52 protein-coding genes, 1 tRNA gene and 1 pseudogene (2 of these 54 only partly in view) are annotated in these 57,671 nt (G+C 56.3%); 24 read left to right on the plus strand and 30 right to left on the minus strand.

Going from position 1 to position 57,671, the window contains the following annotated elements:
- From IEI95_RS02130 to IEI95_RS02160, 7 genes and pseudogenes are all read right to left on the minus strand, one after another.
- Positions 1–172: the start of a copper homeostasis protein CutC gene (locus IEI95_RS02130; RefSeq protein ID WP_156533613.1), read on the minus strand. 584 nt of this gene lie to the left of the window's left edge; only the first 172 of its 756 coding nucleotides appear in the window; it begins with the start codon at positions 170–172; its stop codon lies beyond the left edge, outside the window.
- A gap of 24 nt (positions 173–196) precedes the next feature.
- Positions 197–1,405, minus strand: coding sequence for an MFS transporter (locus tag IEI95_RS02135; protein WP_156533612.1), 1,209 nt, complete (start codon positions 1,403–1,405; stop codon positions 197–199).
- A gap of 109 nt (positions 1,406–1,514) precedes the next feature.
- A complete protein-coding gene (locus IEI95_RS02140) occupies positions 1,515–2,981 on the minus strand; it encodes a M81 family metallopeptidase (RefSeq protein WP_194415718.1) in 1,467 nt (488 codons plus the stop codon).
- A gap of 11 nt (positions 2,982–2,992) precedes the next feature.
- A complete protein-coding gene (locus tag IEI95_RS02145) occupies positions 2,993–4,912 on the minus strand; it encodes a beta-N-acetylhexosaminidase (RefSeq protein ID WP_156533610.1) in 1,920 nt (639 codons plus the stop codon).
- A 34-nt stretch (positions 4,913–4,946) separates the two neighbouring features.
- Positions 4,947–5,724, minus strand: a pseudogene (locus IEI95_RS02150) (SDR family oxidoreductase).
- A gap of 1 nt (position 5,725) precedes the next feature.
- Positions 5,726–6,589, minus strand: coding sequence for a MurR/RpiR family transcriptional regulator (locus tag IEI95_RS02155; RefSeq protein ID WP_156533608.1), 864 nt, complete (start codon positions 6,587–6,589; stop codon positions 5,726–5,728).
- A gap of 19 nt (positions 6,590–6,608) precedes the next feature.
- Entirely contained in the window at positions 6,609–6,995 is a 387-nt protein-coding gene (locus IEI95_RS02160; protein WP_156533607.1) for a RidA family protein, read from the minus strand.
- Positions 6,996–7,107: 112 nt separating this feature from the next.
- Between IEI95_RS02160 and IEI95_RS02165 the strand changes: the two genes are divergently transcribed.
- Genes IEI95_RS02165 through IEI95_RS02175 form a run of 3 tightly spaced genes read left to right on the plus strand, consistent with a single transcriptional unit; the run spans position 7,108 to position 10,222 of the window.
- Entirely contained in the window at positions 7,108–7,599 is a 492-nt protein-coding gene (locus IEI95_RS02165; protein ID WP_194415720.1) for a hypothetical protein, read from the plus strand.
- 39 nt (positions 7,600–7,638) lie between these two features.
- Positions 7,639–9,120 carry a M81 family metallopeptidase gene (locus IEI95_RS02170; protein ID WP_194415722.1) on the plus strand — a complete coding sequence of 494 codons (1,482 nt, stop codon included), beginning with the start codon at positions 7,639–7,641 and terminating at the stop codon, positions 9,118–9,120.
- Position 9,121: 1 nt separating this feature from the next.
- Entirely contained in the window at positions 9,122–10,222 is a 1,101-nt protein-coding gene (locus IEI95_RS02175; RefSeq protein ID WP_156533605.1) for a D-TA family PLP-dependent enzyme, read from the plus strand.
- Positions 10,223–10,240: 18 nt separating this feature from the next.
- Here IEI95_RS02175 and IEI95_RS02180 read toward each other — a convergent pair whose 3' ends face one another.
- The 5 genes from IEI95_RS02180 to IEI95_RS02200 form a co-directional block, all read right to left on the minus strand.
- The gene (locus IEI95_RS02180) at positions 10,241–11,374 is read right to left on the minus strand and encodes a sn-glycerol-3-phosphate ABC transporter ATP-binding protein UgpC (RefSeq protein ID WP_194415724.1); all 1,134 of its coding nucleotides are present in this window, start codon (positions 11,372–11,374) and stop codon (positions 10,241–10,243) included.
- Positions 11,375–11,477: 103 nt separating this feature from the next.
- The gene (locus IEI95_RS02185; protein ID WP_409364141.1) at positions 11,478–12,680 is read right to left on the minus strand and encodes an ABC transporter substrate-binding protein; all 1,203 of its coding nucleotides are present in this window, start codon (positions 12,678–12,680) and stop codon (positions 11,478–11,480) included.
- 77 nt (positions 12,681–12,757) lie between these two features.
- Positions 12,758–13,618, minus strand: a complete 861-nt coding sequence (locus IEI95_RS02190; protein WP_012654455.1) for a carbohydrate ABC transporter permease — start codon at positions 13,616–13,618, stop codon at positions 12,758–12,760.
- The gene (locus IEI95_RS02195) at positions 13,615–14,499 is read right to left on the minus strand and encodes a carbohydrate ABC transporter permease (RefSeq protein ID WP_012654454.1); all 885 of its coding nucleotides are present in this window, start codon (positions 14,497–14,499) and stop codon (positions 13,615–13,617) included. Before IEI95_RS02195 ends, IEI95_RS02190 begins: the two co-directional genes overlap by 4 nt.
- 9 nt (positions 14,500–14,508) lie before the next feature.
- On the minus strand, positions 14,509–15,690 hold the full coding sequence (locus IEI95_RS02200) for a Gfo/Idh/MocA family protein (RefSeq protein WP_194415726.1): 1,182 nt from the start codon (positions 15,688–15,690) through the stop codon (positions 14,509–14,511).
- A 430-nt stretch (positions 15,691–16,120) separates the two neighbouring features.
- On the opposite strand from IEI95_RS02200, the gene IEI95_RS02205 reads away from it, so the two are divergent.
- Genes IEI95_RS02205 through IEI95_RS02220 form a run of 4 tightly spaced genes read left to right on the plus strand, consistent with a single transcriptional unit; the run spans position 16,121 to position 20,028 of the window.
- Positions 16,121–16,873, plus strand: a complete 753-nt coding sequence (locus IEI95_RS02205; protein ID WP_071207084.1) for a GntR family transcriptional regulator — start codon at positions 16,121–16,123, stop codon at positions 16,871–16,873.
- A 28-nt stretch (positions 16,874–16,901) separates the two neighbouring features.
- Positions 16,902–17,924, plus strand: coding sequence for an SIS domain-containing protein (locus tag IEI95_RS02210; protein ID WP_156533602.1), 1,023 nt, complete (start codon positions 16,902–16,904; stop codon positions 17,922–17,924).
- A complete protein-coding gene (nagA, locus tag IEI95_RS02215) occupies positions 17,921–19,123 on the plus strand; it encodes an N-acetylglucosamine-6-phosphate deacetylase (protein WP_194415728.1) in 1,203 nt (400 codons plus the stop codon). Before IEI95_RS02210 ends, nagA begins: the two co-directional genes overlap by 4 nt.
- A complete protein-coding gene (locus IEI95_RS02220; RefSeq protein ID WP_194415730.1) occupies positions 19,120–20,028 on the plus strand; it encodes an ROK family protein in 909 nt (302 codons plus the stop codon). Before nagA ends, IEI95_RS02220 begins: the two co-directional genes overlap by 4 nt.
- Before the next feature lie 29 nt (positions 20,029–20,057).
- On the opposite strand, the gene IEI95_RS02225 is transcribed toward IEI95_RS02220, so the two are convergent.
- Together IEI95_RS02225 and IEI95_RS02230 are read right to left on the minus strand one after the other, a co-directional pair.
- Complete coding sequence (locus tag IEI95_RS02225; protein WP_156533599.1) at positions 20,058–20,249, minus strand: hypothetical protein; 192 nt, start codon at positions 20,247–20,249, stop codon at positions 20,058–20,060.
- 26 nt (positions 20,250–20,275) lie between these two features.
- Complete coding sequence (locus IEI95_RS02230) at positions 20,276–20,572, minus strand: hypothetical protein (protein ID WP_194415732.1); 297 nt, start codon at positions 20,570–20,572, stop codon at positions 20,276–20,278.
- Between the two features lie 332 nt (positions 20,573–20,904).
- Between IEI95_RS02230 and IEI95_RS02235 the strand changes: the two genes are divergently transcribed.
- Positions 20,905–21,627, plus strand: a complete 723-nt coding sequence (locus tag IEI95_RS02235) for a TetR/AcrR family transcriptional regulator (RefSeq protein WP_156533597.1) — start codon at positions 20,905–20,907, stop codon at positions 21,625–21,627.
- A gap of 26 nt (positions 21,628–21,653) precedes the next feature.
- Here IEI95_RS02235 and IEI95_RS02240 read toward each other — a convergent pair whose 3' ends face one another.
- Positions 21,654–23,030 (minus strand): sigma-54-dependent transcriptional regulator, encoded by a 1,377-nt coding sequence (locus IEI95_RS02240; protein ID WP_156533596.1) that lies wholly within the window; start codon positions 23,028–23,030, stop codon positions 21,654–21,656.
- Complete coding sequence (locus IEI95_RS02245; protein WP_156533649.1) at positions 23,027–24,829, minus strand: sensor histidine kinase; 1,803 nt, start codon at positions 24,827–24,829, stop codon at positions 23,027–23,029. The genes IEI95_RS02240 and IEI95_RS02245 overlap by 4 nt, the downstream gene beginning before the upstream one ends.
- A gap of 300 nt (positions 24,830–25,129) precedes the next feature.
- Between IEI95_RS02245 and IEI95_RS02250 the strand changes: the two genes are divergently transcribed.
- Positions 25,130–26,464: a dicarboxylate/amino acid:cation symporter gene (locus tag IEI95_RS02250; RefSeq protein ID WP_012654444.1), complete on the plus strand. Its 1,335-nt coding sequence runs from the start codon at positions 25,130–25,132 to the stop codon at positions 26,462–26,464.
- Between the two features lie 128 nt (positions 26,465–26,592).
- Here IEI95_RS02250 and eglC read toward each other — a convergent pair whose 3' ends face one another.
- Entirely contained in the window at positions 26,593–28,020 is a 1,428-nt protein-coding gene (gene eglC / locus IEI95_RS02255) for an endo-1,3-1,4-beta-glycanase EglC (RefSeq protein ID WP_156533595.1), read from the minus strand.
- A 177-nt stretch (positions 28,021–28,197) separates the two neighbouring features.
- Complete coding sequence (locus IEI95_RS02260) at positions 28,198–28,911, minus strand: NnrU family protein (protein WP_156533594.1); 714 nt, start codon at positions 28,909–28,911, stop codon at positions 28,198–28,200.
- Positions 28,912–29,184: 273 nt separating this feature from the next.
- Here IEI95_RS02260 and IEI95_RS02265 point away from each other — a divergent pair, with 273 nt between their 5' ends.
- Positions 29,185–29,634: a pseudoazurin gene (locus IEI95_RS02265; RefSeq protein ID WP_156533593.1), complete on the plus strand. Its 450-nt coding sequence runs from the start codon at positions 29,185–29,187 to the stop codon at positions 29,632–29,634.
- A 113-nt stretch (positions 29,635–29,747) separates the two neighbouring features.
- On the opposite strand, the gene IEI95_RS02270 is transcribed toward IEI95_RS02265, so the two are convergent.
- From IEI95_RS02270 to IEI95_RS02280, 3 genes are all read right to left on the minus strand, one after another.
- Entirely contained in the window at positions 29,748–30,464 is a 717-nt protein-coding gene (locus IEI95_RS02270; RefSeq protein ID WP_012654440.1) for a Bax inhibitor-1/YccA family protein, read from the minus strand.
- 95 nt (positions 30,465–30,559) lie between these two features.
- On the minus strand, positions 30,560–31,384 hold the full coding sequence (locus IEI95_RS02275) for an anti-sigma factor family protein (RefSeq protein ID WP_156533592.1): 825 nt from the start codon (positions 31,382–31,384) through the stop codon (positions 30,560–30,562).
- On the minus strand, positions 31,368–31,967 hold the full coding sequence (locus IEI95_RS02280) for a sigma-70 family RNA polymerase sigma factor (protein WP_156533591.1): 600 nt from the start codon (positions 31,965–31,967) through the stop codon (positions 31,368–31,370). Before IEI95_RS02280 ends, IEI95_RS02275 begins: the two co-directional genes overlap by 17 nt.
- A gap of 383 nt (positions 31,968–32,350) precedes the next feature.
- Here IEI95_RS02280 and cyoA point away from each other — a divergent pair, with 383 nt between their 5' ends.
- From cyoA to IEI95_RS02305, 5 genes are all read left to right on the plus strand, one after another.
- Positions 32,351–33,529, plus strand: coding sequence for a ubiquinol oxidase subunit II (gene cyoA / locus IEI95_RS02285; RefSeq protein WP_156533590.1), 1,179 nt, complete (start codon positions 32,351–32,353; stop codon positions 33,527–33,529).
- 40 nt (positions 33,530–33,569) lie between these two features.
- Complete coding sequence (gene cyoB, locus IEI95_RS02290) at positions 33,570–35,573, plus strand: cytochrome o ubiquinol oxidase subunit I (protein WP_012654436.1); 2,004 nt, start codon at positions 33,570–33,572, stop codon at positions 35,571–35,573.
- A 4-nt stretch (positions 35,574–35,577) separates the two neighbouring features.
- On the plus strand, positions 35,578–36,195 hold the full coding sequence (gene cyoC / locus IEI95_RS02295; protein ID WP_071207098.1) for a cytochrome o ubiquinol oxidase subunit III: 618 nt from the start codon (positions 35,578–35,580) through the stop codon (positions 36,193–36,195).
- Positions 36,192–36,590: a cytochrome o ubiquinol oxidase subunit IV gene (gene cyoD / locus IEI95_RS02300; RefSeq protein ID WP_071207099.1), complete on the plus strand. Its 399-nt coding sequence runs from the start codon at positions 36,192–36,194 to the stop codon at positions 36,588–36,590. The genes cyoC and cyoD overlap by 4 nt, the downstream gene beginning before the upstream one ends.
- Before the next feature lie 64 nt (positions 36,591–36,654).
- Positions 36,655–37,407, plus strand: a complete 753-nt coding sequence (locus IEI95_RS02305) for an SURF1 family protein (protein WP_156537953.1) — start codon at positions 36,655–36,657, stop codon at positions 37,405–37,407.
- A 174-nt stretch (positions 37,408–37,581) separates the two neighbouring features.
- On the opposite strand, the gene IEI95_RS02310 is transcribed toward IEI95_RS02305, so the two are convergent.
- Positions 37,582–37,671: transfer RNA gene (locus tag IEI95_RS02310), tRNA-Ser, on the minus strand.
- A gap of 139 nt (positions 37,672–37,810) precedes the next feature.
- Positions 37,811–38,452, minus strand: coding sequence for a YoaK family protein (locus tag IEI95_RS02315; RefSeq protein WP_234894792.1), 642 nt, complete (start codon positions 38,450–38,452; stop codon positions 37,811–37,813).
- Here IEI95_RS02315 and IEI95_RS29235 point away from each other — a divergent pair.
- The 3 genes from IEI95_RS29235 (at position 38,438) to IEI95_RS02325 (ending at position 40,810) form a co-directional block, all read left to right on the plus strand.
- Positions 38,438–38,749: a hypothetical protein gene (locus IEI95_RS29235; RefSeq protein ID WP_234894793.1), complete on the plus strand. Its 312-nt coding sequence runs from the start codon at positions 38,438–38,440 to the stop codon at positions 38,747–38,749. The two genes, IEI95_RS02315 and IEI95_RS29235, sit on opposite strands and share 15 nt — an antisense overlap.
- Positions 38,750–38,819: 70 nt before the next feature.
- Complete coding sequence (locus IEI95_RS02320) at positions 38,820–39,509, plus strand: response regulator transcription factor (protein ID WP_012654384.1); 690 nt, start codon at positions 38,820–38,822, stop codon at positions 39,507–39,509.
- Positions 39,509–40,810 (plus strand): HAMP domain-containing sensor histidine kinase, encoded by a 1,302-nt coding sequence (locus tag IEI95_RS02325; RefSeq protein WP_012654383.1) that lies wholly within the window; start codon positions 39,509–39,511, stop codon positions 40,808–40,810. The genes IEI95_RS02320 and IEI95_RS02325 overlap by 1 nt, the downstream gene beginning before the upstream one ends.
- A 62-nt stretch (positions 40,811–40,872) precedes the next feature.
- On the opposite strand, the gene IEI95_RS02330 is transcribed toward IEI95_RS02325, so the two are convergent.
- The 3 genes from IEI95_RS02330 to IEI95_RS02340 all read right to left on the minus strand — a co-directional run bounded on the left by IEI95_RS02330 (position 40,873) and on the right by IEI95_RS02340 (position 43,807).
- Positions 40,873–42,684: an ABC transporter ATP-binding protein gene (locus tag IEI95_RS02330; protein WP_156533586.1), complete on the minus strand. Its 1,812-nt coding sequence runs from the start codon at positions 42,682–42,684 to the stop codon at positions 40,873–40,875.
- A gap of 488 nt (positions 42,685–43,172) precedes the next feature.
- Positions 43,173–43,334 (minus strand): MotA/TolQ/ExbB proton channel family protein, encoded by a 162-nt coding sequence (locus IEI95_RS02335; protein ID WP_174082388.1) that lies wholly within the window; start codon positions 43,332–43,334, stop codon positions 43,173–43,175.
- 110 nt (positions 43,335–43,444) lie between these two features.
- Positions 43,445–43,807 carry a hypothetical protein gene (locus tag IEI95_RS02340; RefSeq protein ID WP_156533585.1) on the minus strand — a complete coding sequence of 121 codons (363 nt, stop codon included), beginning with the start codon at positions 43,805–43,807 and terminating at the stop codon, positions 43,445–43,447.
- Between the two features lie 222 nt (positions 43,808–44,029).
- Between IEI95_RS02340 and IEI95_RS02345 the strand changes: the two genes are divergently transcribed.
- The 5 genes from IEI95_RS02345 (at position 44,030) to IEI95_RS02365 (ending at position 51,001) form a co-directional block, all read left to right on the plus strand.
- Complete coding sequence (locus tag IEI95_RS02345) at positions 44,030–44,503, plus strand: BA14K family protein (protein WP_156537954.1); 474 nt, start codon at positions 44,030–44,032, stop codon at positions 44,501–44,503.
- A 416-nt stretch (positions 44,504–44,919) separates the two neighbouring features.
- Positions 44,920–46,845, plus strand: coding sequence for a mechanosensitive ion channel family protein (locus IEI95_RS02350; RefSeq protein ID WP_180607364.1), 1,926 nt, complete (start codon positions 44,920–44,922; stop codon positions 46,843–46,845).
- A gap of 331 nt (positions 46,846–47,176) precedes the next feature.
- The gene (locus tag IEI95_RS02355) at positions 47,177–48,166 is read left to right on the plus strand and encodes an iron ABC transporter substrate-binding protein (RefSeq protein WP_156533648.1); all 990 of its coding nucleotides are present in this window, start codon (positions 47,177–47,179) and stop codon (positions 48,164–48,166) included.
- Positions 48,167–48,416: 250 nt separating this feature from the next.
- Positions 48,417–49,958: an ABC transporter permease gene (locus IEI95_RS02360; protein ID WP_156533582.1), complete on the plus strand. Its 1,542-nt coding sequence runs from the start codon at positions 48,417–48,419 to the stop codon at positions 49,956–49,958.
- The gene (locus IEI95_RS02365) at positions 49,955–51,001 is read left to right on the plus strand and encodes an ABC transporter ATP-binding protein (protein ID WP_156533581.1); all 1,047 of its coding nucleotides are present in this window, start codon (positions 49,955–49,957) and stop codon (positions 50,999–51,001) included. The genes IEI95_RS02360 and IEI95_RS02365 overlap by 4 nt, the downstream gene beginning before the upstream one ends.
- 225 nt (positions 51,002–51,226) lie before the next feature.
- Here the strand turns inward: IEI95_RS02365 and IEI95_RS02370 are convergent, their stop codons facing one another.
- Positions 51,227–54,091 carry a DNA translocase FtsK gene (locus tag IEI95_RS02370; protein WP_194415734.1) on the minus strand — a complete coding sequence of 955 codons (2,865 nt, stop codon included), beginning with the start codon at positions 54,089–54,091 and terminating at the stop codon, positions 51,227–51,229.
- A 411-nt stretch (positions 54,092–54,502) separates the two neighbouring features.
- Here IEI95_RS02370 and IEI95_RS02375 point away from each other — a divergent pair, with 411 nt between their 5' ends.
- Positions 54,503–55,498, plus strand: coding sequence for an MDR family oxidoreductase (locus IEI95_RS02375; protein WP_194415736.1), 996 nt, complete (start codon positions 54,503–54,505; stop codon positions 55,496–55,498).
- 40 nt (positions 55,499–55,538) lie between these two features.
- Here the strand turns inward: IEI95_RS02375 and IEI95_RS02380 are convergent, their stop codons facing one another.
- The 3 genes in view from IEI95_RS02380 to pcaH are tightly spaced (at most 8 nt apart) and all read right to left on the minus strand, a layout consistent with a single transcriptional unit that may run on beyond the window.
- Entirely contained in the window at positions 55,539–56,597 is a 1,059-nt protein-coding gene (locus IEI95_RS02380; protein ID WP_194415738.1) for a 3-carboxy-cis,cis-muconate cycloisomerase, read from the minus strand.
- Between the two features lie 8 nt (positions 56,598–56,605).
- Positions 56,606–57,223, minus strand: a complete 618-nt coding sequence (gene pcaG, locus IEI95_RS02385) for a protocatechuate 3,4-dioxygenase subunit alpha (protein WP_012654372.1) — start codon at positions 57,221–57,223, stop codon at positions 56,606–56,608.
- Between the two features lies 1 nt (position 57,224).
- Positions 57,225–57,671, minus strand: the 3' portion of a protein-coding gene (gene pcaH / locus IEI95_RS02390) for a protocatechuate 3,4-dioxygenase subunit beta (RefSeq protein WP_012654371.1). The gene runs 294 nt beyond the window's last position; the window shows 447 of its 741 coding nt (coding positions 295–741); its start codon lies off the right edge, out of view; the stop codon is at positions 57,225–57,227.

The following is a 57,671-nucleotide window of genomic DNA, read 5'->3' on the forward strand; positions in this document are numbered from 1 at the left end:
GAGCGGCGCGCTGCATCAAACCTGATGTCGGCGTCAGCCCCCCGCAGTCAAGGGCAGCGCAAAGCTCGATCCGGTCTGCGCCACCGGAAATTGCCGCCTCCAGCCCCGCAACGGAATCGACGCAGACTTCCAGCAAACCGCTATCGTTCTTTTCTGGTTCACGTTCTGCCATGATGGTCTCTTCTCTGTATTCCGGTCATTGAGCGCCCCTGAAGGACCGTGGCTTTTCCAGCATTAGCAACAGCAAAATACCGCAAAAGCCAGCCAGGGCACCTAGCATTGCCGTGCCTGAATAATTGCTGACCCCGGTGCCGAATGCAAAGAGCAGCGAGTTCAATCCACCGCTCAAGAAGATATTCACCGCAATGAGCGAGCTACCAAGACCAGCGCGGTCGGCAATCAGGTTTTGCAGATAGGTAATCGGCACGCTGATGATCGCCGCCGCCCCGAAACCGGCAATGCCTGAGAGCAGATAGACATGTTCTGGCCGCGAGGCGAGTCCGAGGCCCAGCAGATAGACGCAATAGATCAGCGAACCGGCAACAAGCGTCGCCACACTGGAGGTTTTGCGCTCCACCCAGCCCCAGAACAGAATGAAGACGATTTCCAGAAAGGCGACGATACCGACGATAATACCGACATCGCCGGTCGTGCCATGTGCTGGCCCGGTCATGACAAGGGGCAGCACGACGCCGTTCATTTGCAGCATGGCGGTGATCAGCGCGATGGCGCCAAGCCGCAACAATAATCCTGGCGAAGCGATTTTCGACAAGGATGAAAAAAACGCCAGACTTGCGGAGGGTTCGGCCCGTGCCTCCGCCTTCGGCAACCAGACCAGAAACAGCAAGAAGCAGGCGAGTCCGCCAAGGCTGGCAAACAAAAAGGCAGGCAACATGCTTTTCTGACCTGCCAGAAAGAAACCGACCAGGCCGGGTACCAAGACCCAGGAGGCCGAGATAATTGCCCGCACCCCGGAATTGACTGCAATCAACTCACGAACCGGCATATCCTTTGATGCGGCCCGCACATTGGCAAATATCAGCGAATTCAACGCATTATAAACCGGCAGCAACACCAGCGCCGAGGCGACGAAAATGATCTGGTTCGGTTCGAGAAACACCACCCCATAACCGACCACGCCAAACAAGCTGACGATCACCATGGGCATGCGGAAATGCCCAAGCCTATCCGCCAATATCCCCACGGCAACGCTGGCGGCGACATTGACGCAGGACGCGATGAAAATCAGCAGCGAGTAATGTGCATTGCTCAATCCCAACTCGTGTATGCCGATGATCGACATATAGGGAGCCGTGGTCGCACCGGACAAGCCGAAGAAGAAAATCGCAATCGCGCTAATCCGGATACCCGGATTGGCGGCGATTATGGAGAGGACTGGCGGCATGAACGCGCTATCTTTGTAAAAACAAGCTGCCGCTGGCTTCACCGGCGGCACCTTTGAGGAATGAGATCGCTTATCTCTCGTTTAAAGTTTGCCTGGGGGTCTGACGGATTCAATATGAACCTGAACGATTATCGCTACCCGTCCACCGTGCTGAGGTCACCGCTTGCGGCTGGTAGTCGAAATCCTTGACGAAGGGATAGATCGGTTGTTTGCGGCGCTTGCTCGGCAAGGCTTCGATATCCTGGTTGATGACCCCATCGGTCAGCGCCATCAGGTTCGGATTGGAAATTGGCTGAAGCTCGGGAGAAAGATAGCCCGACTTTACCACCAGCAACCGCACCGTTTTCGGATCAATGCCATGCCGGGTGAAATCGGCGAGATTGTGGTAGGGCCTGCGCTTACTGGCGAGAATAAGGGTAATACCACCAATTTTGACGATGGCCTGGCGCTCCGTCGCCACACCCGGATCATCCAGTCGAAGCACCTCGCAATCAACCTCAACCGACGGGCTTGCCGGATCGAGTGATCCACCGACCTTCAGCGCCAATTTCGCCCCCACGCCCGCAGAAAAACAGGCATCGACGGCGGGCTTGTCGGTCATCCCGCCAATCACCGCCCCGTCGAAATCGCGGGCAATCAATGCCGCCAGGACATCGGCGCGGTCGCCAACTCCACCGCCGGTGGGGTTGTCGCCCGAGTCAGCGAGAATAATTGGCCGGGTCCGGGTCGTTTCGGCTATGTCGAGTATATCATTCAGTGCCCCCGTCACCGGACCGAACCGGAAGGCTTGGCGCGCCTCCCAGTAAGATCGGGCAATCTCTTCAGCCACCTTTTGCGCCTCGCTTCGATCCACACCAGTAACCACAGCACAGGCAGTGGCGCGGGGCTCGTCGGCCCAGACATAACCAACCATCAGATTAGTATCCCATATGCCTGAGCGCTGATCGTGCTTCGGCAATTGCGAATAAAGGCTTTTGGCTGGCTCGTCTTCAGTAGAGGTTCGTTCTCCGGGAAGAAGAACCGGCACAGGCGCCCAGGCGACACCGGGCGTCTCGCCAGTCCGCAGCGCCTTTACCAACATGTCCCAGGCCCGGACCATGGTTTCGCGCACATCGATATGCGGCGCGGTCCGGTAACCGGCGAAAATATCCAGCTGATCGATGATTTTCTGAGTAACATTGCCATGCAGATCGTAACTTGCCGCAACCGTGCAATCCGGTCCAACCACCGCGCGGGCAGCCGAAATCCAGTCACCCTCGGCATCGTCCATGCCCTCGACATTCATGGCGCCATGCATGGCGAGATAGAGCCCGTCCAGCGGCAGAACGGCCTGTAACCGTTCCAGGAACTCGGCCTTGAAAGTCTCATAAGTCTGGCGCGAAACTGGGCCGCCCGGGACGGCGCGGGCATGTAGCAAGGGAAAAGCTTTGAACCCATCCGCGCCAAGAAAGCTGAAATAATCGGCACCTAAGAGATCGTCACCGCGCAGCACGCGAAAATCCTCGATCTGCATCAAAACCGGCGATGACGTACTGCATTCCGTGTGAATGCCACCAACGGCAATTCGAAGTTCCATGTCCGATTTCCTTAAAAACGTGGCATCAGCGGTGCGAGAGCTGCAAACCGCAGCCAGTTCTTCTGATCCCTAGGGGTCCAGGCGGCCTCGGCAACAGCCGGCAGGCGCGGAAAGACCAGGTGGTTGAAGTAATCCCGGTTCAGGAAATGCTCCGACCAGATACAGGCCTGCACACCACACATCCTCGGCTTTAATTCCTCAGGAAATTCCGCGACGGCTTCATAGGTATAGGTATGGTGCGGCGGCACGGTGCCGGCCCAGCTGGCGCCCGGCTCCTGCCACGCCTCGTCCTGCACCATGTCGAGATAATAGGCCTGTCCGGGCGTCATCACCACATCATAGCCCTGCCGCGCCAGATCCAGCCCAACCTCCGGCTTCTGCCAGGCCATCAGGAGCGTTCCCTGCGGATCGACACCGCCACCGTGGGATACTTCGTCCCAACCGGCCAGTTTCTTGCCGCGGTCTTTCAACATCTGCTGAATGCGCTTCATGAAACGGCTTTGCAGCCCGAATGTGCCGTCAATGCCCTCCTGCTCCATCAGCTTTTTTGCCAATGGCGAGGCCATCCAGGTATTGGCCGCAACCTCATCACCACCGACATGCACGAGATCGGATGGAAAGAGAGTGGCCATCTCATCCAAGACCTTGCCGAGAAACACATAAGTCTGCTCAATGGCAGGGTTGAGCGCGTTATTCGGATAGCCTTGGACGGAGCGGTAGCTGTCAGGCGCTTCCTGGCCATCGACCAGTTCAGGCAAGGCCGTCAAGATCGCGGTGCTATGACCGGGAATATCGATCTCAGGCACGACCTCGACATACAGCAAGGCGGCGTGGGCGACGATGTGGCCAACATCCTCCTGGGTGTAAAAGCCGCCGACCGGCTCCGCGCCATTGCCAAGCTGCGGCAACATCGGCTCATCCGGGCCACGCAGCACACCAACTGTCGTGAGTTGCGGATAGGCCTTGATTTCCAACCGCCAAGCCTCGTCATCGGTCAGATGCCAGTGGAAAATATTCAGCTTCGTCCAGGCCATAATATCGATCAGCCGCAGCACGTCCTGCGTGGGATAAAATTGCCGGGACACATCCAGATGGCAGCCGCGCCAGCCATAACGCGGCGCATCCTTGATCTGGCCGGATACCGGAAACCTAAACTGCGCGGGGTCATGTCTTGCGCCATGCAGCATTTGCGCCAAGGCCGTCAGTCCATATTGCCGTCCCGCCTCATCGCCAAAGGACAGCGTAATCTCCTCGGCAAAATCGAGCCAATAGGCAGATGCGCCGAGCGCTGGATCATGGGCGAGTTTCAAGGCTTTGCCCTGATCGACCGGTGCCAGCGAAAAAGGAACATGGCCAACCGCAAACAGCCGCCGATAAAGCGCATTGACCCGCTCAATCGCCTGTAAGCCGGAAAGATCCGTACACTTGGCGGGATAGATCGCCACCGGAAAGCCATCGCCCGCCGCAAGGTTCGCCTCGACGGGCCAGGGCAGCAACGAAAAAGGCCTGCTGACCTCCCCCTTCGGCAACAGAACAGGGGCAGGCTTGCTCACCCGGCCTAGCAGCATCAGATCATCGACGGAGACGACGACATGACGTCCATCGGCAAGAGTCAAATAAGCTGATTTCGCACCATCCGTGCGATGGCGAGCGGGCCGCCAGAGGCCCTGAACCGTAAACCGCCAGCACCCTCCTGGCGCCAAAACCAGGCCTTCCGGTGGTGCAAACTGGTGAAAATTGGCGTTGCGCCGCAGGAAAACTGCGTTGTCGCAGACCGGGCCGTCCTTTACCCGCGTCAAGGCCGTATAGGCAAGCTTGAAACCGCTGACGGGCTCGGACGATAAGTTGTAGAGGGTGAAGACGAAACCACCGCCGTCATCGCCCTCGATAGGATGCCAAGCATTGTCCAGACGAAAAGCGACTTCAGTCATGACGGTTCCCCTTGAGGTCTGAATGGATGGAGGATCAATAATGCTCGGACTGTGAAAATGTCCGGGCAAGTTCACTTTGGCCTGCCGTCAACCCACAATCGACGGGAAGGCAGACGCCGGTAATGGCATCAGCCTGATCGCCAGCCAGAAAAAAACACCGCATTTGCAACATCCTGCGCCGTGGCGATCCGTTGCAAGGCATACCAACGCTTGGCCTCTTCGAACACGGCAGGATTGGCAGCGGCGCGCGCTTCCCAGGCCTGGGTGCGCACCGTGCCGGGCGCCACCGCATTGGCACGAATGCCGAATTTCCCATACTCCACCGCGATCAATCGGGTCAGATGGATCAGACCAGCCTTCGCCGCGCTATAGGCTGGATGGCCGAACACGGCCATCCCGTTGACCGAGGCAATGTTGATGACCGCGCCTTGTGATTGTTTCAGTTGATTTTCCAAAGCCCTGAAGGTCAGGAATGCGGCTTCCAGATTGAGCGTATTATCCTGGCGCCAGATGGCAGCATCGGTATCGTGCAGACTGACGGCCCTCGCGGCCCCGGCATTGTTGACGAGGGTCCTGGTAACCCCAAACTCCTGCACCGCAGATGCCAGAGCATTGATGCTGGCCTCGTCGGTGACGTCACAGACTAGCGGCAGGAAGTTTTCCGTACTGCCGAGGGTTTTCGCAGCCGCATTCACCGCGGTCTCATCAATATCGGCCAGCACCACCACATCGTGGCTTGCGGCCAGACGGCCGGCAATTGCCCGCCCGATATCACCGGCGGCACCTGTTACCACGGCCACGGATTTCGCCATCCTAGTCTCCCAGAATCTGACGGTCGTCGCCATCGCGATGTTCGACCAATTGTTGTTTGATGTGGCGCAGCGTCACCATGGAAAGCTTGCGATTGCGATAGGCAACCAGACTGGCGATAACATCGACCATGGCCAGATAGGCAAAGCGGGTCGAAGTCGGACGAAAGATATTATCGCCCTCCGGCAGATCGATACCAACAACCAGCTCGGCAGCCTTGGCGACAGCGCTGTCACTCTGGGTCAGGGCAATCGTGGTAATGCCATTATCACGAGCCAACTCGAAACAGCGTGCCAGTTCCAGATTGCGGCCAGAGAAGGATGATCCGACAATGATATCATTGCTGCGCGCCGCCGCCGTCAGCATCAACTGCATATGGTGATCGGTGCAAGCCGTAACCCGTGACCCCAGCCGAAACAGCCGGTTTTGCAATTCCGAAGCGATCATCGATGAATTGCCGCCAGACCCGAATGCATAGATCATTTCGGCGCGGGAAATCCGGTCCGCGACCTTTTCGATCATTGTTGAATCCAGCGAGCGATGCATCATGAAAAGCGCGTTCTGCGCCTTGGTGATGACGTCCTCGGCAACATCCTGTGGCTCGGTGCTTTTCGCTTCCGGGTTCAGGTAACGCACGCCGACATAGGCAGTCTTGGCCAGATTGACCTTGAAATCCGAAAAGCTCTGGCATCCAAGCCTGCGGCAAAAACGGGTCACCGTCGGCGGCGACACTTGCGCCCGCTCCGCCAGCTCGATGATCGATGCGCCGACGGCAAAATCCAGCTCGCTCAGGAGAATGTCGGCAATCCGCTGTTCGGAAGGCGAAAATTGCGCGCGATCTTCCTGTATGGTGGCAAAGATATCCATAAGCCCTCACAAACCAACCTTATTTGGTCGCCTTATAGGCTATGCAGTCGATCTCGACCTTGCAATCGACCATCATTGAGGCCTGCACGCAGGCGCGGGCTGGCGGATGTTCGCCGAAATAGCCCTGATAGATCTTGTTGAAGCTCCAGAAATCACGGGGATCATCAATCCAGACACCGCAGCGCACGATATGCTCCACGCCGTAGCCAGCCTCATGTAAAATGGCGATCAGGTTGCCAATCGCCTTATGGCTCTGCTCGACAATGCCACCCTGGATGATCTCGCCGTCCTCCATCGCCACCTGGCCGGAGACATGCAGCCAGCCATCGGCTTCAACTGCTCTGGCAAACGGCAGTTTCTGCCCGCCGGCACCTGCTTTTTCCGCGCCATACCGCTTGATCGTCATCTCGACCTCATGCAAATTATTTTCGTGATCAATTGACAATTCATCATAGAAAACCGATTTTGCCTAGAGATTTTCATAGAAGATGAAAATAATTTAGACAAAGGTGGCTGAGATGCGCGATCCCTTCAAAAACCCCTTCCCGGAAACCGATACTGCGCGCCAAGCAATCTGGGAGATGCTGGTGCCCCGCGACATCGATGCTTTTCTGGCCGCAGACTGGTCGATGGTGGAAGGTGATTTCGTCGAGGACGGCTTCATCGGCATCAACGGCAATCGCGATCCCAATCCGAATCATTGGCGTCTGACTTTCCCGAATCTCGCGGCCTATCGCGACGAGTGGCTGCGTCAGGCCAAGGATTTTGCCGGTCAGAGCCATGGTGAAGATCCGCGCACGGCGATTTTCTTTACCACCACGCTGGAAGAAATCGAAATCGAAGGCGAGACGGCTTTGGTGCGCAAGAAATTCGACGGCGGCATCAAAAAAGCCGATGGCGGTTTCGACACCATGCGGTGGCAAACGCTCTATTATTGCCGCCTGCACGAAGGCCGGTGGAAAATTTCAGGCTTTACCGGTTATTTGCCCAACCCGATGGGCGTAGTCTGAGAAATATTCGTTCCATCAACCGTGATTGGAGGCCACTCCGTGCGCATTTTTACAGCCGCCTTTGCAACGGAAACCAACACGTTCTCGCCGATCTGCATCGACCGGCGCGCTTTCGAGGCTTCCCTTTACGCGCCACCTGGGCAGCACCCGGCAACTCCGACCCTCTGCACCGCGCCAATCACCGTTGGCCGGGAGGTATGCAGGGAAAAAGGCTGGGTGCTGATTGAAGGCACCGCGACCTGGGCCGATCCGGCCGGGCTCGTCAATCGGCAGACCTATGAGAGCCTGCGCGACGAAATCCTCGATCAGTTGACGGCAGCACTTCCCGTCAATGCCGTCGTACTCGGCCTGCACGGCGCCATGGTGGCGGATGGCTATCTCGACCCGGAAGGTGATTTCCTGAGCCGCATTCGCGCCATTATCGGCCCGGATGTGCTGCTTGCCGCAGAACTGGACCCGCATAGCCATCTGACAGCAAAGCGGGTTGAGGCGGCGGATGTGTTCGTTGTCTTCAAGGAATTTCCCCATACCGATTTTGTTGACCGCGCCCATGATCTCTGGCGGATCGTCGTCGACACACTGGAAGGCCGCATCACCCCCGTCATGTCGGTCTTTGACTGCCGGATGATCGATGTCTTTCCCACCTCGCGCCAGCCAATGCGCGCTTTTGTGGACAAAATGATGCAGATCGAACAGGACGATCCCGATGTCCTGTCGCTCTCGGTTATTCACGGCTTCATGGCCGGAGACGTGCCGGAAATGGGTACGAAAACCATCGCCATCACCAATAGCAAGGTGGAAAAAGGCCAGATGCTGGCCCGCACCCTTGGTCTTGAACTGTTCGAAAAACGCGGCACGTTCATGATGCCGCAGATTGATGAAAAACAGGCCGTGGCCGAGGCGCTCGCAAATCCGGCCGGGCCTGTCGTGATTGCCGACATGTGGGACAATCCCGGCGGCGGTACGGCTGGCGATGCGACTGTCCTGCTTGAGGAACTTCTCGCGCGGAGTGCAACCAATACAGCGGTCGGGATGATCTGGGACCCGATTGCCGTGCAGATCTGCATGGCGGCTGGCGAAGGGGCGGAAATCCAGCTGCGCTTTGGTGCGAAATCCGCGCCAGGAACCGGCAATCCTGTCGATGGCTTGGTAAAGGTGGTGAAGGTCGTACCCAATGCCGAAATGCAGTTTGGCGAAAGTGTCGCGCCGTTTGGCGACGCCGCTCATATCCACCTAGACGGTATCGATATCGTGCTGAGTTCCGTTCGGGTGCAAAGCTACGACCCTTCGCTGTTTACAGTGCTGGGTATCGATCCCACGTCCAAACATATCCTTGCGATCAAATCCACCAATCATTTCTATGCGGCTTTTTCGAAGATCGCCTCTGACATCCTTTACTGTTCAGCGGGATCGCCTTATCCCAATAATCCGGCTACCAACCCTTATCGGCGGGTTCGCCGCGACATCTGGCCGATCAGCGCCGATCCTTTCAACCTTGTCCAGGACACGGAGACTGCCTGAGATGGACCGCCCAATTGACATTCCTGGTCCAAAACCCGGCGATCCAGTTCTCTCGCTGTCAACACCGCTGCCGTTAATCGACGAGGATCGGCTTGCTGCCAATATCGCCCGGGTGCAATCCTATATGGATGTCCACGGCTTAGCCTTTCGCCCGCATATCAAGACCCACAAGATTCCACCCCTCGCCCGCCAGCAGCAGGAGGCCGGTGCGACCGGCATCAATTGCCAGAAAATTACCGAGGCGGAGGTGTTTGCCGGTGCCGGGTTCGAGGACATATTGATTACTTTCAATATACTCGGCCCTGAAAAGCTCGTGAGGCTCGCCGCTCTGAATGAGCAGATATCCGGCCTGAAGGTGGTAGCCGACAGCATCGTTACCGTGGAAGGCCTTTCAAACTATTTTGCAGATCGCAAACCTTTGACCGTATTGGTGGAATGCGACACCGGGGGAGGACGCTGCGGGGTGCAGACACCAGCAGACGCCGTTGGCCTGGCGCAAGCGATTTCCGCCAGCAAAGGCCTACGGTTCGGTGGGGTGATGACCTATCCCAAGGCCCACACAGAGCAGGCAGTCGAAAGCTTTTTTGCCCAAACCCTTGCAAGCCTTGCGTCCCTCAACATTGCCTGTCCGATTGTGTCAAATGGCGGAACGCCTAGCTTGTTTTCCGCCCATCTTGTGCCATCAGCCACCGAGCATCGCGCTGGAACCTATATCTATAGCGACCGGAGCATGGCGAAGGCTGGACACGGCACGCTTGAAGATTGCGCCATGCATATTCTCGCCACGGTCGTCTCGCGCCCGACACCGGATCGTGCCATTCTGGATGCTGGCTCTAAAGCGCTGACATCCGACCTGCTCGGCTTTAGCGACTACGGCCTAATCGTTGACTATCCGGATGCTGTCATCACCGGCCTGTCCGAAGAACACGGCACCGTCGATCTATCGAAGATTACCGGCAGACGGCCCGAGATCGGCGAAAAAGTGCGGATCATTCCCAACCACACCTGCGTCGTATCAAACCTGTTCCACATCATGACGTTTCACCGGGATGGTGTGGTCACGCGGGTGGAACAAGTGGCGGCGCGCGGCCTGGTTTGGTAGCCGCGTTTCCGCCTATTCTTAATCCTGAACCGCCTTCAACGCATCCGGCAGCGTTTCCGCCTGCCAGTTGATATGGCGTTCCAGCGCCTCACCATCAGCGTCGAACAGATGGCAATCACTAGCCTTGATCGTCGTTGTCATGGGCTGGTCTGGCTGAACGGGTGCAGAGCCGGGGAAGACCGCACAATAAGGTTCACCATTCGCCAGAGACGCATAGGCGATTGTGCTGGCACCGAGCCGCTCAACGACACTGGGTGTCACAGTGATGGAAAAATCACCTTTGCCGAGCGCCAGATGTTCTGGGCGAATGCCAAGGGTCAGCTCCTGACCCAGCATATCGGGACGTCCGGTAACAGGAACCGTCACCATCCGGCCTTCATAGGCAACGGTAACTCCGTTGGGTCCAACGCCCTTGCAGGAAACCGGCACGAAATTCATCTTCGGATTGCCGATAAAACCGGCAACAAACAGGTTTTGCGGTTTGTGGTAAAGCTCCAGCGGTGCCCCTACCTGGGCAATATGACCACCATGCAACACGACGATTCGGTCAGCCATGGTCATCGCTTCGATCTGGTCGTGGGTGACGTAGATCATCGTTGCCTTCAACTGCCGGTGCAGCCGGGTCAGTTCGATGCGCATATCGGCACGTAAGGCGGCGTCGAGGTTGGAAAGCGGTTCATCGAACAGGAAAATCTTCGGCTCGCGCACGATGGCCCGGCCAATCGCCACCCGCTGCCGCTGTCCGCCGGAAAGCTGACCCGGTTTCTGTTGCAAGCGCTGGTCTAGCTGCAAAACCTTAGCCACTGCGTCGATCTTTTCACGGATATGCGCTTCGGGCATTTTCTCGACCCGCAACGGAAAAGCGATATTTTCAAACACCGTCATGTGCGGATAGAGCGCATAGGACTGGAACACCATGGCAATGCCGCGCTCAACCGGCGGCAGCGCATTGACCCGAGCTCCATCGATGACGATATCGCCGCTGGTCGTATCGTCCAGTCCGGCGATCATCCGAAGCAGCGTGGACTTGCCACAGCCGGATGGGCCGACGAAGACCATGAATTCGCCGTCCTTGATGTCGAGCGAGACGCCCTTGATGACATCGAAATGGCCAAAGGATTTGACGACTTTGTTGAGATAAAGCTGGCCCACCGCGCTGCGTCTCCATACCAACCGGTGGCCAAACGGCGACCGGCGAAATTCCAAACAAAAACCGGCTGCGAACCCGTATGATCCGCAGCCGGAGCCCCGATGTTTACTTGTACTGGTCGATAGCAGCCGACGCCTTCTTCAAGGCCTCAGCAGGCTCGGCCTTACCCGTGACGACAGACTGGACCATTTCGATCATCACATTCTGGAAACCCTTGTAATCCTTGAACAAAGGCTCAGGACCACCGAAGGCGATACCATCAATGAACGGCTTCCAGTAAGGCTTATCCTTGATCAACTGCTCAACCTTAGCGGAAGGACGAAGCGGCGTCAGGCCGGAATCGGTCGTCAGTTCGTATTCTTCCTGCGGTTCTGGCGAGGTAATGTATTTGGCAAATTCCGTTGCCTTGTCCTCGACACCGGACCCCTTGAAGATCGCCAGGCTATCGGTGATCAACAGCGTGCCGGGACCCTTGGCCGAAGGACCAAGCGGCAACGTGGTAACACCCCAGTGGATATCGGTCTTCAGCAGGCGATAGGCCGCACCCGTGCTATTCTGGATCATCCCGGCCTTGCCGTCGAGAAAGATGGCCCGGATTTCATTCTGCTCGTAGGCAGTTGCCCCTTCAACCGAATAGGGAGCAATGTCCTTATAGGCCTGAAGCGCAGCCAGCACTTCTGGGCTGTCCATGACGATCTTGCCGTCCTTGTCCATCACCTGACCGTTATTGGTGTAAACCCAGTGCATGAACTGGTGCATGGTGTTGTCGAAGGTCTTGGCAGGCATGCCGTAACCGGCAATACCGGTCTTTTCCTTGATCTGCTTGGCAAAGGCAATTTCTTCAGCCCAGGTCTTTGGTGGGGTTTCCGGATCAAGACCGGCCTTCTTGAACAGGTCCTTGTTCCAGAACAGCGCCTTGGTGGAGAAGGCAATCGGCACGCCCCACTGCGTATCGTCGAAAGTTACGGTATCGACGATGTTCGGATAATAGCTCTTCTTTTCGGCATCCGTCATCGGCACCTTGACGATCAGGTCGTTCTCGGCGAACTCCTTCAACGTGCGCGAACCGACATAGGCCATGGCGACAGGCGTCCCGGCGGCAGCCAAGGTGGTTGCCTTATCCTGGCACTGTTCCCAGCCGACCACTTCCGGCGCAATCTTCCAGCCCGGATTTTTGCCTTCCCAGACCTTGATATATTTCTCATGGATCGGGTCGATCTTGTCGCCACAATAGATCCAGCTGATTTCCTTATCCGCCGCAAAACTCGACAGAGCCGAGCTTGCCAGCAGCGCCAGCGCGCCCGCCATGATGGTCAAAGTGTTTTTCATCGATGGTTCCCCTTTGTTGACATTAAACGTGTCTTGGTTGTTTCGAAACCGGCTGCCTACTTGACTGCACCCGCCGTCAGGCCACTGACCAGATAGCGTTGCAGGAAGAAGATCATGATCATCGCCGGCGCAATACCGACGAAGCTTGCGGCCATAAGCTCGTTCCAGATCACTTCCTGACGACCGAAATAGGCAAACAGGCCAATCGGCAACGGCATGTATTCCGTCTTCGAGTTGAAGGTCAGCGCGAAGATGAAATGCTGCGCATAGGCGGTAATGAAGGTGGTGATGCCGACAACGGCAATACCCGGCATGGCAAGCGGCAGAACCACGCGCCGGAACGTATAGAAATAGCTGGCGCCATCCACATAAGCCGCTTCCTCAAGCTCCCGTGGAATCCGCATCATATAGGTTCTCAGCAACCAGATGGCGGTCGGGATAAGGAAGGCGATCAGCGGCACGATCAGCGCGAAATAGGTGTTCAGCATTCCCGAAATCCGCATCAGCCGAAAGATCGGAATGAGCAGAACCGCGCCTGAAAACATGTTGACGGCAAGGAACGTACCCAGCAATACGCCCCTGCCCCGGAATTCGAAACGGGCAAAGGCGTAAGCTGCCGGGACGACGAGCAGTAGAACCACCACCGTTGCCGTGATCGAGATGAAGAAGGAATTGAAGATATAGCGGCCAAAGCCCGGAACATGGTCCCACATGGTTCGGTAGGCTTCAAACGAGCCATTCTCCGGCCAAAACCTGTAGGGCGACGAAAACAGCTGGCTGAGTGGCTTCAGTGACACCAGGAACCCTTCCACGAAAGGTGCCAGCACGAAGGTGAGAAACACCGCGACACCGCAATAGATGCCGATGATTTCATACCATTTATAGCGATTGATCATCGCCTGCCTGTTAGTGCTCATCGGGAATGCTCCTGCGAAAGACGGCTGGTGACGCGGAAGTAGAAATAGCTGAAGATCGACAGGAAGATGCAGATCAGCACGGCGCGCGCCGCCCCTTCACCGTATTTGTACGACCCGATCGCCGTCTTGTAGGTATCGATGATCATCGTCGTCGTGCCGCCGCTTGGGCCGCCACGGGTCAATATCCAGATGATATCGAAGGAATTGAAGGTCGAGATCAGCGAAATCATCGACATGGTAATCATCGCCGGCATCAGCAGCGGCAGGGTGATGCGGCGGAACCGGTAAAACCGCCCGGCCCCATCCGTCCAGGCCGCCTCGTGCAGATCCTGCGGGATCGCTTGCATCGCCGCCAGCAGATAAAGCGTCACCATTGGCACGCCAATCCATACATCGGTGAAAATTGTTGCCCAGAACGCCGTCGATCCATACGCGAGGAAGGCAACCGGGCCATCGACCAGACCAACACGTTGCAACATGCCGGAAATCATCCCGAACTGGCCGTTATACATCCAGCCCCACATGAAAATGCCAATCGCCATCGGCACGATCCAGGGCGGCATGGTCAGGATGCGAAACAAGGTTCGCCCCGGCACAGCGGTGTTCAGAAGCGTCGCGCCGAACGTGCCGATAATCATCTTGAACAGCACGGAAAAAAACGTCCACACGAAGGTGCGGATAATGACATCCGCGAAGGTGGCGTTGAAGATCTTGTTGTAATTATCCCAGCCAACCCAGTTCGTCACCCGTTTCAACGACGCATCGGTGAAGGACAGAATGAAGGTATCGACCAGCGGATAAGCAACGATGATCGCGATATAGATGGTTGCCGGCAACAGCAGGCACCAGGCGAAGAAAACGGCTCTGCGTTTCGCCTCCATGACCATCCCCTATGCCGACTTAGACGCGGCGGCGGACGCCTCGCCATGCAGGCAGGCATCGTAACGCGCCCAGACAGGCGCCAAATCCACCACTTTACGCTCGGCCCGCGCCTGATCCAGCGCCAGGGCCAGAATGCCCGCCTCAATGGCGTCGAGAGCCGAAACCGGTTGCTTCGCTCCGGTTTCGATAAAGGCCAGCACGTCGGCTGCCATTTGTTCGTCGGCACCGTAATGCTGCGACTTCTCGGACGGCGCGCTATAGGTCTTGGCAATGACCTTGTCATTGTTACGGGCATTGTGGACATCGAGGAAGCCACGCACGAAATCACCCTCAGCCATGCCTTTCGAGCCGATCACGCAGAACCGGCGAAACTGATCGGGCACATTGAGGTTGGTGTGAAACGTCATTGCCACGCCATTCTCATATTCGATGATCGCGGTCTGATAATCGATAATGTCGGCATCGCTATCAAAGACCTTGTCGGAGCCCAGCCAACCGCTTGGTTTGCGGTGATAGACTTCCATGTCGTTGACGCCATCCTGCTCCGGCGCATTTTCCGGAATGAAGCTCTTGCGACCACCAAAACTCGCAACGAAACGCGGCCGCGCACCGACAACATCGTTGTAAAGATCAAGGTCGTGGCAGCATTTCTCCAGCATGAAGCCGCCGGTATAGCGCCCATAACGGCGCCAATCGCGCATGAAGAACGCGCCATGATAAGGCTCGATATGCTCCGAAGCCTCAATGGAGACGACATTGCCAAGCAGGCCATCCGCCTGCGCCTGACGCAAATCGCGGTAGAGCGGCGAATAGCGAAGAACAAGACCAACCAACAAGCGGTCATGACCATAGGCATGCAGAAGCGAGGCGAGTTCGAGGCTTTCCTCGATGGAAATCACGATCGGCTTTTCGGTAAAGACTGTCAGTCCGGCTTCAAGTCCTAACCGGATATGCTGGATATGCAGGTGATTGGGCGAACCGATCATCAGCAGATCGAAGCCGCCCCCGGCAATCAGCTGTTCCGGTGTTTCATATGCTTTGCCTGGCGATACACCCGCCTCGACCAATCCAGGCAGGCCTGCCGGATCAGGATCGACATAGCCGACAATCTCGAAAGACGGATCGATCTCACTGAGCACCCGACCGAGATAACCAAGCCGGAAACCAAGCCCGATAATGGCGACTTTCATGCTGGAACTTTCCCCGTTCACGTAATTTATTTTCTTGAGACTGCGAATTTTTGGCGGTTTCGTCAATAGAGAAAGCAATTCTCCGCAAGGTCGTGAAATTTATTTTCACAATCAACGAGACCACCACAAATCATTCACAACTGCATCATCGATTCTGCGCGCACCCTGGAACATTGCGTTCGATGAGCTATGCACGATTGTTCCGTTTATTTATTCTTGTTAATGAATAATACCAAAAAAATGCCAATCGTCCAGACTGAATGATAATTTCCCATATTTTTGAGGGAAATATCTGTTTTTTCAGCACAATTTACATTGTTTCCCTGAACTTTGAGAAGACCAATGAAACATTATTGCCAAATTGGTATTGCCTTGGTACTGTAATCAAAAAATAACCATCAGCATTCGGCTAGGATACGGGGAACGTGACATGCAGACGGATGTGCTTGCTTTTGCGAGCCTGCAATCCAGCCGGGGCGGCCCGCTTTATATCAAGTTAAAGACGCTGATCGAAGATGCCGTCGAAGCTGGACAGCTTAAGCATGGCGACGCCCTTCCTGCGGAGCGCGACATTGCCGAGTCCGCAGGTATCAGCCGCGTCACCGTGCGCAAGGCAATAGACGACCTCGTTGCTGAAGGCCTGTTGGTTCGGCGCCGGGGTGCTGGAACCTTTGTCGTCAAGCCCGTCAAGCGCATGCAGCAACCGCTGACACGGCTGACATCCTTTACCGAGGATATGGCACGGCGTGGCATGGTCAGCGGTTCACGTTGGCTGGAGCGCGGCTTGTTTTTGCCAACCCCGGAAGAAACCATGGCGCTTGGGCTTTCCGGCACCGCGCGAGTGGCACGGCTGGTGCGGCTGCGCACCGCTAGCGACATGCCGATTGCGTTGGAACGTACCAATCTTCCAGATGATCTGCTGCCGGATCCCTCTCGCGTCGAGAACTCTCTCTATGCCGCACTTGGCAGTGTCGGGATTAGACCCGTGCGCGCCAATCAGCGCATTTCGGCGGTCATATTGACGGATGAAGATGCCAAACTGATCGGCATGCCGCCGGGCTCTGCCGCGCTTTCAGTGCAGCGGATCGCCTATCTGGATACAGGCCGGGTGATGGAAGTGTCGCGAGCGCTATATCGCAGCGACGCCTATGACCTCGTTGCGGAATTGACCATCGGCTCCTGATCGGACGCCGCAGGATAAGGAAAATACGATGACGACCACCATGCGCCAGGAAATAAACGAGATTCCGCAAGCGGTCAGTAGACTGCTACGCGATAGCCGGGAGAGTTTGGAGGAAGCGGGTGCGGCGCTGCGCAAGCGCGATCCGGCGGTGCTGGTCACCATTGCGCGTGGTTCTTCCGACCATGCCGCCCATTTCCTGAAATATGCTGTCGAACTGGAGCTCGGGATCGTCGTTGCCTCGCTCGGCCCGTCCCTGGCCTCGATTTATCAAGCGCCGCTGAAACTGGACCGGGCGGCAGCACTTGCCATCTCGCAATCCGGGGCCAGCCCGGACCTGGTGGCGCTCGCCAAGTCCGCCGTGGCCGGTGGAGCAACGACAATTTCGCTGCTAAATACCATTTCTTCACCGCTGGCCACGGCCTCCGATATCGCCATCGATATTCAGGCCGGACCGGAAATTGCCGTCGCGGCAACGAAATCCTTCGTCAATTCCATTGTTGCTGGCCTGTCCTTGATCAGCGCCTGGAGCGACAACGCTCGCCTGGCAGCCGCGGTTGAAGCCCTGCCCACCCATCTTGAAAAAGCGCTGGCTCTGGATTGGAGTGGCCTGGTGGAGGTGCTGAAAGATGCCGATTCGCTCTACATGCTCGGGCGCGGCCCGACGCTGGCCATTGCCTGCGAAGCGGCGCTGAAATGCAAGGAAACATCTGAGCTGCATGCGGAGGCCTATTCTTCGGCTGAAGTGTTGCATGGTCCGGTCTCCCTGGTGTCTGCGAATTTCCCGATCATCGCCTTTGCCGCCCGCGACAAGGCGGAGGCTTCTATCGCCGCGACGGCCAATGGACTTGCCGCCAAGAATGCCTCTGTTTTCCTGACATCGTCTTTGGCAAAGGAGGCCAACCATTTGCCCTTCATCGAAACCGGCCATCCGCTGACCGATGCGCTGGCATTGATTGTACCCTATTATGGCATGGTGGAATCACTATCGCGCGCCCGTGGCCTTGATCCGGACAAGCCAGCCGCTCTGAAGAAAGTAACGGAAACCCGATGAACTCGTCTCTTGCGGCTCCCTCCTCATTCGCTGTGACAGGCGGCCGGATCTTTGACGGCATGCGTTTCCATGACGATCAGGCCCTGATTGTCGATCAGGGGCGAATCGCTGATATCGTCTCCGACAATGCCGTGCCTGCTACCCTTGCCAGGGTTGATGCAGGTTCGGCTCTGGTCGTGCCTGGCTTTATCGATCTGCAAGTCAATGGCGGCGGCGGTGTGTTGCTGAATAACCAGCCGGATCTTGATGGTATCCGGGCGATTTGCGCCGCCCATGCAAGGTTCGGCACGACGGCGCTGCTGCCGACATTGATTACTGACCGTCCTGCCCTGCGCGATCAGGTTCTGAGCCTTGGGAGCCAAGCCCTGGCCGAGCGGATCCCAGGCTATCTGGGGCTTCACCTGGAAGGTCCGCACCTTTCGCTGGCGCGCAAGGGTACTCATGACCCCGACCTGATCAGATCCATGAATGATGACGATCTGGCAAAGCTTATTGCCTCCGCTGGCACATTTGGCACTGCATTGATCACCATTGCGCCAGAAAGCGTTACCCCGCAGCAGGTGAAAACCCTGCGAGCAGCGGGTTATCACATCAGCCTGGGCCACACGGATGCGAGTTGCGCGCAGATTGGCGCCTATGTCGAGGCGGGCGCGACGCTCGTCACCCATTTGTTCAACGCCATGAGCCAGATGGGCAATCGCGAACCGGGCCTTGTCGGAGCAGCCCTTTCTTCAGAAACGCTGTCCTGCGGGATTATCGCTGACGGTTTCCATGTCGATCCGGTCTCGATGGGCATTGCCCTTCGCGCCAAACGCGGGTCTGGCCGGATTTTCCTGGTCACCGACGCCATGTCGAGCATCGGCACCAATGAAACCGGCTTCATGCTGAATGGTCGCCCGGTCTTCCGCCAGGGCGGACGGTTGACTTTAGCAGATGGAACCCTGGCCGGAGCCGATATCGATATGCTGTCCTGCATTCGCTTTGTCCACGAAAAGCTTGCGACAACGCTTGAGGAGGCGTTGAACATGGCGTCGCTTTATCCAGCTGAGGCGATTGGATGCGAGACGAAAGGTCAGCTTGCGCCAGGCAAGGACGCCGACTTCCTGTTCCTCACCCCGCAACTCGATCTGGTTTCCACCTGGATTGCTGGAACATGTGTTCATAGTGCAGCAACACATTCCGAGGCCCGGCGCGCATGATCGTCTGTTTCGATATTGGCGGAACCGCCATCAAGGGCGCGATTGCCTATTCGCCTGAGGATATTCGTCCCTTTCCACGCCAGCCTACGCCGGGACAGGATTTCGATGCATTTGTCGGCGTCATCAGGTCCATCATTGCCGAGGCGGGAGAGACACCAAGCTGCGTGGCAATTTCCATCTGTGGCATTATAGATGTGGATACCAGCCGCGCTGTCGTCGCCAATATACCCTGCATCCATGGCCGTTTGCTGCAACACGATCTGGAAGAGGCCTTGGGCCTGCCTGTGCTGATTGCCAATGATGCCGATTGTTTCGCAATTGCCGAGGCTGGGCTGGGCGCGGGACGCGGCCACCGCGTGGTGTTCGGCGTCATTCTCGGCACCGGCGTCGGCGGCGGCCTGGTGGTCGATGGCAGGCTGATCAATAGCGATGGCGGCTTTGCCGGAGAATGGGGCCATGGACCAATTGCCGCAACCGAGGTCGGCGAACCGCCTGTCGCCATCCCTCGGCTTCCGTGCGGCTGCGGTCAGAAAGGTTGTATCGACACAATCTGTAGCGCGCGCGGCATGGAAAAGCTCCATACGCACCTGACCGGCGAAAACCGAACGAGTGAGGATATCGTCAAGGATTGGGAAACCGGCGAACCAAAGGCAAGCCAAACCATCGCGGCATTTGTCGAATTACTTTCCAGTCCGTTGGCTCTGGTCGTCAATACGACGGGGGCGAGCATACTGCCGGTCGGCGGCGGCCTATCCAACGCGACAAAGCTCGTTGACGCCATCGATTTAGCCGTCAGAACCAAGATCTTGCGACGGTTCAACCATCCTATTGTGGTTCCAGCGCAATGCCGACTGGAGCCGGGCCTGATCGGTGCAGCCTTGCTCGGGCTTGCAAGGCCAAATTAAAGGCCGGCCGTCCAGTTCCGCTTATCTTTTCAAATCCCGACGATCATAGCCCCGACAAACAGGAAGGCGGCCGCGCAAACAATAAAGGGAATCGCACGGCCGACCTTTTCACGCAGGCCAATCGAATGGTCCGTGACAGACTGGGTGGCAGAGTGAGTGGCTCCGGCATTGGCCAATATAGGCGAGACGGCATCAAGCATCAGACGTTCAACAATACTCATCACAGCCTCCTTCACAAACGTGCTTTTCACAAAATCGGGAAGAAACCACCGAGGAGAATTGCGTGGCAATTCTTGCGATCCTCCCGAATCTTTTGCTCCTGCTCGGCATCTCGATTCTTGCCGGGCTGATCGCCAGATTGGTTGCCGTTCCAGAACCTCGAAAACAACGATGATTTCTCGACCTTCGGGCTCATTACTGACTTTGCCACAACAGACTTCTGTGTATTGCCCTCACCGCAAGATTTGCTGTTTTCAACCAGATCGTGGGGAACCCGTGTCAACCCAAACAGGTCGTAAGAAAACATATTTACAGCTATCGGCATCGTCACCCCTTTTGAAAATCGCAGGATATATGTCCCGTTTATTTTCACTCCAACGCTGTGCAATGGTGACAGTGGCAAGCGTTTCCGTCAATATAGTCTATAAAATTACTATTCTACTTTTGCAGACAAATGGAGAAATTTTGTTTTCAAAACATCGAAAAGCCTAAAAGACGCTGTCCACATCTGCGCATCCGCAGCTCAGCCGATCACTCACTCCGTATTCACAGCCTCCAATCACAATTTACAGATTCTGCATGCACGTAATTAACCGACGCAATGTATTTCATGTAAATCTAATTTTGAATTTCAAAATACCATAAAGTGAGATTCCCATGACAGGCCAGCGGCTGGAACAGATTTTCGAGGAAGGCCCTGATCCTGAAGCGGAAAGCCCAGCACCCGCGCAATGCCGTCAGGGGCGTATGATCCGCCATCCCGATGCGACCCGAGCAATCATTCTGGATGCAGCCATTCAAGAGTTTGCCGCAAAGGGTTTTGCAGGCGCCCGAGTCGACGCCATCGCATTGCGTTCGAAAACCAACAAACGAATGCTCTACCATTTCTTTGGAGACAAGGAGGGCCTTTACGTCGCGGTTCTCGAGGTGATTTTCACCAATGTCACCGCTGCCGGAAAAAGCCTCCACCTGTCGCGCCGTCAACCGCTTGATGGCATACGCGAACTGGCTTTACACACCTGGACCTATTTTCTGACTCACCCGGAATTCGTCAGTCTTCTTGCCACCGAAAACATTCTGAGGGCTGAATATTCGAGCCGATCAAAGACCATTCCCTCGACCCATGGTCCATTGCTCGCGGAAATCGAAAAGCTTCTGCAGCGAGGAATTGAGCAAGGTGTGTTTCGTGCCGATATAAATCCGGTGACGGTCTACATGACAATTGCCGGCTTAAGCTTCTTCTACATCAACAATCGCTACACGCTGGCGCTCAATCTTAACCCGGACGTCTGGCAACCGACCGCTATCGACGCCTGGGGCGAACATATTGTGACGGTCACACTGGCTTTCCTTGCACCGGCAACCATACCCGGCACCTGACTGTTCCTCATCACATTGTTGATTGCTCAGCCTTCTTCCCCACCCGCAAATGCCTTGCGGACAATGCCATGACGCTGAAGTTTGTCGTAAAAGGTCTTGCGAGGAATTTTCAGAGCCTCGATGGTCTTGCGTACATCACCCTCATAGTGGCTAAGGGTCTCACGCATGATATCCGCCTCATAGCGATCCAGCCGCTCCGGCAAGGATAAATCAGGCTGGTCGACTAAAACGACACTACTGCCGCCCGAATCCATATCTTCCAGCCCCAGAACGAAGCGTTCGGCAAAATGCGTCAATTCACGCACATTTCCCGGCCAGTCATGATCTCGCAAATAACGCTCGACACCGGCTGACACCGGTGGTGGCTCGCGCCGGAACCGGCTAGCGGCCCGCTCGATGAAATGGGCAAACAACAGCGGTACGTCATCACGGCGTTCGCGCAACGGCGGGATGGTCAATGTCACTACATTCAGGCGGTAATAAAGGTCCTCGCGGAATTCACCGCGCTGGGCAGGATCACTGAGATCGACTTTGGCCGCAGCAACCACGCGCAGGTCCACCGGGCGCACGTCGTTGATGCCGAGCGGCGAGACTTCCCGCATTTCCAGCACTCGCAGCATCTGCACCTGGGTCGCCGCGGGCATGCTCTCGATTTCATCGAGAAACAATGTGCCGCCGCTAGCATGTTCGATCCGGCCGATCCGCTTTTTCTGCGCACCGGTAAAGGCGCCGGCTTCGTGGCCGAACAACTCGCTTTCGATCATGCTTTCCGGAAGGGTTCCGCAGTTCAAGGCGACAAAATTGCCCTTGGCGCGGCGGCTCCAGTTATGCAGCAGGCTTGCCACCACTTCCTTGCCACTGCCGGTTTCCCCAGTCACCAGCACATCGACGTCGGTATCGGCGATTTGGCGCAAAGTGCGCCGCAGCCGCTCCATGGCCGGAGTCTGCCCAATCAGTGGCAATCCATCCTGGGCCGCATCGGCCACCTGGCGCAGCTTGCGATTTTCCAGCACGAGCCGTCGCATTTCCGCGGCGCGGTGAACACTCTGTTGGAGCCTGTCGGTGGCAAAGGGCTTCGTGATGAAATCATAAGCGCCGTCCTTGATCGCCTGTACCGCCATGGCGATATCGCCATGGCCGGTGACCAGAATGACCGGCAATTCCGGGTCCATTGCCTTGACCCTGCTGAACAATTCCAAGCCGTCGATATCAGGCATTCGAATATCCGAAACGATGACACCGCGAAAATCACTGGAAATCCGACGCAGCGCATCCAGCGGCGCTGAAAACGCCTGCACGGAGAAGCCCGCCAGCTCAAGGGTCTGCCCCGTGGCCGCCAGTAGATCTCGATCATTATCAATCAGGATCACATTATTGGTCGCCGTCGCTTGCGATGACGTCATGATATATCCGCTTTCAAAAGATGGATGGTAAAGCATGTACCGGATGGCGTGCTTTCGACACCAATCCGGCCGCCATAGTCACTGATAATGTCACGGGAAATCACCAGGCCAAGACCAAGACCTTTTTCCTTTGAGGTGGTGAAGGGGGTAAAAAGCAGACGCCTGATATCCTCTGGGATGCCCGGACCGTTGTCCTCGATGGTCACCACGACATGTTGCTCCGTCTCTTGAACCGAGACCTCCACCCGGCCATCGCTGCGCTGCTCCAATGCTTCGAGCGCATTCTGCAGAAGATTGATCAGGACCTGCTCCAGGCGGACCCTGTTGCCTTTCACCGTCAGATCTGGCGCCACATCGGGAAGGGAAAGCGCCTCCAGCCGCCCGGCAAAACGGCTGCGCAGCAGCATGACCGCGCCCTCGATCGCCGCTCCAAGCGGCACTGGTTCCGGCGCGGTCCGCCCCTTGCGGGCAAAAGCCTTCAATTCATCGGTGATCGTACCGATCCGTTCCGTCAGCGAGGCAATGGCGCCAAGATTGCTGTTTGCCTGCTCCGGCTGGGCACGCTCCAGAAACACCCTGGCATTTTCAGCATAGGCCCTGATCGTTGCGACAGGCTGGTTGATTTCATGGGCAACGCCCGCCGCCACCTGCCCCAGGATAGCCAGCCGGTTGGCCTGGACCAATTCCTGCTGGACACCTTGCAGCCGCTGTTCGGTGGTCTTGTGGCCGGCGATCTCCAATTCCAGCCGGTCTCGAGCCTGTGAAAGGTCGTGGGTTCGTTCATCCACCCGCCGCTCCAGCTCCAGCTGGTCGGCCTCCACCCGCGCCAGACGGATAACCGTTGCCTGCCGCCGCCAAAGAACCAGCGAGACCACCAGAAAAAATGGCGCCAGCAGGGCCAAGGTCAACAGTCGCCATTCCCGCATCGACGCCGCGATTGCCGGTTCGGTCGGGACAAGATAGTTGAGATGCCAGCTGGTGGTCGGCACCGCGACCGATAGATCAAGATAGTCGGCAGGTATGGCGCCGGGAAAAACCGTACGCACCAAAAGCTCGTCCGGTATCCCGCTGCCTGGCACCTGCTGGGCGCGATTGATGGGCAGAGCCTGCAAAGGCGCATCGCCGAATTGCAAACTGTTGCGTATTTGGACCAACTCCTCCGGCTGCAATGCAGCCAATGTCATGAAGCGCCAGGACGGCAGGCTGGAAATCAGCACGACACCATGCCCATCGGTGACAAACGCCGCCCGCCCCTCTTCGCGCCAATCGCTTTCGAGCTGTGAAAACTCTGCTTTCACGACCACGACACCCAAGGGGGCACTAGCCGGGCCGACACGCCTGGAAATATAAAGGCCTGGACGCTTGCTGATGCTGCCGAGCGCGAAATGTTCGGCTGTGCCGGCCAGCATGGATTGGCGAAAATAGTCCCGAAAAGAATAGTCGATGCCAACAAAGCTCACCGGCTCTCGCCAATTGCTGGAGGCAATGGCATGTCCTGTCGCGTCCGTGACGTAAAGAACTGAAGCACTTGTTCCTGCAACCAAACGCTCTAGCTTGTCGTTCAATCGTTCCGTCGCGGCGACCGTGCGAAGGCTCAAGGCATCCACAACCTGCTGATCCTCCGACAACAGCAACGGCAAGGAGCGAGGGCGTTCCAAGACCGCCCGCAAGAAGGCCACCTTGAGATTGGCGCTGGTGCGTGCTTGCTCGGACAAATCCTCCAATGCGGCAGTGCGGGCATAAAGCCCAACCAAATAAAGCGCAAGCAGGGTGACAACACAGGCTAGGAACGCCAGCAAAAGCCATGGCCTTCGTGGGCGTCTCACATTGGCAGGGACGGATCTGGGCTTGTCATGCGCGATAATCATCGTCAACTTTGTGCATTTTTCCGCACAACACACAAGGCGTCGAGCGGAAATTCGCGCGAAAATCCGCCACGGATCATGGCTGAAACGCGGCTTTTCAAAGGCTTGGCACGAATCTACACTCTGGCACGGCGATTGCATTGACGAAACCGAACATCGGTGTCGATGTTGACACGTTGCATAAGCTCCCGGGAGGCCGATGACATCGGTTGGGAGCACCTACCGGAGGATCCGATGCATATTTCTACCACCACCGCCCCGCAGGGCGGCAAGCTCCCATTTTACCGTCATCTGTATTTCCAGGTTATCGTTGCGATTATCGGCGGTATCCTGCTCGGTCATTTTTACCCACAAACTGGCGAAGCTCTCAAACCGCTCGGTGATGCTTTCATCAAGCTCGTCAAAATGGTCATCGCGCCGGTTATCTTCCTGACCGTGGCCACCGGCATCGCCGGCATGTCCGACCTGAAGAAAGTCGGTCGCGTTGCCGGCAAGGCAATGATCTACTTCTTGTGCTTCTCCACGCTGGCGCTCGTTGTCGGCATGCTGGTGTCGAATATCCTGCAGCCCGGCGCAGGCATGCATATCAATCCCGCGACGCTGGATGGCAAAGCTGTTGCCAGCTACGCTCAGCAGGCCCATGATTCGACGATCACCGGCTTCCTGATGAACATCATCCCCGACACGATTGTCGGCGCCTTTGCCAAGGGCGACATTCTCCAGGTCCTGTTCTTCTCGGTGCTGTTCGGCTTGGCTCTCGCCATGGTCGGCGACCTTGGAAAGCCGGTCACCAACTTCTTGCAGGCGTTGACCGCGCCGGTCTTCAAGCTGGTCGCCATCCTGATGAAGGCCGCACCAATCGGCGCTTTCGGCGCCATGGCCTTCACCATCGGTAAATATGGCATTGGCTCGATCGCCAACCTGGCTTTCCTGATCGGGACATTCTACCTGACGTCGCTGCTATTTGTTCTCGTCGTGCTTGGCGGCGTTGCCCGCTATAACGGTTTCTCCATCCTGGCCCTGATCCGCTACATTAAAGAGGAACTGCTGCTGGTACTGGGGACCTCGTCGTCAGAGGCCGCCCTTCCCGGCCTGATGGCCAAGATGGAACGCGCAGGCTGCAAGCGCTCGGTTGTCGGCCTGGTCATTCCAACCGGCTATTCCTTCAACCTTGATGGTACCAACATCTACATGACCCTGGCGGCCCTGTTCATCGCCCAGGCGACGGATATCCAGCTTTCGCTTGGCGACCAGATTCTTCTGCTGCTGGTGGCCATGCTCAGCTCCAAGGGTGCCGCAGGCATCACTGGCGCCGGCTTTATCACCTTGGCTGCAACGCTGTCCGTTGTTCCTTCGGTCCCCGTCGCTGGCATGGCGCTGATCCTCGGTATCGACCGTTTCATGTCAGAATGCCGGGCACTGACCAATTTCATTGGCAATGCCGTCGCAACCGTGGTCGTCGCCCGCTGGGAAAACGAACTCGATCAGACACAGTTCCGTGCCGCCATGGCGGGGGAATTGCCGGAAGAAATCGATGTCGTGGCCGAACCGGTTCCAACCGCCGCATGATAAACGTCTAGAGCATCGAACCGAAAGTTAACAACCGGTTTTCGGATAAATCCGATGCTCTAACGTGCAAACAAAAAAAGCCCCGGCTAATCCAGCCGGGGCTTTTTGTTTGAGGAATGCAAACCTGATTAAAGAAGATGATCGGTGGTCGTTGTGGTGGCCGCCGCATACTCATCAAGGGAATAGGCCTTGATATAGTCGACCTTCAACTCTGAGCCATCGCTGAAATCAGAGCTGCTTGGCGTCCCAGCCATCCCGCCAACCGCGAGATTGACCACCAAATACATAGGCTCGTGCATATCCGACGGCGTATCCGTCTGATGGACCGCAACGTCATCGATATACCAGGTCAGCGTCGTTTCCGTCCACAAGACGCCATAGGTATGATAGCCTTCGGTATCGGTGTAAACAGTCGTGGCATCGGATGTGTGCTCGCCAGTCTCATTACTGTGAGCGGTCACAATTACCTCACCCTGATTCTGGCCACGCATTTCAACCACATCCAGTTCCGGTGGCCAGCTCCCGTCCGCCGGCAGCAGCCAGAATGCCGGCCATGCGCCCTGATCATCAGGCATATCCGCGCGGATTTCAAAATAACCATAGGTCTGGCTAAACGTGGACTCAGTGCTGAGCATGCCCGAGGTATACTCATAGCCATTGATCTGGCTCTGGATATCTTCCGAAGCAACGGATGCGGTGATGGTCAACACCCCGTCAGAGATGGAGAAAGGATTGACCGACGACGTCCCCTCATAGGACGGATTGATATACCATTGCAACTCACTGTTATCGACCAAAGTGCCGCCATTGGACGCAAACCAGCTATAGCCCGTATCCCACGTTCCGCTCGTGCCGTCATGCAGGGACAAGCTGTTGAAATCATCTGAAAATGTTTGCGTGAGATTGGTACGATCCAGTGTCAGCTGAAACTGGTCGGAGGTAAAATCAGAAATTACGGTATCGCTGAACAGGATGCTTTCGCCATTGCCGAGATCGAGTGAAACATCACTTCCGGTCTGGGTCATATGACTTTGCACCTCGGTAAAGTCCGAGAAATCATAATTCTGCAGGCGCACGGTATCATCGCTGGAGAAATCAGTGATCCTGTCGCTGCCATTGCCACTGCTGAATACAAAGGTATCAGCCCCGCCGCCGCCGATCAGGACATCGTTGCCACCATAGCCGTCAATGGTCTGGATACCTGTGCCGCCGGTGATGATGTTGTTCAGGCTGTTGCCGAAAGCATAGCGGTTGTCGCCTGTCACGACCAGGTTTTCAATGCCATCACCAAGCGTGTAACTCATCCAGGTATTGACTGTGTCAACACCCGCCCCACCTGATTCACTGGCCCTATTAATACTGGAATAGAGATAATAGACATCGTCGCCCGCGCCACCATTCATGGTGACATTGACCGAGCTATCCCCATACATTGCGTCGTTTCCGCTTGATCCATTCAGCGTCAGGCCACTTCCCGTTGCTGAATACCAATGGGTCGGATCGCCACTATAATAAAGCGCCTCGCCCAAGCTGTTGAGAAGATATTTGCTGGCCATGCGAACCTCTTTCAGTTGCAGTCAACACCTTACCCCTTTTGGAATGATAGGACTTTATTCGCCGAGAACCAAACGATCTTTCCCGTAATGGTAATATTTTTTCAATTTCGCAGGCCCCGAACGACCCACCATGGTTGTTTTCAAAACAGGTGTATCAAAATAGGGCAATCATCTTGTTTAAACCCCGTAAAGCGCGAGCAGCAAGGGATCGACACCGAACAAGACTTCATGGAAGGCAAACAGCAAAGCGAAGGTGCCGGCTGCGGTCAGGACGAGCGCGATCGCCATGTCGCGGTCCAGACGCAATCTGGCACGGCCAGACAGAATGGCGGCGAAGGGCAAAACTGACGTTGCGGCACCCAATTCAGGGCCGGCTACGTCAATAGTTCTCCGGTTTCGGCGGTCCAGTATCGCCATTCCCACCAGCGAGAAAAGCGAAAATCCACCGAATAGAATAACGCCACGCATTTCACCATTTGGAAAAATATGACCGAAAGCCCAGAGAAAAAACCCCCACAAAACCGGATGACGCGTTATCGAGACGATGGCTCCAGGTTCCCGCCCTGCCCTGAAGGTCACCGAATATGGGTTGGGACTGATCAATCCACATACCACAAGATAAAGACCGATCGGCACGAGCACCAGCGTGAGCCATGCCTGCCAGGCCCTGTCCATCCACAGTGCCACATCATCGGCTTCCATGAAGGCGTAGAAAATCCACAGCAAGCCTACCAACGAAAGGATGGAATAAAGAACCATATAGGTCGTCCGGCCCAGACGGGACACAAGCCGACCTTTGTTGCTGGGTAGTGCCGGGACGGAATGCGTCAACACAAAGAAAATCAACGCAAAGACTAGGTTAGCCATGGAACCATCCCGTAACACACACATCCATGAGAGACAGCAAACCACACACTCCTACGGCCGAGGCGCTGCACCATCACCGCAGGGAAACTGCGAGGTCCAGTCTGGACCTTGCACCCCCAGGCTTCTTGATAGCACGTCTCTTTTCAAGGAAACCGCATTCCACCTTTCCCGGATAAACTCAAGCCAAGCCCCCACCTTTTGAGGGTCACAAATGCGCGATTTGCGCAAGATCAAAGTGATGCCGCATCCGGTGATTTAAAAGCGTGAGCGAAGAGACACAAAAGAGAGTGAAACACCATGCATATCGCCTTGAAGCGCCTCGCCGCCCTGACCATCATCGGCGCGATCTCAACGGCATCGGCTTTCGCCGCCGATTACGAAATCCATATGCTGAACAAGGGCGCCGATGGCACAGCCATGGTATTCGAGCCCGCCGCGCTGAAAATCGCTCCTGGCGACACCGTAACCTTCATCCCAACCGACAAGTCCCACAGTGCCGAAGCCATTACCGGCCTGGTGCCTGAGGGTGCGGAGGTCTTCAAAGGCAAGATCAATGAAACTGTGAAGGTGACATTCACGCAACCCGGTGCGTACGGCATCAAATGCGTACCGCATGTTGGCATGGGCATGGTGGCTATTGTGGTGGTCGGCGACGTTCCGCCCGCCAACGCTGCCGCCTTTGCGGCCTCGACCCTGCCCAAAAAAGCCAAGGACAAATTGCTGGCTGAACTGGATACCCTGCACTGAATCCCAACCGCATAGGCCGAAGGGCCACTATCAACATAAAGCCGCCGATCCCTCAGGACCGGCGGCTTTATTGTCTCTATTGCATTTCAGCCAAGACTATGCGCGTTCAAAGACTATTCACGTTCACCGGTGAAATTCAGCAGAAGCTGGAAGATGTTGACGAAGTTCAGGTAAAGCGACAGGGCGCCGAATACCGCCAGTTTCTGGCGCGATTCCTGATCGATATTTTCGGCATATTGCTCCTTGATATTCTGGGTGTCCCAAGCCGTCAGGCCGACGAAAACCAGGATACCGATCACCGAGATTGCAAATTGCAGCGCGCTGGAGCCTAAGAAAATGTTGACGATGGAGGCGATGACCACGCCGATCAGGCCCATCATCAGGAAGGAGCCGAATTTCGACAGGTCACGCTTCGTGGTATAGCCGTAGAGGCTCATGGAGCCGAACATGGTGGCGGCGATGAAGAATGTCCGGGCTATGCTGGTGCCGGTAAAAACCAGGAAGACCGACGCCATCGACAGGCCCATGACCGCACAAAACGCCCAGAACGCCATCTGCGCCGCACTGGCCGACATGGTCTGGATGCGGAAGGAGAAGAAAAACACGAAGGCGAGCGGCGCCAGCATCACCACCCATTTCAGCGGCGATTGGAAAATCGGCACGTAAAGCGCTGGCGTCGAACCGACGATAAACGCCACAAGGCCGGTGATAACCAGGCCAAGGCCCATATAGTTGTAGACGCGTAGCATATGCTGACGCAGGCCCTGGTCGAACAAGGCCCCCGCCTGCGCCTGCGCGCCGAAGGGATAATGTTTATTCACGGGTTCCATGATCGAGATCTCCTCTTGATGTTCAGGCTGACAATCGATGTCACGCCGTAAGTCATTGCAGGCCCGCCGCTTTTTAACGCGGCGCCAACCCGGTTTCAGTAAAGCGTCCTGGCAAGCTGGCCCGCCACATCTGTCAATTCGTCGCCCGAGCGGTCCTTCGACACCAGCGCGTAAGCGACCTCGCCGATCTGCCAATAAGCAGCCTTTGCACCATCCGTCTGAGCGAGCGTGACATTCTGGACAGCGAAGGAGCCGGTGCGGGCGGCAAACAATGTCACCTCCGAGCCCCGCTTCGGCTTGACGGCGATTTCAACACTCGGCCCGTAAGCCGAAGGGAAAATTTGGCTATCCGCAATCGTCCAATTGCTGGGCAGATCCGGCATGACGATGCCAGTGGCAGAGCGAATTTCCTTTCGGTCAAACATCGGCGCCCCGGATTGGCCCTGACCGACTTGATCTTGGGCGATCTGCTGAGGATGAAGACTTTCGCGCAGCAAGGTCGTTTCATGGGCTTGCAGTGCTTCCCGCACAAAGGCTGGCGTCGGAACGGAGGCTATGACCTGCGTCGCCGCGAATGGATTGATGACGGAATGCGCGACCCAACCTACGCCGATGAAAATTGCTACGGCAGCTGCGCGGCGTAGCACTGTCATACGGCCTGCACGCATCAAAGCCTGCTCCAGCCGGCGAGCCGCATCCCGGGTCGCAGGCCGCGCCGCGCCCAAATCAAGCGCCACTCGGTCATGAGCCAGCCCCAAGCGCAACTCGTCCCGCACACGCAGGTCGGCCATCATCCGCGCCGCCGCATCGGGATGCCTGGAAAGATAAGCCTCGACCTCAATCCGCCGCTGAACGTTCAGTTGATCGTCGATATAGGCCTGTAGATCGAAATCCAATATCGGATCAGGATGGTGTGTCATCAGAACCTCCAACAATTCGAAGGCCAGTCTGCTTCTGACTGCCCTGCCCTCGATGGGCCGGTTTCTCAACAGGCGCGGGCAGAGCCCGGCGCCCAGCATCGGTCATTTCAAGATCGCGCAGCCGCGCCCGAGCCCGCGACAGCCGTGACATCAGCGTGCCCATGGGAATATCCAGTACCTCCGCAGCCTCCTGATAAGAAAGCTCTTCGATCGCCACCAGATGCAGGACTTGCCGCTGCTCTTCCGGCAAGTCCAGAAATGCGCGGCGCACCTGGGCAAGCCGCACCACATGCTCCTGCTCTGCACCGACAACCGGATCGACAAGATCGGCTGCCTGCGCATCACGTCTTGCCGCAGATCGCCTGCGTCGCAAGCTATCCACGTGGGTATTATGCAGGATCGAAAACAACCAGTGACGAATATTGCCGCCACGCCGGAAACTGCTCTGGTGCTCATAGGCCCTGACCAGCGCGTCGTTGACGAGATCCTCGGCATCATCAGCATTGCGCACAAGCGACAGGGCATAACGCCTCAGCGCTGCCAATTGTCCAATCACGTCAAAGGGGCCGGATCTGTTGTTCATACCCCTATATACGCAGGAGGACCCTTTCTTATTCCCGGGTGCGAATAATTTTTTCTGTTTTTGCGATTCCCGGTGAAACCGTTAGCCCATTCGCGATGGCCAGCCAATTTTTCAAGGGTGCGACAATTTGATTATTGCCATTTCGGTCCGCTCACCACGACAAAAACTAGTATTTTTCATCTCGCAACTGCGAAGAGAACTTGGCTAGAACCTACTGATTCGCAAGGGTTTTTGAAACGCAAACTCTCAACATAATGATCCAACACAACAACCATAGGAGGATATATTTCCTATATTAGCGACACCCCCTGCGACAAAACGCGCATTTAATCTCACCGGAAAAGGATTAATTCGCGCTTATGCGCTTGATGAGAGTCAAAGTAATGAAAAAATTCCCGATCCTATCCGCCCTCCTGCTTTTGCCCATGCTGCTGCTTTCGGGCTGCAACATGGTGGTGATGTCCCCCGCCGGTGACATTGCAGCGCAGCAACGCGACCTCGTGGTCTTCGCCACCGTGTTGATGCTGATCATTATCGTCCCGGTGATCCTGCTGACATTTTTCTTTGCGTGGAAATACCGCGCTTCCAACACCTCGGCGGTCTACCTGCCGGATTGGAACCACTCCACAAAGATCGAAATTTTGATCTGGTCGGCGCCGGTCGCCATCATTCTGGTTCTGGGAACGGTAACCTGGATCTCCACGCATAAGCTCGATCCTTACCGCCCGCTGGAGCGGATTGATGCAGAACGGACCATTCCCGCCGACGTGAAGCCGCTGACGGTTGAAGTCGTCGCTCTCGACTGGAAGTGGATGTTCATCTATCCAGATCTCGGGATTGCAACGGTCAACGAACTGGCAGCACCGGTTGATGTTCCGATCAATTTCAAAATTACCGCTCAGTCGGTGATGAACTCCTTCTATATCCCAGCGCTTGCTGGTCAGATCTACGCCATGCCCGGCATGCAGACCAAGCTGCACGGTGTGATCAACAAGGAAGGCGTTTATGACGGCTTCTCGGCCAACTATTCCGGCGCTGGCTTTTCCAACATGCGCTTCAAGTTCCACGGCCTGAGCGATCAGGGCTTTGCGGACTGGGTAGCGCAGGTCAAGGCGAAGGGCACCGCACTCAACCGCGACGCCTATATCAAGCTTGAAAAGCCTAGCGAAAAAGATCCGGTGCGCTACTACGCATCCGCCGACAAGGACCTTTTCAACGCCATCATCAATATGTGTGTCGATCCTGCCAAAATGTGCATGAGCAACATGATGCATATCGACATGATGGGCGGAGCTGGCAAGGAAAGCGCCGAGAACCGCGAGAAACTGCAATACGACAATCGTGGTGTCGATCTGAGCGTCACTCCAGGCCATGGAGCCGATGCGAATGCGTCACAGGATCATTCGCAGGCCGCTCCCGCCACCGACGCTATGCCCGTCGCTTCCACAACAGATGCCAGCAACCATGCAATGCATCACTCGATGGCTGATCATTCCATGCCTGGAATGGATATGCCCGACACAGACAACGGCGCGACGGCACCAGCTCAGTCCAAAAACTGAGCCGGTCATCTCGCGATATTCAACTTAAACGGGGCCTCCCATGTTCTCAAACCCAGACCTTATGAAGTTCATCTTCGGCCGGTTGACCCTAGATGCGATCCCGTATCACGAACCCATTCTCGTGCTGACCTTTCTGGCTGTCGCGATCGGTGGCATAGCCGTGCTCGGTGCCGTTACCTATTTCCGCCTCTGGGGCTATCTCTGGAATGAATGGTTCACCAGCGTCGATCATAAGAAGATCGGCGTGATGTATGTCATACTCGCACTAATCATGCTGTTGCGCGGCTTTGCCGATGCCTTGATGATGCGTGGCCAACAGGCCATGGCCTTCAACGGCAATGAAGGCTTCCTGCCGCCGCATCACTATGACCAGGTCTTCACCGCGCATGGCGTGATCATGATCTTCTTCATGGCCATGCCGTTTGTAACCGGTTTGATGAACCTCGTCGTTCCCTTGCAGATCGGCGCGCGCGACGTGTCCTTCCCGTTCCTCAACAACTTCTCCTTCTGGATGACGGTTGCTGGCGCGGTGATCGTGATGATTTCGCTGTTCGTCGGTGAGTTCGCCCGTACCGGCTGGCTTGCATATCCACCACTTTCGGGTGGCGATTACAGCCCCGGCGTCGGCGTTGACTATTACATTTGGGGACTTCAGGTGGCCGGTGTCGGAACGACATTATCAGGCATCAACCTGATCGCCACCATCGTTAAAATGCGCGCTCCGGGCATGACGATGATGAAAATGCCAATCTTCACCTGGACCTCGCTCTGCACCAACGTGCTGATCGTTGCGAGCTTCCCGATCCTGACCGCGACTTTGGCCCTGCTGACGCTTGACCGTTATGTGGGCACCAATTTCTTCACCAACGATCTCGGCGGCAACCCGATGATGTATGTGAACCTGATCTGGATCTGGGGTCACCCGGAAGTCTATATCCTGGTTCTGCCCGCCTTCGGCATTTTCTCGGAAGTGGTTTCGACCTTCTCCGGCAAGCGCCTGTTCGGCTACACATCGATGGTTTATGCCACAGTCTGTATTACGGTCCTGTCCTATCTGGTGTGGCTGCATCACTTCTTCACCATGGGTTCAGGCGCCAGCGTTAATTCGTTCTTCGGCATCACCACAATGATCATCTCGATCCCGACGGGCGCGAAGATCTTCAACTGGCTGTTCACGATGTATCGTGGCCGGATCCGGTTCGAAGTGCCGATGCTGTGGACCATGGGCTTCATGGTGACCTTCGTCATCGGCGGCATGACAGGCGTTCTTCTTGCCGTGCCACCAGCTGACTTCGTCCTGCACAACTCGCTGTTCCTGATCGCCCACTTCCATAACGTCATCATCGGCGGCGTGGTATTCGGGCTGATGGCTGGTGTCACCTTCTGGTTCCCGAAAGCGTTCGGCTACAAGCTCGATCCGTTCTGGGGCAAGATGTCCTTCTGGTTCTGGCTGGTCGGCTTCTACTTCGCCTTCATGCCGCTTTATGTACTCGGCCTGATGGGTGTCACCCGCCGCATGAGCCAGTTTGACGATCCGTCGCTGCAAATCTGGTTCATCATCGCCGCATTCGGCGCCTGCCTGATTGCGCTTGGTATCGCTTCCTTCGTCATCCAGCTTGTGGTCAGCTATTTCAAGCGTCACGAACTGGCCGACCTGACAGGCGACCCTTGGAATGGCCGGACTCTGGAATGGTCTATTTCTTCGCCACCTCCAGCCTATAACTTCGCCTTCACGCCTGTTGTCCATGACACCGATGCCTGGGATGACATGAAGAAGCGCGGCTATAGCCGTCCGCTGCTGGGCTTCAAGCCGATCCACATGCCGAAGAATACCGGCACGGGTGTTATCCTTGCGGGCCTCAGCGTTGCCATGGCATTCGGCCTCATCTGGTACATGTGGTGGTTGGCGATCGTGTCTTTCGTGGCGATCGTTGCAGTGTCGATTTCGCACACGTTCAACTACAACCGCGACTTCTATATCTCCGCCGAAGAGGTGGTGAATACCGAGGCAACGCGGACCGCGCTTCTGGCAAGGAAGGGGTGATCAGATGGATCCCAGAACTTTAAAAACCGCAAAGCCGGAATTCTATCTGGTCGAAGAGCATCATCCGGAAAGCAGCACGAACCTTGGGTTCTGGCTCTATCTGATGAGCGACTGCCTGATCTTCGCAATGCTGTTCGCCACCTATGCCGTTCTCGGCCGCAATTATGCGGCTGGCCCGGCTCCGGCCGACCTGTTCGACCTGAAACTGGTCGCGATCAACACGGCAATGCTGCTGTTTTCCTCGATCACCTATGGTTTTGCCATGCTGTCGATGGAGAAGAACAACAAGGCAGCTACGCTGATCTGGCTGGGCGTAACCGGTGTATTCGGCGCAATCTTCCTGGCGCTCGAGCTGTATGAGTTCGTTCACCTGATCCATGAAGGAGCAGGGCCAAATCGCAGCGCCTTCCTGTCAGCCTTCTTTACGCTGGTCGGCACCCACGGTTTGCACGTTACCTTCGGCATCATCTGGCTGGTGACGCTGATGGCCCAGGTCGGCAAGCACGGACTGATCGAAGCAAACCGCCGTCGCTTGATGTGCCTCTCGATGTTCTGGCACTTCCTCGACGTTATCTGGATTGGCGTATTCTCCTACGTCTACCTGCTGGGAGTGATCGGATGAACGACAATTCGCACGCACATTCGCATGGCCACGGCCATGAGCATCACCATGGCGGCCACGAGGCCAGCCACGGCTCGATGAAGACCTATATGATCGGCTTTATCTTGTCGGTCATCCTGACGGCCATACCATTCTATCTGGTGATGAGCGGCAGCCTGACCAACAAGGCCTTGCTGGCTGGCATCGTCATGGGCCTTGGTGCCATCCAGGTCGTGGTTCATATGATCTACTTCCTGCATATGAATACCAAGTCGGAAGGCGGCTGGAACATGATGGCGCTGATCTTCACCATCATCGTTGTCGTTATCGCACTCTCCGGCTCACTCTGGGTCATGCATCACTTGAACACCAATATGATGCCGATGAGCCCCGAAATGATGCGTAACGTCCCGTAAGGACGCCGATATCCGATCGGGCGGCATATGCATGTCGCCCGATCCGTTTCAGGACGGTTGATACATGTCAGACCAGCAGGCCATCAGGCGTTTTCCCATGAAGAAGGTTGCACTATCCAGCTTTCTCTTGCTGGCAACGGCCTTATTCATCGCACTCGGCATCTGGCAAATAGAACGCCTTGGCTGGAAACAGGCATTGATTGCCCGTGTAGATGCGCGTGTTCATGCCGAGCCGGTGGACGCACCATCCCCACCGCAATGGTCTTCGGTCAATCGTGACGCCGATGAATACCGCCATATCAAGGCTTCCGGCATTTACGAACACGACAAGGAAACCCTGGTCTACGCCGCCACGGAATTGGGCGCGGGCTATTGGGTCATCACTCCCCTCAAGACTGAAAAAGACGGAACCCTGTTGATCAACAGGGGCTTTGTACCGATTGACCGTAAAGACCTGGCACGCCGGGCACAAGGTCAGACACCTGGAAACGTGACCGTAAGCGGCCTCCTGCGCATCAGCGAACCGAGCGGAACCTTGCTCCGCTCCAACGATGCGAATGCCGATCGCTGGTATTCACGCGACGTTTCCGCCATTGCCGCCAAACGCAATCTGACGCAAGTCGCACCCTTCTTTATGGATGCCGACAAAAGCGATGTGCCGGGCGGCTATCCGGTCGGCGGCTTAACCCAGATCCGTTTTCCCAATAGCCATCTCCAATATGCAATAACCTGGTTTGCCATGGCCGCCATGAGCCTGGCATTCCTGTGGTTCCTGCTGAAACGCAGAAGCGCCGTAGAAGACACCCACGACATGTGATCGAGAACCAAGGGCGCAGAACCAGCAGCGCTATTTCATAATGATACAACCGCCCAAGACGCCCCTCCCCTTCGACGTAGGAGGGTGAAACGAGAACATAAATTGTCAAACCGAGCGTAATCGTTTGACAATTCAACGTGTAACTAACTGATTTAGTGTATCTATTTTTGGGAATGGCGGAAGAGGTGGGATTCGAACCCACGGTACGGTCTCCCGCACGCCGGTTTTCAAGACCGGTTCCTTAAACCACTCGGACACTCTTCCTAAGCCCGATGCCGTATGCCGACATCCAGACTCTGTCTGGTTTTCAACAGAATCTCTGGCAGGCGTTATATCCAGCCGAACAGGAACGTCAACCACTTTACAGCGCGTCAATGACACAACATGCGGACCGGATTTGGCTTCAGCGCTGCTTTTGCGAGGAATAGTCCTCAAGCATTGGGTAGAGAGCGGCAAGCGCCAGAGGTATCGCCAGAAACCCCGCAGCGGAAACGCCGATTCGTTGAAACAGGATAGCCCCAACCACGCCGCCGCCGAAAAATAATCCAACCATGCGTACCAGCAGCCAAAGCTTTGCTAAATCGGCCCGGACCGGCGGGTATGTGACTTTACCATTTGAGTATCCATTCCAATAGAACAGCTTGCCAAGTTCGATGCCGGTATCGGTGACCAAGCCCGTCACGTGGGTCGTTCTAATGCGCGCACCGGAGAGTTTTGTGATGATGGCATTCTGCAAGCCCATGATGAAGCAGAGAAGCATGACGATGAAAGCGATGGCCTCGCTCTTTTCGCTGAAGCTGATCGCCCCGGAAAGGGCAAAAACCCCCATCAACCACGCCTCGACCGCCAGCGGCAGCGCATAGACCGACTTCAAATCCCGCCTGCGGCCCCAATTGATCAAAATTGCAGAAAAACCAGCGCCTGCAAGAAAGAAACAAAGCGCGAGCAACCCCATCAGCAAAAGTTTTAAATCGCCCAACACCAGATTGTCAGCCATAGACGAGACAATACCCGACATGTGAGAGGTATATTGACCGACCGCCATAAAGCCGCCAGCATTGGCCGCGCCAGCAATAAAGGTCAGATAAAACGCCAAATGGCGGTCGCTCGTTTCGGTGCGATCGCGATGGGCAAGACTTTTCAAGTGGCTTTTCATGATGGATACGAGTCGGGCAAGCGCCAAGTCGGCGGGTTAAAGAAGCAGTTTGAGTCCGGGCTGATCGCTTTGCAAGCCCAGACACGGGCCACAGCAGCCAATCCGATGCGCCGTGGCATGATTGTGGCTCTAACCGAACATGAACTGCCACCACATGTCGGCACAACATCTACCATAAGCACGTAAACTTATGTAAAACTTGAACCCCTTGGTCGATTTTCACTTATAACAGGCCACCGCCACGAAGAGCTGAAAAATGACGCGTGTTCTTTTGATTGATGACGACCTGGAATTTACCGGGTTGCTTTGCGAATATCTGACGGATGAAGGGTTTGATGTACTCTCGACAGACGATGGTGCCAAGGGCCTCGCCTTTGTCGACAGTGGTGCGACCGATATCATCGTTCTCGACGTCATGATGCCAATCATGAATGGTGTCGATGTCTTGCAGAACATCCGAAAATCCAGTGAAATTCCTATCGTCATGCTGACAGCCAGGGGGGATGACAAGGACCGGATTACCGGGCTAGACCTTGGTGCCGACGACTACGTCTCAAAGCCCTGTTCGCCTGGTGAACTGGTAGCGCGGCTGAGGGCAATATTGCGCCGTACCGGCAAAACACCGCCCGAACATCCATCTCAACCGCTCAAAAGTGGCGAACTGGTTCTTTATCCGACAAGCAGGCAGGCGCATATCAATGGTGAGGCTCTCGCCTTGACTGGGACGGAATATAATCTCCTGGAGCTTCTGGTTCGCAATGGCGGCAAGGTCGTTTCCAAACATGACATTTCCCAAAGCGTATTCGGCAGGCCCCTAACGCCTTTCGACCGGCGTATCGATGTTCATCTCAGCAGTATCCGCCAGAAACTCGGCCTCAGAAAAGACAGACAAAGCTGGATCCAGTCTGTTCGGGGGCAGGGTTACATTCTGCTACAGGATAGCTGATGCCTCGGCTTTTCTGGCGTTTTTTCGTCATTGTCTGGCTGACAATCACGCTGACAACCATGCTAGGCATATCGCTTCCACGGTTCAACGGCCAGCTGCCGCCGCATATGCGCATCGCTGAGGTGCAGAACGAGATCATTGCCGCGCAAATCGCCGAGATGCTCCAACGGGTCGGGCCGCAGGAGACACAGGCGTTTATCCGCAGCATAACACCCAAAGGAGACGATGGGCATTTCCAACTCCAGGCAGTGCCGGCAGCGGCCCCGCAAACCTGCGCCAAGGATCAATTTCCAGGCAGCATTGCCATATCCTACGCCAACCAATGCTATACCCTCACCATCGATGAATCGTCTATCAGCAATGACTGGCCACTTGTGTTGCCTTGGCTGATCGGCCTTGTCGCAAGCCTGTTTTCAGCCTACCTGCTGACGAAATACCTGCTGACACCCATTGAGCGGCTTCGCCATGGGTTGAAAATGCTGGCAGAGGGCCACTTCAGCATCCGCATCCACGATCCTGTCAAAAATCGAAAGGATGAAATCGGAATTCTGACTCAGCATTTCGATATCAGCGCCATGCGCCTACAGGAACTGCATGAGAGCCGAGAACGACTGTTTCATGATATTTCCCACGAACTACGCTCACCCTTGTCACGCCTGCAAGCCGTTACCGGTATCCTGAGGAAGAACCCAGGGCGCCTACCCGGCCTGCTGGATCGCATGGACCATGAAATCGAGCGGCTGGACAGGCTGGTCGGTGAGATCCTGACCATGGCCAGGCTGTCCTCCAAGACAGATGAAGAAAATCAGCTCCTGGTTATCGATATTCTCGACATTCTCGATGAGATTGTTCAGGACGCGACTTTTGAGGCACAGGAAAAGGCTGTATCAATTGATTTTCAGCGGAGTGGCAGTTTTGTCGCCGCTGTCAATGGAGAGCTTATCTATCGCGCCATCGAGAATGTCTTGCGAAACGCGATCAAATATACCGGAGAAGCGACAGTAATCCGGATTTCGGCAACCGTTTCACCGAATGGCCTGACACTCACCTTCACGGACGAAGGTCCTGGCGTCAAAGAAGATGACCTTGAAAGTATTTTTCGCCCATTTATCAGTTCAGGCAGCAGCGGCAGTGCCTCCGGATACGGTCTTGGCCTGGCAATTGCCAAGACGGCCGTCGAACGGCATGGCGGCAAGGTCTTTGCCGGCAATGTCAAGCCGAAAGGCTTGCGGATCACCATGATATTGCCTGGCGATAGCGACACACGGTCAGAATGCCACAACGCTATGCGGCAGACCTGATACCAAGGGCCATTTTCAATGGCCCTTGGTATGACGCAAAGCATTTTTGTCGTTGGAAAAGCCTATTCTCCGAAGACCATGCCCTTGGTCAACTCCAACGCCTGGCGCTCGAAAAGACCACGGTAAATGCCTGACTTCATCCTGATCAGGCTCTCATGCGTCCCCTCCTCAGCGATCCGGCCGTGATCGAAGACCAGCAGCCGGTCGAGCGCCCGCACGGTCGACAACCGATGCGCCACGACCAAGGTGGTTCTGCCTTGCATAAGCCGTTCCATAGCTTCCTGGATCAGCATTTCCGATTCCGAATCCAGGCTTGACGTTGCCTCGTCCAGAATAAGAATCGGCGCATCTGCAAGGAAGGCACGGGCGATCGCAATCCGCTGGCGTTCACCACCTGAAAGCTTGATGCCGCGCTCACCCACCAGCGTGCCGTACCCCTTCGGCAAGGCCTCGATAAAGCCATGGGCGCTGGCAAGCCTTGCAGCGGTTTCGATGTCCTGCTGGCTGGCCGAGGGCCTTGCATAGGCGATGTTTTCCGCAAGCGAGCGATGGAACAGGATCGGCTCCTGCTGCACGATGGCGATCTGCTGGCGTAACGAGGTTTGGGCAACGAGTGCGATATCCTGACCGTCGATCCGGATCGCCCCACCGTTGACGTCATGCAAGCGCTGAATGAGCTTGATGAACGTCGTCTTGCCAGAACCGGAATGGCCAACCAGCCCAACCTTCTCACCGGGCTGGATCACAACGGAAAAGTCCTTGTAGAGCGGCGCAAAATGATTGCCGTAATGAAAGGACACCCGATCGAATTCGATCTTGCCGCGTTCGATGACAACAGGTTTTGCACCGGCCACATCCACGACGCCAAGGGGTTGACCATGCAGGAAAACCAGTTCCTCCATATCATTGACTGACCGTTGCAAGTTACGGATATGCATACCAATTTCCCGCAAGTAGCCCTGCAGGATGAAAAAGGCTGTCAGCACGAAAGTGATGTCACCAGGGCTGGCCTTTCCAGCACTCCATAGCCAAAGGGCCAGACCCAAAACCCCACCGCGCAGTACCATCAGCAAGGCCGCTTGCAGGCTGCCATTCAGTGTGCCGCGCGTCCAGGTGCGACGCGTCCGGTCCTGCCATTTTTGCAGTACCCAGCTCAGGCGGGTTTCCTCGCGGCTTTCCCCACCGAAGGCCTTGACCACTGCATTACAGGTCACCGCATCGGCCAGAGAACCACCCAGCTTGGTATCCCAACTATTGGCCATGCTGGCCATTGGCGCGACGTAACGCAGAGCCATGATTGCCGTAAACAACACGAAGCAAACGGACCCGACCCCGACCAACAGGCCCATCATTGGCCAATGCCAGGTCATCAGCACTGTGGAACCGATCAGCATGACCAGCGAGGGAAACAGCGCCACGAAAACCGTATCGTTCAACAGGTCGAGTGCCCACATGCCGCGCGTCACTTTGCGCACCGTCGAGCCAGCGAAGCTATTGGCATGCCAATCGCTGGAAAAGCGTTGAATGCGAGAGAAAGCATCGGCGGCAATGTCCGACATGGAGCGCAGCGTAAAGCCGATGATGGCCGTAAACGTTGCATGGCGCAGCAAGACGGCTCCGGCAGAGAGCGCCATCAACCAGACGAAAGCGGCAATGGCACTGTCCCAAGCTAGGCTGTCATTGGCGCGACCGGAGACGACCGCGTCAACCAACCGACCGGAGAACAGTGGCGTTAACACATCTGCCAAAGTGGAAAGCAATACGGCAAACAGCATGAAAACCACACGCCCCGGCTGCCGGCGCCAATGAACCGCACAGAAACCGAAAACGCTGCGAAATGCCCCGCCACGGCGAGATTTATAACCTAAAGCCATAGGAAAATTCCGGCGCGAGCCGGCTCCGACATATGAATAGAATGGAAACCGCGCGGAAACGCGATAAAGTGGCGTTAGAGGGAGAAAATTCTATTCCCGGACAAACCGGATTCAACACAAGGTAACGGACTGACCGTTACGCACACGCAGCTTAACTGCGGATGGCGCCTGCCAACATGAAATTGGCGCTGGCCACCGGGGAGGTGGAAAAATATGCCATAAAGCCTCCCTGATTGGTGTTGAACATAAATGGTTTTTAGATCGACTCGATTCTGAAGCCAATAAGTGATTTGCAATTTTGGGATAAAACGCACTGACTGCGGTATTTCCGCAACAGCCAACCTTTCTACAAGGAGGACTGTTGCGCCGTGATTGTATGATTTCAGAAACGTCATTGACAAAGAGCGACTGCACGACAATGCATTGTTTTCGCTTATATATCTGAAATATCTACTTCTAGCATCTCGCTCAGATGCTGAAAGAAAAGATTACGGATTGGTTTGGCTGGAGCTGTTGAGTGGGTTTTCTGGTTCCACTTCACCGGGATGGTAGCCAATCACATAGTAGCCACCGATAAGGCAGCCAATGATGAAAAGGGAGCCGACGAAAATCTGCATGCGACGTCTTGGTTTGCTAGCGTGTTGAGTCATGTCACCTCAAAATTGTGTTTGGATTTATTGGTTTTTGTCGGGCGCGCTTACCCACGCTCTGAAACGCCACCATCCTCTCGGCTACGCCTCAAGGAAATGCATCAGAGCTGTTACTTCCTGTTCATCAACGCCTGCATTTCCTCGAAACGGCGGCGGCGGTCGTCGGCGCGCTCACCTTGCGAATAGCACGTGCTGGAGATGCAGAATTTGGTCAGACCGAAAGGTGCGGCCGCTTTTTGAAACTCGCAATCGATGACGTCATCCATCTTCGTGGCGTCGACATCCTGTCGCTCGGAAAAGCTGATTCGTGCTCCTGGAGGGGTCAATTCAGGAAAGCTCTGTGTCTGGCCGATTTTCACATCCGGCTTCATCAGAAAATTTTGCAGCACCATATGACAAGCCTGCTCGAGCTGCGGCGATTGGGCCATGGCCGGCATGGCTGTGGCCAATAGAATTGGGAGAACATATTTCATCGAGAACCGCTCGCGTTTGTGAAGTCCGCAATAAAGCCTCCACAGAGGATTTTGTTCCCGAAAAGCTGAGTTTTACGCACGCTTTTCACCTAGAGGTAAGACGCCATCCCTTATGCATCGGCATATTCCCTAAAATGCGAGACCCTAAACTCGCAGACCAAGGAACTTTTCTTGCTGGCAAACAGTTTACGGGTGAAATCAAAGACGGAAACAGGTGAGGAAATGAAAAAAATTGCCGCAATTCTGCTGTCAGCCGCGACACTGCTGACAGGTATGGCGCCGGTTGGCGCATCCGCCGCACCAACAGCGCTTTCGCAACCCGCACAGACGCAGAGTGTTCCCGGTGCCACAGCACAGGGCGGCGTCCAGGTCGCGGAAAATAGTTGGGCTGACGATCGTCGCCAGCGTCGCTATGTTCCTGGTCCACGTCGCCATAGCGATCGCAATTGGGATGGTCGCCGTAACTATAACCGCTATGATCGTGACAGATATCACCGTCGCCATAACCGTAGCAATGCGGGCGCAATTATCGGTGGATTGGCCGCAGGTGCCATCATTGGCGGCGCTCTCAGCGCACGGCCACAGGGTGGAAACTCGCACACTCAATGGTGCTATAATCGCTACCGGTCCTACCGGGCCTCGGACAATACGTTCCAGCCCAATAACGGCCCACGCCGCCAATGCGTGTCACCGTAAACATCTCCTAATAACTGGAAAATGGCGCGAGACTCGGTTTCGCGCCATTTTTGCATGAAAATTCCTATCGCATCGCGATGGCTTTGCTGATTTTTCAGAAAATCGCGCTAATACTTCCCAAGGCATAGCATAGCCGGATGGCTAAACGCCGGGGGGAAGAGATGACACAGCATATCGCAAGGTGCCGGCATACCGGCCTGATCATCGCCATCCTCCTCCTCACAAGCCTCTCCATTGGATTAATGTCAGGGGTTGCCGCGCAAGACAGCGCTAAGGGTCCGGCCAAATCTGCAGCGGAACAGAACAATCTAGTGCACCAGCAAGCCCTACCCGCAATCACCCCTGTATCGTCCCCATCACCCGAAGTAACCACTGCCCAAACTGCGCAGACGGGTTCCGCCACCATGGAAGCAGACATGATGACGGCTGCCTACGGGGAAGTGGCAACTGCCCTTCGGCGCGGCGGGACCGTCGCATTGACCGGCCTGCAAAGCTTGCCCGCGGCGTTTAGCAACAGCATGCAATCTTTGCATGAAGAGCAAACGGGTATGAAGGAACTCAGCCTGACGGCCGCTGGCGCCATCGTTGCCGGGCTCGCGACATCAGCCGTGTTCCTGATGGCGTTCGCAAGGCTCATGCCCCGTCTTAGGCCGGACCGAGGGCTACTTGCCAAGGTCTCATTGGCAGGCCTGCGGCTCGCGGGAGATCTACTTGCGGTGGTCATCTTCGTGGTTTTGGCGCGCAATGGCGCCCATATGGGCATGGTCTCCGGCTCATTTGGCAAGGAGGTCACCTCTAGCTTCATTCATATTGCCATGACGACCGCGATTTTTGCCAGTTTCGGACGCCTGCTCTTTGCCAGGATCAATGGTTTGGAACCGTTATTCGATATTGCCGACCCGTCCTGGCATTTAAAAATGATGGTGGGCTTCGGCTTTCTGTCCGGCTTTACCCATAGCAGCCTCAATCTGGCCGATGCCCGCGGGCTTGCCCCGATGGCGGTTGATGGCTGGCTGTTCCTCAGCTCCACCATCATCACCGCCTATCTGCTGGTTTGGTTTATCGTCGGACGGAGCGACATCGCCAATTCTCATTCCGGCCATGCCAACGGATGGCAGCGTATTACCGGCAATCTCATCGCCAATTTCTACATCGTCTCCACAATTATTATATGGCTGCTCGGTCTTCTGGTCGCCGGAACGGCTCAAAACGTCCTCTGGGTGCGCGTGTCGGGCATCAGCCAGATAGTGTTCATACTGATTCCCATCCTGCATCGCGGTGTCTCTGGCTTGTTTCAATATCTGGCAATACGACGGGAAGCCGTCTATGGTCCGGGCTTCCATTCGGTCCTGCTCTGGGCCTTGCGCATCCCATTTACCGGTGCGATCTGGCTGATCGGAATTCACATCACCGTCATCTTGTGGCAACCGCTTCTGGCCAATGCCGGGGTGGATGCCTCCTACTGGCTGAACCATTTACAGCAATTTGGCATTACCATTGTCTGTAGCGCCTTTGTCTGCGGCTTCCTCTGGAAGTTTTTCGAGACCATATCCCCGGTCAATACCGTCAAACTGCCGGGTCACGAGGATGATGGGGAACAGAAAACCACCAGCCGGTTGTCGACGGTTCTGCCTGTCGTGCGCAATCTGGTTATGGGTGCGGTGCTCGCCGTCGCACTTCTGGTCATCCTGTCCTCGCTCGGCGTCAATGTCGCGCCGCTTCTCGCAGGCTTCGGCGTGCTTGGCCTTGCCGTCTCTTTCGGATCGCAAGCGCTCGTCAAGGATGTCGTTTCTGGCATATTCTTCCTGGCGGAAGACGCCTTCCGGATCGATGAATATATCGATGTTGGCAAGCTACAGGGCACTGTCGAGCAGATTTCCCTGCGCTCCGTTCGTTTGCGCCACCACAATGGTCCTGTGCATACTGTGCCTTTTGGCCAGATCGCCGCCGTTACCAACTACAGTCGCGATTGGGGCACGATTAAATTCGAATTGCGTTTTGACCGCGACGCCGATCTGGAAATGATCCGCAAGACAGCCAAGAAAGTCGGTCTGTCACTGTTGGAAGAGCCTGAATTTGCAGGCGATTTTCTCATTCCTCTCAAAATGCAGGGCATTCAGGAGGTTAATGAGAATTCCATGGTTATCCGCTTCAAGTTCACTTGCCGGCCCGGCAATCCCAGCCTGATCAAGCGCGAAGGTATCAAGCGTCTGCTCGCCGCCTTCAAGGCCGCAGGGCTCAATCTCGCTTCCAATGCTGTCGTCGTACGCTCTGATGGAACGGCGATCAATGATGCCGCTGCGGCCTCAACCCTATCCGCAAAGGCCGCCAACGCGCCTTGATAGGCGTCTGGATTGGCCCTCCCCAATCAACGTTTCCGTTCTCCACATTACAATTCATTGTGATCCGGAACGCAGAACCGGTTGCACCCATAGTGCGATAACCTGCGATGAAACGGCCTCTCGCCCTTCATTCCCATGCCCATAGGCGTATCCAACAGTCGTTTTAGGCGCTGGATACAGCTAAGCCGTTCAGTGGCCACACACTTCCCAACCGAGAGTAACTTGACTTTAATACTCAGCTTACCTAACCAAGGTCCAGATTTGTAACTTCCTTCTGCCCTTCGACAAGGAGACTGACTTGAAAATCTCTCGTATTTCCGACCTCCGCGCTATGGCTGTTCTTTCCGCCCTCTTCGCGACGACTGCAATTGTGCCGGCTTTCGCCGCCGACGGCGACGGCATTGTGGTCTACAATGCACAGCATGAAAGCCTGGGCCGGGAATGGGTCGAAGCCTTTACCAAGCAGACGGGCATCAAGGTAACGATGCGCCAGGGCAGCGACATGCAATTTGCCAATCAGCTCTTGCAGGAAGGCGAAGCCTCACCAGCCGATGTGTTTTTGACGGAAAATTCGCCAGCCATGACGTTGGTCGATCAGGCTGGCCTGTTTGCTTCTGTTGATGCCGATACCCTGGCGCAAGTACCGGAAGAGTTTCGTCCAGCCAATGGCCAATGGATCGGCATTGCTGCCCGCTCCACAGTGTTTGCCTATGACAAAAACAAGCTCAGCGAGGACAAGCTGCCAAAATCCCTGCTCGATCTTGCCGATCCGGCGTGGAAAGGCCGTTGGGCAGCCTCTCCATCAGGTGCGGATTTCCAGGCGATCGTCAGCGCCCTCCTGGAGCTGAAGGGTGAGGAAGCGACCGCCAAGTGGCTGAAGGCCTTGAAGGAAAATGCGACCTTCTACAAGGGCAACAGCGTTGCCATGAAGGCCGTGAATGCCGGTGAAGTCGAAGGCGCGGTGATCTATCATTATTACTGGTTCGGCGATCAAGCCAAGACCGCAGAAAACAGCGGCAACGTGGCACTGCATTATTTCAAGCATCAGGACCCGGGCGCCTTTCTCAGCATTTCCGGCGGCGGCATCATCAAGTCCACCCAACATATGAAGGATGCCCAGGCATTCTTGAAATTCGTCACCGGCAAAGAAGGCCAGGCGATCCTGAAAACCGGCACGTCTTATGAATATGCCGTCGGCAAGGGTGCTGAATCGAATGACAAGCTTGTCCCGATCAAGGATTTGGATGCACCGAAGGTGGAGCCGACCAAGCTGAACAGCAAGAAGGTCACGGAAATGATGACGGCTGCCGGAATTCTGTAATACGGGAATTCTCTAAAGCAGTCTGCATGCGTTACGGCAACCGGCCCGGTCGGTTGCCAGACGTCGCCTTCACTTCGAAACTATTGTCTTTCCCTCAAGAAAGGCTTAGGGCAATCGCCAATCGGCGATTGCCTTTTTTAGAGTCAATTTGGCTTTTCCGGAAACGCCCGCATCGATATTGCCATAACAAGAAGATCGAATACCGTTGTTGCAGGACAATAGGCGAACAGCGCCCAAAGCGCAGACAGGGATGACGGCAGGGCGCCAGCACCGGCCTGCCGGGCATATCGGTCTTCTGGCGATTGCAGGATTCGTCGCCGCCTTCAGCCTTGTGCCACTTGGTTTTATCGCCTGGGTGACTGTCGATGTCGGCTGGGAGACCGTGAAAGCCCTGGTCTTTCGTGGTCGTGTCGGCGACCTACTGATCAATACGGTCTTGCTGGAAGCGGCAACCATTCCCGTTACCATCGTGCTTGCCGTTGCCCTCGCCTGGCTGATTGAGCGGACACGCCTGCCCTGGGCCGGGCTTTGGTCTTGGCTGATGGTGACGCCGCTTGCTGTTCCAGCTTTTGTGCACAGCTATGCCTGGATCGGCATTTCCCCCGGTATGCATGGGCTGTGGAGCGCGGTGTTTATTTCGGTGCTCGCGTATTTCCCGTTTCTCTACTTACCCGTCGCCGCCTCTCTTCGCCGGCTCGATCCGGCCATAGAGGATGCAGCAGCCTCGCTCGGCCTTGGACCGTGGCAGGTCTTCTTCCGCGTGGTCTTGCCGCAATTGCGTCTGGCCATTCTCGGGGGCGCATTGCTAGTGGCGCTACACCTGTTGTCCGAATACGGCTTGTTCGTGATGATCCGGTTCGACACCTTTGCGACCGCCATCGTCGACCAGTTTCAATCGGCCTATAACAGCCCCGCCGCCAATATGCTGAGTGGCGTTCTGGTGTTCTGCTGCTTGCTGCTCTTGGGTCTTGACGGAGTTCTGCGCGGCAGCGAACGCTATGCACGCGTCGGCTCTGGCGCGATCCGTCCCTCTCTGCGCCACGACCTGGGCGGATTTGTCGTTCCAGCCTTGCTGCTGCTGCTCACCGTAACGGTTTTGGCGCTTGGCGTGCCTGTCTATACGCTGCTGCGGTGGCTCTATATTGGCGGTTTGCGTGTCTGGCAGAATGACATGGTCGGCGCAGCCTTCTTTGAGACCATCGTGCTGGCACTGACCGGCGGCATCCTCTCGATGCTAGCCGCAGCGCCGATGGCCTGGTTGTCGGTGCGCGCACCGGGACGCCTGCAAAAGCTGCTGGAGGCCTGCCATTATTATGTCGGCTCTCTGCCCGGCGTCGTCGTGGCGCTGGCGCTGGTGACCATCACGGTGCGGGTAGCGCTGCCTTTCTACCAAACATTCGCCACGCTCATCGCTGCCTATATCCTGCTTTTCCTGCCGCGAGCCATGGTAGGTTTGCGTTCCAGCATTTCGCAGGCTCCGATGGAACTGGAAAGGGCCGCCATGAGCCTTGGTAAAAGCCCGACCCGAGCGGTCTGGCTGACAACGATGCGGTTGGCAGCACCGGGCGCCGCCGCCAGTATCGCGCTGGTTGCCATGGGCATCACCAATGAACTGACCGCAACGCTGATGCTGGCGCCCAACGGGGTCGACACACTTGCCACCAAATTCTGGTCACTGACCAGCGAAATCGACTATGTGGCAGCGGCTCCCTTCGCTTTGATGATGGTGGTCCTCTCCCTGCCCCTTACCCTGCTTTTGCAGTCGCAATCCAAACGCACGGCTGGCCAATGACCTTTCTCGATATCCAATCCGTCAGCAAACAGTATGGTCATGTGCAGGCGTTGACCGATGTCTCGCTGGCTATTCCCGCCGCTAGTCGCACCGCCATCGTCGGCCCTTCTGGCTCAGGGAAAACCACACTTTTGCGGTTGATCGCTGGTTTCGAAATGCCGGATTCGGGGCGGATCATCCTTGACGGGGCTCTTCAGGCCGAGCCGGGATACATGCAGCCAGCCCATAAGCGCGGCATTGGCATCGTCTCTCAGGACGGCGCGCTGTTTCCTCATCTGAGTGTCGCCGACAATATCGGCTTCGGATTTGAACGCGGGCTGAAGAACCGCGAGGAACGGATCAGGAATTTAGCCGAAATGGTCGAGCTTGATCCTAGCATCCTGGCCCGGCGTCCTCATCAACTCTCAGGCGGGCAGCAGCAACGGGTGGCACTGGCGCGCGCCCTTGGCCGTCAACCGCGACTGATGTTGCTGGATGAACCATTTTCCGCACTGGACACGGGTCTGAGAGAAACCATGCGCAAGGCAGTATCCAAACTGCTGGCCGCCGCCGGGATCACCACCATTCTCGTCACCCACGACCAGACAGAGGCCCTGTCCTTCGCTGACCAACTTGCTGTATTGCGTGATGGCAAGTTGGTGCAGGCAGGCGCGCCCAGAGAGCTTTACGAGCGACCGATTGACCGCCAAACAGCACTTTTCCTGGGCGAGGCCATCATTGTTCCCGCAATATTTGCAGCTGGGAAAGCCAATTGTGCGCTTGGATCGATCCCGATGGAAGGCGCCAACACTGGCAACGGTGACATTATGTTGCGACCGGAGCAGATCTGCATCAAACCGGCAATGACAGATGCAAGCAGACCAGTGCGGGTGCTGGATGTTGAGTTTTCGGGCGCAAGTGGAACGGTCACCTTGCAATTGCAGGGTAACGATGTGGCAATGCCGCCCCTTTCCGTGAGGATGTCGCGCCTTGATCTGCCAAGGCCGGGCGACCTGTCTTATGTGACCGTCATCGGCAGCGCCCACGTCCTGCCGCCCGAATAATCCGTATGATTAGCTGTTAAAATGCAAAACGCCGTGCCTCTGTCAGATGCACGGCGTTGATATGCATTCTGCGCCTAGGATCTGTCAGGTTCAGATTGAACCAGACAGATCCTAGGTTGTTTTGTCTTCGTTTGTCTTTTCGGGAAAACCGGGTTCCACTTTTCCCTGACAAACTCTCATCATCTCCATCATCAGGAATGACGCAGTCGTCATCGGTCTCTCACGTCAATCGACGTCATCAAAACCAATGCCGCTCCCGACTGGATCGGATGAAGAACCGGCAATGATTTCCCGCTTGCCGACATGGTTTGCCGGACCGACCAGACCTTCTCGCTCCATCCGTTCTACCAGTGAAGCGGCGCGGTTATAGCCAATCGACAGGCGACGCTGGATATAGGAGGTCGAGCATTTTTGATCCCGCAGCACCACCTTGACAGCCTTTTCATAGACCTCGTCGCTCTCATCGCTACCACCGCCAACCGGGGCACGATCATAGGTCTCTTCAATGGCCGGTGCGCTGGCCATGGGTTCGCCGCCGTCTTCCTCAGTCACCGTGCCGAGATATTCAGGGCGGCCCTGGGTTTTCAGATGCGCTACGACTTGTTCGACTTCGGCATCCGAGACAAACGGGCCATGGACGCGGCAAACCCGGCCACCGCCAACCATGTGCAGCATATCGCCCTGGCCCAGCAGATGTTCAGCACCCTGCTCGCCTAGAATCGTACGGCTATCGATCTTGGATGTCACCTGGAAGGAAATCCGGGTCGGGAAATTCGCCTTGATCGTACCGGTGATGACATCGACGGACGGCCGCTGGGTCGCCATGATCAAGTGAATGCCCGCCGCGCGCGCCATCTGCGCCAGACGCTGGATCGCGCCTTCGATTTCCTTGCCCGCCACCATCATCAGGTCGGCCATTTCGTCGACGATGATGACGATATAAGGCATATGCGACATGTCGAGATCCTGATCCTCATAGAGAATCTCGCCCGAATGGCGATCAAAACCGACTTGAACGCTGACGGTAATCACCTCGTTCTTTTCGCGAGCCTGGGCGGCGCGAGCGTTATAACCATCAATATTGCGCACGCCGAGCCGCGACATCTTGCGGTAACGGTCTTCCATCTCGCGAACCGCCCATTTCAACGCCATGACAGCCTTTTTCGGATCGGTCACGACGGGGGTCAGCAAATGCGGAATGCCATCATAAACAGACAGTTCCAGCATTTTCGGGTCAACCATGATCAACCGGCATTCCTCCGGCTTCAGCCGGTAGAGCAGCGACAAGATCATCGTGTTGATCGCCACGGACTTGCCTGAACCCGTCGTGCCTGCCACCAGAAGATGCGGCATCTTGGCGAGTTCGGCGATAACAGGTTCGCCGCCAATCGATTTGCCGAGGCAAAGCGCCAGCTTGAACCGGCTTTCCCAATAATCCTCGCATTCGATCAGTTCGCGCAGATAAACGGTTTCGCGCACAGCATTGGGCAATTCGATGCCAATGACATTGCGACCGGGTACAACAGCAACACGGGCGGAGAGCGCCGACATTGAGCGGGCGATATCGTCTGCAAGACCGATGATCCGAGAGGATTTGATGCCCGGGGCCGGTTCGAATTCATACAGCGTTACGACAGGGCCGGGGCGCACGTCGATGACCTCGCCGCGAATGCCGAAATCCTCCAGCACGCTTTCCAGCAAACCGGCGCTCTGCTCCAGCGCTTCCGGCAACATGGCTTCGGCGCGCGCAGCCGGCGGTTCCTGTAACAGGCTGATCGACGGGAAAACGAAATCACCATCGAACGGATGATGACGGTTCATTTCCAAGCCGCCAATGGCACGATTGGCCCGAATGGTTTCCGAAATGGGACGAGCAATTGCCACCGGTGCCAAAACGATCGGTTGAGCTTCAACAAACGACAAGGCTTGAACAACCTCAGCGGGCTCGACCGGTTCTTCCCAAGGGACGAGATCGACAGGAGCCGCTTCCGTTACATCAACGACAATTTCAGGCTCTGCGGCGAGTTCGACTGTCTGCTCCATGACTGGCGCAGCCGGAACGGGCTGCTCGGCATTCTCTTCGATAACCATTGTCGGACCAGGCACCGAAATCGCCTGTTCCGCGCCATGGCGCACCCGGATTTCACGATAAAGCGCTGCCACCGAGCCGCTAACCGGCTGCGATACAGGTTCCACTGCGGGAATGGGCGTCCATACCGGCGCCAAAGCAACCTGGGGAGCCTCCACCTCGACGGGAAGATCAAAGGGATCGGCGAGCATTTCAAAAAATGCAAAATCGGACACCCACAACTGGGCTGTAGCGACAACAGGCGCCGCCTGCCCTCCATCAGCTGGAATTTCGGCAGCAGCAGCCACCGACAGGCTTTCATTGCGCAGGTTCAACTCGATATTCTCTGCCATGCGCATGGCTGCCGCAGCCTGACGCAAACGCAGCGCCTCAGGCAATTGCGGCAGGTCCGCACCGATAGATTCGATTCTCTGTGAATTCGACAAGGGCCGCACCAGCGTCTCCGGCGAAAATTGCGGGGCGATAACGATCTGTGGCACTTGAACCATCTCAGCCTGGGCAGCTTCATGTTCCTGAACAGGTTCAGCCACTGACACATCGGCAACGGGCTGCGGCGGGCGCGCATTCACCGGCCTTGGTGGAGGCGCACGGCGCGGGACGATGAGCGGACTCCCCGTCTTTGGCAATCCGAAAAAGCCCGTGTTCTGCGCTGCGGACTCGGGAGGGATAGAGGCAGGCATCGCCGTGGTCGACGCCAGATCGGGGGAAACGGAGACCATAGGCGTAGACACGCGAGCCTGATCGACAGCTTTCTGCAAGGCGGCGACGACTGCCGCCTGTTCGGCTGCCGCCTCAGCTTCCCGGCGCTTGTTGATGGCGGCTTCCGGTGTGCGGGTAAAGCGCACATTCGGGCCCAAGACGAAGGCCGATTGCCAAGGCTCCAGCGGTCCGTTCGGACCGGAATGGCGGCCCTGATCGGATGAAGACACCGCGCCAGACTGCGGATCGTCATGACCGGACTGATCGGAAGAACGGGGACTATTCTGTGTTGGAACGCGCATGATGCCTAACAGTTCATTTGGAATGGCTCTTGTCCCCTATAGAAGTAAAAAATAAAGGTTAATCACTCCTTTCCAAGCCGCATCATAACTGGGCGAAACCTCGCGAACCCCTGCTTATAACCCATTGTTTTTCAATGCGTGACTGGAAGAGCACAGATCAAAGCCCGCCCTCAGCGCCTTGAAAACAGGGGATAATCGCAGTCAGAAATTTTTTCGCCTCGGATAGGCCTGCGGACGCATTTTATTCGTCCGGCGAGAGGCAGAGCGATGGGCCACACCCCATTCTTCATCGTTCTCGAAGGAATGCCGCTCGTTTGCCCATTCACGCCCCAACCAGCTTAGACGAATCGACAGTAGCCAGGCCGGACTGGACATGGCAGATTCCACGGCACTGATAGTGAGGAGACAATCATGACCGAACCATTCACCGCAATCGTCATCGATACCGTCGACGGCAAGCCAAAAGGCGTCTTTCGGCAATTGACGCAGGCGGATCTGGCCGATCACGATGTGCTGGTGGAAGTTGCCTATTCGACCTTGAACTATAAGGACGGATTGGCCTTTACGGGCGCCGGTCGGATTGCCCGGCGCACCCCCATCATCGCAGGTGCCGATCTTGCCGGAACGGTGGTGGAATCGCGCTCGCCGGATTGGAAACCCGGTGACCGCGTGGTCGTCAACGGGTTTGGCATGACCGAAACCGAAGGCGGCGGCTATAGCCGCTACCAGCGGGTCAAGCCGGAATGGCTGCTGCGTTTGCCCGAAGGGTTTTCCTTGCAGGAAGCAATGGCCATCGGCACAGCTGGCTATACCGCGGCCCTCGCCGTGCTGGCTCTGGAGGATTGGAGCGCAATCCAGCCGGGGAATGGCGAGGTTCTGGTGACGGGGGCTGGCGGTGGCCTTGGCTCCATGGCCGTCAGCCTTTTGGCTTCGCGGGGTTATCAGGTGACGGCGTCCACTGGCAGGCCTGAGACCCATGATTACCTGAAAGCGCTTGGGGCCAGCCAGTTCGTGGATCGTGCCGATTTGGCGCAAAAGGCCGGCGCCTTGCAAAAAGAGCGTTGGACCGGTGCCATCGATAGCGTTGGTTCAACCACACTTGCCAATGTCATCGCCCAAACCGTTTACAATGGCGCTGTCGCAGCCTGCGGCCTGGCGGGCGGCGCCGACCTGCAAGCAACCGTCATGCCGTTCATCCTGCGTGGCGTGGCGCTGCTGGGTATCGATTCCGTCATGACGCCGATGGAAAAACGCATCCGCGCCTGGGAGTTTCTCGATAAAACCCTCAACCGCGACCACCTCGCAGCCATGACAACCATCGAACCAATGTCCAATTTACCCGCGCTGGCTGAGGCGATCCTTGCTGGAAAAACCCGCGGTCGGGTAGTGATCGATGTGACGAGATAATCGCCCTTGCAATCGACGGACATCGTTTTTCCGCTTGATATCAGGCCAATTTGCCAAGCCGGGCAATGGCACCGATCAATTGCAGACCGGTTTTTGTCGCGGCACCCGTCGCCACAACCATCTGCGGCAGCAGCAACCATTCCAAGGCCCAGGCAGCGCCGGACCGCTCCTGTTCATGCACAAGACTTTGATGCAGGCCAGCGATCTGGACGGCATTGAAGCGGGCAAGCGTCACCAGCGTTTCAGCCCCGACCGGGTTTTGCTTATGCGGCATGGCCGAGGAGCCGCCGCCGCCGGTCAATTGAATTTCTCCACCCATTTCCGCCAGAAGCGCCACGTCCTGCCCGAATTTGCCAAGGCTGCCTGAGATCAATGACAGGAGATCGGCAAAGGCAACGATCCGGTCGCGCTGGCTATGCCATTGCGGCGCATCCTCAAGGCCAAGCAGTTCAGCCAGTCGGGCGCGCACCGCTGGGCCTTTATCGCCAAGCTTTTCCAATGTTCCGGCAGCACCGCCAAATTGCAAGGCAAAACCATCGTCGAGCAAAGCCCGCAGACGGGCGCGGTGTCGGTGCAAAGGTCCAGCCCAGGCCGCGATCCGGTCTGAAACGGTAATGGGGATGGCCGCTTGCATGCGGGTATGACCCATCAGCGCATTTTGTCCAAATGCCGCATCGAGCTGTTCAAACCCGACAATCAATGCCGCCAACCGCTCATCAAGGTGTTCCGCCGCCATCTTCAGGCGCAGCACGAGGCTGGTATCGATGACATCCTGACTGGTGGCACCGAAATGCAGCTTTGCAGCGCTTGTCCCGCCGACAGCTTTGCGCATCTGGCCGACCAATTCGGGAATGACCACGCCATCGCGTGCCGTGGCCGTTTTCAAGGCATCGAGATCCGCTGTGAAGCGGGCGAGGCCCGCCTGGATCGCCGTGGCATCCCCCACTTCGATCACCCCGGCCTCACCTTGAGCCGTGGCCAGCGCCGCCTCAAAGGACAACATGGCCGCAATATCTGCCTGCTCGGCAAACAAGGCAGAAAAGGCCTCATCGCCAAACAGGCCGGACAGGAAGGAATGGTCGAAAGGAGAAATGCTCATGTTACCAATCAAATATCGAAGAACACAGTTTCGTTTTCACCTTGCAGGTGAATGTCGAACACGTAGTCATTGCCCTGCTTTTTGGCAATCAGTGTGGGAACCCGTACCTTGTGCTCGATACGCGCCAGAAGCGGATCTTCAGCATTAGCTGCCTCTTCCTCCGGGAAATACATGCGTGTCTGCAAGCCGATATTAATCCCGCGTGCCACGACCCAGAAGGTCACATGCGGCGCCATCCATCGGCCTCCGGCAAAGGGAACCTTGCCCGGCTTGATGGTGTGAAACACGAATTCTCCGGTTGCCATATCACCTGGGCAACGAGCCCAACCGAGGAAATTCGGATCGGCCTTACCGCCGGTTTCCGACGGACTGTTGTAAAGCCCATCACTATCGGCCTGCCAGATTTCGATCAGCGCATCTTTCAGCGCATTCCCGCCGCCGTCATAAACGAAACCGCGAATGGTGATGCGTTCACCACGAGTTTTGTCGTTATAAAGCGGACCAGACCCGAGATCTTCTTTGAAGACCCCTTCAATGCCGGAGAAATTCGGTGTGCAACCGATATGCACGTACGGACCCGCCGTCTGCGAAGGCGATTCCTTCAGATAACCGAGTGGCTGCACCATATCAGTTGCCCTCCTTGCGATTCTCAAACAGTGTCGAGCGGCGTCCGCGCAAGACGATATCGAATTTATAGGCGCGCATGTCCATCGGGATGGCCGCATTCATATCGAGCGGCGCCACCAGACGCTTGATCGCCTCTTCATCCGGAATGGTTTTGACGATCGGACACAGCCAGATCATCGGATCACCTTCGAAATACATCTGGGTGATCAACCGCTGGGCAAACCCATGGCCGAAAATGGAAAAATGGATATGCGCCGGACGCCAGTCATTGACGCCGTTCGGCCAGGGATACGCACCGGGCTTGATGGTCTTGAACCAATAATAACCGTTCTCGTCGGTGATGGTACGCCCTACCCCGCCGAAATTCGGATCGAGCGCCGCCAGATAGGTTTCCTTCTTGTGGCGATAACGCCCACCGGCATTGGCCTGCCAGAATTCAACCAAAGC

The sequence above is a fragment of the Agrobacterium vitis genome (assembly GCF_014926405.1).
Lineage (GTDB): Bacteria > Pseudomonadota > Alphaproteobacteria > Rhizobiales > Rhizobiaceae > Allorhizobium > Allorhizobium vitis_H.

Bases quoted from the DNA above. Each gene is read 5' to 3' on its own strand.
- IEI95_RS02135 (WP_156533612.1), bottom strand. From the start codon at position 1,405: ATGCCGCCAGTCCTCTCCATAATCGCCGCCAATCCGGGTATCCGGATT.
- IEI95_RS02140 (WP_194415718.1), bottom strand. From the start codon at position 2,981: ATGGAACTTCGAATTGCCGTTGGTGGCATTCACACGGAATGCAGTACG.
- IEI95_RS02145 (WP_156533610.1), bottom strand. From the start codon at position 4,912: ATGACTGAAGTCGCTTTTCGTCTGGACAATGCTTGGCATCCTATCGAG.
- IEI95_RS02155 (WP_156533608.1), bottom strand. From the start codon at position 6,589: ATGGATATCTTTGCCACCATACAGGAAGATCGCGCGCAATTTTCGCCT.
- IEI95_RS02160 (WP_156533607.1), bottom strand. From the start codon at position 6,995: ATGACGATCAAGCGGTATGGCGCGGAAAAAGCAGGTGCCGGCGGGCAG.
- IEI95_RS02165 (WP_194415720.1), top strand. From the start codon at position 7,108: ATGCGCGATCCCTTCAAAAACCCCTTCCCGGAAACCGATACTGCGCGC.
- IEI95_RS02175 (WP_156533605.1), top strand. From the start codon at position 9,122: ATGGACCGCCCAATTGACATTCCTGGTCCAAAACCCGGCGATCCAGTT.
- IEI95_RS02185 (WP_409364141.1), bottom strand. From the start codon at position 12,680: ATGGCGGGCGCGCTGGCGCTGCTGGCAAGCTCGGCTCTGTCGAGTTTT.
- IEI95_RS02190 (WP_012654455.1), bottom strand. From the start codon at position 13,618: ATGAGCACTAACAGGCAGGCGATGATCAATCGCTATAAATGGTATGAA.
- IEI95_RS02195 (WP_012654454.1), bottom strand. From the start codon at position 14,499: ATGGAGGCGAAACGCAGAGCCGTTTTCTTCGCCTGGTGCCTGCTGTTG.
- IEI95_RS02200 (WP_194415726.1), bottom strand. From the start codon at position 15,690: ATGAAAGTCGCCATTATCGGGCTTGGTTTCCGGCTTGGTTATCTCGGT.
- IEI95_RS02205 (WP_071207084.1), top strand. From the start codon at position 16,121: ATGCAGACGGATGTGCTTGCTTTTGCGAGCCTGCAATCCAGCCGGGGC.
- IEI95_RS02210 (WP_156533602.1), top strand. From the start codon at position 16,902: ATGACGACCACCATGCGCCAGGAAATAAACGAGATTCCGCAAGCGGTC.
- nagA (WP_194415728.1), top strand. From the start codon at position 17,921: ATGAACTCGTCTCTTGCGGCTCCCTCCTCATTCGCTGTGACAGGCGGC.
- IEI95_RS02220 (WP_194415730.1), top strand. From the start codon at position 19,120: ATGATCGTCTGTTTCGATATTGGCGGAACCGCCATCAAGGGCGCGATT.
- IEI95_RS02225 (WP_156533599.1), bottom strand. From the start codon at position 20,249: ATGAGTATTGTTGAACGTCTGATGCTTGATGCCGTCTCGCCTATATTG.
- IEI95_RS02230 (WP_194415732.1), bottom strand. From the start codon at position 20,572: ATGCCGATAGCTGTAAATATGTTTTCTTACGACCTGTTTGGGTTGACA.
- IEI95_RS02235 (WP_156533597.1), top strand. From the start codon at position 20,905: ATGACAGGCCAGCGGCTGGAACAGATTTTCGAGGAAGGCCCTGATCCT.
- IEI95_RS02240 (WP_156533596.1), bottom strand. From the start codon at position 23,030: ATGACGTCATCGCAAGCGACGGCGACCAATAATGTGATCCTGATTGAT.
- IEI95_RS02250 (WP_012654444.1), top strand. From the start codon at position 25,130: ATGCATATTTCTACCACCACCGCCCCGCAGGGCGGCAAGCTCCCATTT.
- eglC (WP_156533595.1), bottom strand. From the start codon at position 28,020: ATGGCCAGCAAATATCTTCTCAACAGCTTGGGCGAGGCGCTTTATTAT.
- IEI95_RS02260 (WP_156533594.1), bottom strand. From the start codon at position 28,911: ATGTGTGTGTTACGGGATGGTTCCATGGCTAACCTAGTCTTTGCGTTG.
- IEI95_RS02265 (WP_156533593.1), top strand. From the start codon at position 29,185: ATGCATATCGCCTTGAAGCGCCTCGCCGCCCTGACCATCATCGGCGCG.
- IEI95_RS02270 (WP_012654440.1), bottom strand. From the start codon at position 30,464: ATGGAACCCGTGAATAAACATTATCCCTTCGGCGCGCAGGCGCAGGCG.
- IEI95_RS02275 (WP_156533592.1), bottom strand. From the start codon at position 31,384: ATGACACACCATCCTGATCCGATATTGGATTTCGATCTACAGGCCTAT.
- IEI95_RS02280 (WP_156533591.1), bottom strand. From the start codon at position 31,967: ATGAACAACAGATCCGGCCCCTTTGACGTGATTGGACAATTGGCAGCG.
- cyoA (WP_156533590.1), top strand. From the start codon at position 32,351: ATGAAAAAATTCCCGATCCTATCCGCCCTCCTGCTTTTGCCCATGCTG.
- cyoB (WP_012654436.1), top strand. From the start codon at position 33,570: ATGTTCTCAAACCCAGACCTTATGAAGTTCATCTTCGGCCGGTTGACC.
- cyoC (WP_071207098.1), top strand. From the start codon at position 35,578: ATGGATCCCAGAACTTTAAAAACCGCAAAGCCGGAATTCTATCTGGTC.
- cyoD (WP_071207099.1), top strand. From the start codon at position 36,192: ATGAACGACAATTCGCACGCACATTCGCATGGCCACGGCCATGAGCAT.
- IEI95_RS02305 (WP_156537953.1), top strand. From the start codon at position 36,655: ATGTCAGACCAGCAGGCCATCAGGCGTTTTCCCATGAAGAAGGTTGCA.
- IEI95_RS02315 (WP_234894792.1), bottom strand. From the start codon at position 38,452: ATGGCGGTCGGTCAATATACCTCTCACATGTCGGGTATTGTCTCGTCT.
- IEI95_RS02320 (WP_012654384.1), top strand. From the start codon at position 38,820: ATGACGCGTGTTCTTTTGATTGATGACGACCTGGAATTTACCGGGTTG.
- IEI95_RS02325 (WP_012654383.1), top strand. From the start codon at position 39,509: ATGCCTCGGCTTTTCTGGCGTTTTTTCGTCATTGTCTGGCTGACAATC.
- IEI95_RS02330 (WP_156533586.1), bottom strand. From the start codon at position 42,684: ATGGCTTTAGGTTATAAATCTCGCCGTGGCGGGGCATTTCGCAGCGTT.
- IEI95_RS02335 (WP_174082388.1), bottom strand. From the start codon at position 43,334: ATGACTCAACACGCTAGCAAACCAAGACGTCGCATGCAGATTTTCGTC.
- IEI95_RS02340 (WP_156533585.1), bottom strand. From the start codon at position 43,807: ATGAAATATGTTCTCCCAATTCTATTGGCCACAGCCATGCCGGCCATG.
- IEI95_RS02345 (WP_156537954.1), top strand. From the start codon at position 44,030: ATGAAAAAAATTGCCGCAATTCTGCTGTCAGCCGCGACACTGCTGACA.
- IEI95_RS02350 (WP_180607364.1), top strand. From the start codon at position 44,920: ATGATGACGGCTGCCTACGGGGAAGTGGCAACTGCCCTTCGGCGCGGC.
- IEI95_RS02355 (WP_156533648.1), top strand. From the start codon at position 47,177: ATGGCTGTTCTTTCCGCCCTCTTCGCGACGACTGCAATTGTGCCGGCT.
- IEI95_RS02360 (WP_156533582.1), top strand. From the start codon at position 48,417: ATGACGGCAGGGCGCCAGCACCGGCCTGCCGGGCATATCGGTCTTCTG.
- IEI95_RS02365 (WP_156533581.1), top strand. From the start codon at position 49,955: ATGACCTTTCTCGATATCCAATCCGTCAGCAAACAGTATGGTCATGTG.
- IEI95_RS02370 (WP_194415734.1), bottom strand. From the start codon at position 54,091: ATGCGCGTTCCAACACAGAATAGTCCCCGTTCTTCCGATCAGTCCGGT.
- IEI95_RS02375 (WP_194415736.1), top strand. From the start codon at position 54,503: ATGACCGAACCATTCACCGCAATCGTCATCGATACCGTCGACGGCAAG.
- IEI95_RS02380 (WP_194415738.1), bottom strand. From the start codon at position 56,597: ATGAGCATTTCTCCTTTCGACCATTCCTTCCTGTCCGGCCTGTTTGGC.
- pcaG (WP_012654372.1), bottom strand. From the start codon at position 57,223: ATGGTGCAGCCACTCGGTTATCTGAAGGAATCGCCTTCGCAGACGGCG.